General features: G+C 61.2%; 50 protein-coding genes, 1 tRNA gene and 1 pseudogene (2 of these 52 running past the window's edge). 30 read left to right on the top strand and 22 right to left on the bottom strand.

The features are described from left to right. From AC1DYF_RS16040 to AC1DYF_RS16030, 3 genes are all read left to right on the top strand, one after another. Nucleotides 1–423, top strand: the 3' portion of a protein-coding gene (locus AC1DYF_RS16040; RefSeq protein WP_477877733.1) for an error-prone DNA polymerase. It extends 2841 nt beyond the left edge of the window; only the last 423 of its 3264 coding nucleotides appear in the window; its start codon lies off the left edge, out of view; the stop codon is at nt 421–423. Between the two features lie 869 nt (nt 424–1292). Then, nucleotides 1293–2141: a hypothetical protein gene (locus AC1DYF_RS16035; protein ID WP_477877732.1), complete on the top strand. Its 849-nt coding sequence runs from the start codon at nt 1293–1295 to the stop codon at nt 2139–2141. A gap of 109 nt (nt 2142–2250) precedes the next feature. Then, nucleotides 2251–3198 (top strand): hypothetical protein, encoded by a 948-nt coding sequence (locus tag AC1DYF_RS16030; protein WP_477877731.1) that lies wholly within the window; start codon nt 2251–2253, stop codon nt 3196–3198. 115 nt (nt 3199–3313) lie between these two features. Here AC1DYF_RS16030 and AC1DYF_RS16025 read toward each other — a convergent pair whose 3' ends face one another. From AC1DYF_RS16025 to AC1DYF_RS16015, 3 genes are all read right to left on the bottom strand, one after another. Further along, entirely contained in the window at nt 3314–3598 is a 285-nt protein-coding gene (locus AC1DYF_RS16025; RefSeq protein ID WP_477877730.1) for a hypothetical protein, read from the bottom strand. A 293-nt stretch (nt 3599–3891) separates the two neighbouring features. Then, entirely contained in the window at nt 3892–5619 is a 1728-nt protein-coding gene (locus tag AC1DYF_RS16020; RefSeq protein WP_477877729.1) for a tyrosine-type recombinase/integrase, read from the bottom strand. Nucleotides 5620–5733: 114 nt separating this feature from the next. Continuing rightward, nucleotides 5734–5807: transfer RNA gene (locus AC1DYF_RS16015), tRNA-Gln, on the bottom strand. A 493-nt stretch (nt 5808–6300) separates the two neighbouring features. On the opposite strand from AC1DYF_RS16015, the gene AC1DYF_RS16010 reads away from it, so the two are divergent. The 3 genes from AC1DYF_RS16010 to AC1DYF_RS16000 are packed head-to-tail and all read left to right on the top strand — an operon-like array spanning nt 6301 to nt 8909. After that, a complete protein-coding gene (locus AC1DYF_RS16010) occupies nt 6301–7782 on the top strand; it encodes a Ppx/GppA phosphatase family protein (protein ID WP_477877728.1) in 1482 nt (493 codons plus the stop codon). A 2-nt stretch (nt 7783–7784) separates the two neighbouring features. Then, complete coding sequence (locus AC1DYF_RS16005; RefSeq protein ID WP_477877727.1) at nt 7785–8522, top strand: RlmE family RNA methyltransferase; 738 nt, start codon at nt 7785–7787, stop codon at nt 8520–8522. Nucleotides 8523–8525: 3 nt separating this feature from the next. Then, nucleotides 8526–8909 carry a VOC family protein gene (locus AC1DYF_RS16000; RefSeq protein WP_477877726.1) on the top strand — a complete coding sequence of 128 codons (384 nt, stop codon included), beginning with the start codon at nt 8526–8528 and terminating at the stop codon, nt 8907–8909. A 1-nt stretch (nt 8910) separates the two neighbouring features. Here AC1DYF_RS16000 and AC1DYF_RS15995 read toward each other — a convergent pair whose 3' ends face one another. Continuing rightward, complete coding sequence (locus tag AC1DYF_RS15995; RefSeq protein ID WP_477877725.1) at nt 8911–10326, bottom strand: DHA2 family efflux MFS transporter permease subunit; 1416 nt, start codon at nt 10324–10326, stop codon at nt 8911–8913. Nucleotides 10327–10490: 164 nt separating this feature from the next. Next, nucleotides 10491–10904 (bottom strand): tellurite resistance TerB family protein, encoded by a 414-nt coding sequence (locus AC1DYF_RS15990; RefSeq protein WP_477877724.1) that lies wholly within the window; start codon nt 10902–10904, stop codon nt 10491–10493. A 382-nt stretch (nt 10905–11286) separates the two neighbouring features. Between AC1DYF_RS15990 and AC1DYF_RS15985 the strand changes: the two genes are divergently transcribed. Further along, nucleotides 11287–12027, top strand: a complete 741-nt coding sequence (locus tag AC1DYF_RS15985) for a carbon-nitrogen hydrolase family protein (RefSeq protein ID WP_477877723.1) — start codon at nt 11287–11289, stop codon at nt 12025–12027. 11 nt (nt 12028–12038) lie between these two features. Here AC1DYF_RS15985 and AC1DYF_RS15980 read toward each other — a convergent pair whose 3' ends face one another. After that, nucleotides 12039–12920, bottom strand: a complete 882-nt coding sequence (locus AC1DYF_RS15980; RefSeq protein WP_477877722.1) for a LysR substrate-binding domain-containing protein — start codon at nt 12918–12920, stop codon at nt 12039–12041. An 88-nt stretch (nt 12921–13008) separates the two neighbouring features. Here AC1DYF_RS15980 and AC1DYF_RS15975 point away from each other — a divergent pair, with 88 nt between their 5' ends. Continuing rightward, entirely contained in the window at nt 13009–13920 is a 912-nt protein-coding gene (locus tag AC1DYF_RS15975) for a DMT family transporter (protein ID WP_477877721.1), read from the top strand. Between the two features lie 11 nt (nt 13921–13931). Here AC1DYF_RS15975 and AC1DYF_RS15970 read toward each other — a convergent pair whose 3' ends face one another. Continuing rightward, nucleotides 13932–14582: a S24 family peptidase gene (locus tag AC1DYF_RS15970; protein WP_477877720.1), complete on the bottom strand. Its 651-nt coding sequence runs from the start codon at nt 14580–14582 to the stop codon at nt 13932–13934. A gap of 582 nt (nt 14583–15164) precedes the next feature. On the opposite strand from AC1DYF_RS15970, the gene AC1DYF_RS15965 reads away from it, so the two are divergent. After that, nucleotides 15165–16646, top strand: a complete 1482-nt coding sequence (locus tag AC1DYF_RS15965; protein ID WP_477877719.1) for a DHA2 family efflux MFS transporter permease subunit — start codon at nt 15165–15167, stop codon at nt 16644–16646. 74 nt (nt 16647–16720) lie between these two features. Here AC1DYF_RS15965 and AC1DYF_RS15960 read toward each other — a convergent pair whose 3' ends face one another. From AC1DYF_RS15960 to AC1DYF_RS15940, 5 genes are read right to left on the bottom strand one after another with little or no spacing between them, the layout of a single operon-like run. Continuing rightward, on the bottom strand, nt 16721–18931 hold the full coding sequence (locus AC1DYF_RS15960) for a 3-hydroxyacyl-CoA dehydrogenase NAD-binding domain-containing protein (protein ID WP_477877718.1): 2211 nt from the start codon (nt 18929–18931) through the stop codon (nt 16721–16723). Nucleotides 18932–18941: 10 nt separating this feature from the next. Continuing rightward, nucleotides 18942–20150, bottom strand: coding sequence for an acetyl-CoA C-acetyltransferase (locus AC1DYF_RS15955; protein ID WP_477877717.1), 1209 nt, complete (start codon nt 20148–20150; stop codon nt 18942–18944). A 39-nt stretch (nt 20151–20189) separates the two neighbouring features. Then, entirely contained in the window at nt 20190–20519 is a 330-nt protein-coding gene (locus AC1DYF_RS15950; RefSeq protein WP_477877716.1) for a type II toxin-antitoxin system PemK/MazF family toxin, read from the bottom strand. Then, nucleotides 20519–20779 (bottom strand): AbrB/MazE/SpoVT family DNA-binding domain-containing protein, encoded by a 261-nt coding sequence (locus tag AC1DYF_RS15945; RefSeq protein ID WP_477877715.1) that lies wholly within the window; start codon nt 20777–20779, stop codon nt 20519–20521. The genes AC1DYF_RS15950 and AC1DYF_RS15945 overlap by 1 nt, the downstream gene beginning before the upstream one ends. A 55-nt stretch (nt 20780–20834) precedes the next feature. Next, nucleotides 20835–22628, bottom strand: a complete 1794-nt coding sequence (locus tag AC1DYF_RS15940) for an acyl-CoA dehydrogenase C-terminal domain-containing protein (protein ID WP_477877714.1) — start codon at nt 22626–22628, stop codon at nt 20835–20837. A 252-nt stretch (nt 22629–22880) separates the two neighbouring features. Here AC1DYF_RS15940 and AC1DYF_RS15935 point away from each other — a divergent pair, with 252 nt between their 5' ends. From AC1DYF_RS15935 to AC1DYF_RS15925, 3 genes are all read left to right on the top strand, one after another. Next, complete coding sequence (locus AC1DYF_RS15935; RefSeq protein ID WP_477877713.1) at nt 22881–23054, top strand: hypothetical protein; 174 nt, start codon at nt 22881–22883, stop codon at nt 23052–23054. 366 nt (nt 23055–23420) lie between these two features. Continuing rightward, complete coding sequence (locus AC1DYF_RS15930) at nt 23421–27230, top strand: peptidoglycan-binding protein (RefSeq protein ID WP_477877712.1); 3810 nt, start codon at nt 23421–23423, stop codon at nt 27228–27230. 150 nt (nt 27231–27380) lie between these two features. Continuing rightward, nucleotides 27381–28976, top strand: coding sequence for an adenylate/guanylate cyclase domain-containing protein (locus tag AC1DYF_RS15925; RefSeq protein ID WP_477877711.1), 1596 nt, complete (start codon nt 27381–27383; stop codon nt 28974–28976). A gap of 29 nt (nt 28977–29005) precedes the next feature. On the opposite strand, the gene AC1DYF_RS15920 is transcribed toward AC1DYF_RS15925, so the two are convergent. After that, entirely contained in the window at nt 29006–30475 is a 1470-nt protein-coding gene (locus AC1DYF_RS15920) for an MATE family efflux transporter (protein ID WP_477877710.1), read from the bottom strand. Between the two features lie 260 nt (nt 30476–30735). Between AC1DYF_RS15920 and AC1DYF_RS15915 the strand changes: the two genes are divergently transcribed. Beyond that, complete coding sequence (locus AC1DYF_RS15915; RefSeq protein ID WP_477877709.1) at nt 30736–31191, top strand: hypothetical protein; 456 nt, start codon at nt 30736–30738, stop codon at nt 31189–31191. 1 nt (nt 31192) lies between these two features. Next, nucleotides 31193–31543 (top strand): YidB family protein, encoded by a 351-nt coding sequence (locus AC1DYF_RS15910; RefSeq protein ID WP_477877708.1) that lies wholly within the window; start codon nt 31193–31195, stop codon nt 31541–31543. Between the two features lie 77 nt (nt 31544–31620). Here the strand turns inward: AC1DYF_RS15910 and AC1DYF_RS15905 are convergent, their stop codons facing one another. After that, nucleotides 31621–32394 carry a hypothetical protein gene (locus tag AC1DYF_RS15905; protein WP_477877707.1) on the bottom strand — a complete coding sequence of 258 codons (774 nt, stop codon included), beginning with the start codon at nt 32392–32394 and terminating at the stop codon, nt 31621–31623. A 100-nt stretch (nt 32395–32494) separates the two neighbouring features. On the opposite strand from AC1DYF_RS15905, the gene AC1DYF_RS15900 reads away from it, so the two are divergent. The 10 genes from AC1DYF_RS15900 (at nt 32495) to AC1DYF_RS15855 (ending at nt 42804) form a co-directional block, all read left to right on the top strand. Next, the gene (locus AC1DYF_RS15900; RefSeq protein WP_477877706.1) at nt 32495–33580 is read left to right on the top strand and encodes a DUF2252 family protein; all 1086 of its coding nucleotides are present in this window, start codon (nt 32495–32497) and stop codon (nt 33578–33580) included. Nucleotides 33581–33745: 165 nt separating this feature from the next. Further along, nucleotides 33746–34714, top strand: coding sequence for an acrylyl-CoA reductase family protein (locus tag AC1DYF_RS15895; RefSeq protein ID WP_477877705.1), 969 nt, complete (start codon nt 33746–33748; stop codon nt 34712–34714). Nucleotides 34715–35026: 312 nt separating this feature from the next. Next, entirely contained in the window at nt 35027–36289 is a 1263-nt protein-coding gene (locus AC1DYF_RS15890; RefSeq protein ID WP_477877704.1) for a GAF domain-containing sensor histidine kinase, read from the top strand. After that, nucleotides 36289–37038, top strand: a complete 750-nt coding sequence (locus tag AC1DYF_RS15885; RefSeq protein WP_477877703.1) for a response regulator transcription factor — start codon at nt 36289–36291, stop codon at nt 37036–37038. The genes AC1DYF_RS15890 and AC1DYF_RS15885 overlap by 1 nt, the downstream gene beginning before the upstream one ends. 112 nt (nt 37039–37150) lie before the next feature. Beyond that, nucleotides 37151–37342, top strand: coding sequence for a tautomerase family protein (locus AC1DYF_RS15880; protein WP_477877702.1), 192 nt, complete (start codon nt 37151–37153; stop codon nt 37340–37342). A 4-nt stretch (nt 37343–37346) separates the two neighbouring features. Continuing rightward, entirely contained in the window at nt 37347–38231 is an 885-nt protein-coding gene (locus tag AC1DYF_RS15875; protein ID WP_477877701.1) for an SMP-30/gluconolactonase/LRE family protein, read from the top strand. A gap of 147 nt (nt 38232–38378) precedes the next feature. Continuing rightward, nucleotides 38379–39395, top strand: coding sequence for a substrate-binding domain-containing protein (locus AC1DYF_RS15870; protein ID WP_477877700.1), 1017 nt, complete (start codon nt 38379–38381; stop codon nt 39393–39395). An 11-nt stretch (nt 39396–39406) separates the two neighbouring features. Next, nucleotides 39407–40873 (top strand): sugar ABC transporter ATP-binding protein, encoded by a 1467-nt coding sequence (locus AC1DYF_RS15865; protein ID WP_477877747.1) that lies wholly within the window; start codon nt 39407–39409, stop codon nt 40871–40873. Between the two features lies 1 nt (nt 40874). Further along, entirely contained in the window at nt 40875–41855 is a 981-nt protein-coding gene (locus AC1DYF_RS15860) for an ABC transporter permease (RefSeq protein ID WP_477877699.1), read from the top strand. Nucleotide 41856: 1 nt separating this feature from the next. Then, nucleotides 41857–42804, top strand: coding sequence for an ABC transporter permease (locus AC1DYF_RS15855; protein WP_477877698.1), 948 nt, complete (start codon nt 41857–41859; stop codon nt 42802–42804). 10 nt (nt 42805–42814) lie between these two features. Here the strand turns inward: AC1DYF_RS15855 and AC1DYF_RS15850 are convergent, their stop codons facing one another. From AC1DYF_RS15850 to AC1DYF_RS15840, 3 genes are all read right to left on the bottom strand, one after another. After that, on the bottom strand, nt 42815–43153 hold the full coding sequence (locus AC1DYF_RS15850; protein WP_477877697.1) for a lysozyme inhibitor LprI family protein: 339 nt from the start codon (nt 43151–43153) through the stop codon (nt 42815–42817). A 127-nt stretch (nt 43154–43280) separates the two neighbouring features. Continuing rightward, the gene (locus tag AC1DYF_RS15845; protein ID WP_477877696.1) at nt 43281–44111 is read right to left on the bottom strand and encodes an alpha/beta fold hydrolase; all 831 of its coding nucleotides are present in this window, start codon (nt 44109–44111) and stop codon (nt 43281–43283) included. 242 nt (nt 44112–44353) lie between these two features. Then, nucleotides 44354–44806 (bottom strand): DoxX family protein, encoded by a 453-nt coding sequence (locus AC1DYF_RS15840; protein WP_477877695.1) that lies wholly within the window; start codon nt 44804–44806, stop codon nt 44354–44356. A gap of 166 nt (nt 44807–44972) precedes the next feature. On the opposite strand from AC1DYF_RS15840, the gene ggt reads away from it, so the two are divergent. Together ggt and AC1DYF_RS15830 are read left to right on the top strand one after the other, a co-directional pair. Continuing rightward, a complete protein-coding gene (ggt, locus tag AC1DYF_RS15835; RefSeq protein ID WP_477877694.1) occupies nt 44973–46559 on the top strand; it encodes a gamma-glutamyltransferase in 1587 nt (528 codons plus the stop codon). Nucleotides 46560–46781: 222 nt separating this feature from the next. Next, a pseudogene (locus tag AC1DYF_RS15830) lies at nt 46782–47748 on the top strand (PAS domain-containing protein); the annotation flags it as partial. A gap of 35 nt (nt 47749–47783) precedes the next feature. Here AC1DYF_RS15830 and AC1DYF_RS15825 read toward each other — a convergent pair. From AC1DYF_RS15825 to tehA, 5 genes are all read right to left on the bottom strand, one after another. Further along, nucleotides 47784–49748, bottom strand: a complete 1965-nt coding sequence (locus AC1DYF_RS15825) for a MacB family efflux pump subunit (protein WP_477877693.1) — start codon at nt 49746–49748, stop codon at nt 47784–47786. Between the two features lie 2 nt (nt 49749–49750). Further along, nucleotides 49751–50971: an efflux RND transporter periplasmic adaptor subunit gene (locus AC1DYF_RS15820; protein WP_477877692.1), complete on the bottom strand. Its 1221-nt coding sequence runs from the start codon at nt 50969–50971 to the stop codon at nt 49751–49753. A gap of 217 nt (nt 50972–51188) precedes the next feature. Next, nucleotides 51189–51647 carry a hypothetical protein gene (locus tag AC1DYF_RS15815; protein WP_477877691.1) on the bottom strand — a complete coding sequence of 153 codons (459 nt, stop codon included), beginning with the start codon at nt 51645–51647 and terminating at the stop codon, nt 51189–51191. Between the two features lie 150 nt (nt 51648–51797). After that, the gene (locus tag AC1DYF_RS15810; protein ID WP_477877690.1) at nt 51798–52538 is read right to left on the bottom strand and encodes an SDR family oxidoreductase; all 741 of its coding nucleotides are present in this window, start codon (nt 52536–52538) and stop codon (nt 51798–51800) included. A gap of 60 nt (nt 52539–52598) precedes the next feature. Next, nucleotides 52599–53588, bottom strand: coding sequence for a dicarboxylate transporter/tellurite-resistance protein TehA (gene tehA / locus AC1DYF_RS15805; RefSeq protein WP_477877689.1), 990 nt, complete (start codon nt 53586–53588; stop codon nt 52599–52601). Nucleotides 53589–53913: 325 nt separating this feature from the next. Here tehA and AC1DYF_RS15800 point away from each other — a divergent pair, with 325 nt between their 5' ends. The 4 genes in view from AC1DYF_RS15800 to AC1DYF_RS15785 are tightly spaced (each overlapping or abutting the next) and all read left to right on the top strand, a layout consistent with a single transcriptional unit that may run on beyond the window. Then, nucleotides 53914–54765 (top strand): sugar phosphate isomerase/epimerase family protein, encoded by an 852-nt coding sequence (locus tag AC1DYF_RS15800; protein WP_477877688.1) that lies wholly within the window; start codon nt 53914–53916, stop codon nt 54763–54765. Beyond that, nucleotides 54762–56276 (top strand): sugar ABC transporter ATP-binding protein, encoded by a 1515-nt coding sequence (locus AC1DYF_RS15795; protein ID WP_477877687.1) that lies wholly within the window; start codon nt 54762–54764, stop codon nt 56274–56276. Before AC1DYF_RS15800 ends, AC1DYF_RS15795 begins: the two co-directional genes overlap by 4 nt. Beyond that, nucleotides 56273–57256 (top strand): ABC transporter permease, encoded by a 984-nt coding sequence (locus AC1DYF_RS15790; protein ID WP_477877686.1) that lies wholly within the window; start codon nt 56273–56275, stop codon nt 57254–57256. Before AC1DYF_RS15795 ends, AC1DYF_RS15790 begins: the two co-directional genes overlap by 4 nt. Then, nucleotides 57253–57671: the beginning of an ABC transporter permease gene (locus tag AC1DYF_RS15785; protein WP_477877685.1), read on the top strand. The gene runs 574 nt beyond the window's last position; only the first 419 of its 993 coding nucleotides appear in the window; its start codon is at nt 57253–57255; the stop codon falls past the right edge of the window. The genes AC1DYF_RS15790 and AC1DYF_RS15785 overlap by 4 nt, the downstream gene beginning before the upstream one ends.

Here is a 57671-nt window from a genome sequence, read left to right as displayed (position 1 = left end):
ATGACGGCCGGCCTCGTGCTGGTGCGCCAGCGGCCGGGTTCGGCGAAAGGGGTGATGTTTATCACCATCGAGGACGAGACCGGCATTGCCAATGTCGTGGTCTGGCCAAAGCTCTTTGAGCGCTCGCGCAGCGTGGTGCTCGGCGCCAGCATGATGGCGATCAACGGCCGAATTCAGCGCGAAGGGGAGGTGGTTCATCTCGTTGCCCAGCAGCTCTTTGATCTCTCGGCCGATCTGTCGAGCCTGGCCGGGCGCGGCGGTGCGTTCCATCTCCCGACCGGCCGTGGAGATGAGTTTGCCGATGGCTCGCTTCGAAGTCCGGAATCACGCGAGATAGTGCCTCCGGGGGTTCGGGCAAGAGATATATTCGTGCCGGATCTTCATATCGACACGTTGAAGATCAAGAGCCGGAATTTTCAGTAGCAGCCTTGAAGAACTCTGGTTCGGGTGTGCGGTTCTTTACTAACCCCGGATTGTCCGCAAACAGATCATTCCGTCGGAGGATGCATGGCCTCACTTCGAAACTGTTGCGAACCCAATTGCCCATTAAAGGCGGCAGCGTCGCTGAAGTGGCACCTGTCCAGCGGGACAAGGGTAGAGATTTCCAAGGGGCGAGGAAGTAGTAGGAAGGGAAGTTAGGCCGAAGAGGAAGTAAGGCGGAAGAAGGGGGAGTTCTCCTTGGCGGAAGCGGTAGGGGATCGCGGGCATGTAGATGAAAGACCACCGAGTCGACAGGTCATTTCGCGATGGGTCATGGAGCGTTTGGCGCGGATGGCGCGACGTCCGGATTGTCAGGCCGTCTCTATTCGCTTGAACGCTCAGGTTGTTCATCCGAAGGCAGCGGAAGTGAACACGGCACGATCGCGACGTCGAATGCACCAAACGAAGAGGGAGTGTGTGTGTGTGTGAGCTGCCCATGCCTTGAGCGGTCGATCTGTATGGGCGACGTGCCCCCTCTCCGGGTTGGGCAGGATACCTTCAGTAAGAGCTTCGAATGCCTGGGATAAGTGGTTCTCAATGAATGCACTAACAGCGCGAAACCTATAAGCCGCGGCTACACCCCTGCGCGGTGATCAGATTTGGTGAAATCTTGCGCTAGTGCGTTGACTTCCGGCACGAAATACAAGATATGCTAGCTTGGTCTCGAGCGAGCGAATATTTGTTGCGTTGATGCAACAGCACGTATTTCTTATGTGAATCGCTACGGGGAAGTACCCTAAAACGCTATATTGATTGCGGACAAAATTCTGGCGTCGCTAGAATGGGTGCCGCGATTGATATGGAGTAGCCAAATGGCCCATCATCAACGCGAGGGGACGAATACCGTCTCCGCAATTTCTAACAACATTCGTGAAGTTGACTTCGACGACAACGTGGCAATCGTGCCCATAGCGACCTGGGCGCGAACGCGCCGGCAGTTCGTGAAGGCCCCTCACATATGGGCGTCGACAGTCTCGCCTGGAGAGTCCGAAGTTCGGGAGGCTGGTTCGTTTCTTCCGTGGCACCACGGTTCTTTTTTCAACGTCGAGATTGAGTTCGACAGCGAAAAGATGGGTTTTTTGAACCGGGATTACTTTTTGGGTGTTTTTGGCCAGTGGCATCGCGAAGCTCGCAGCCTCTTCCCTTGGGAGCATACCGCGACGCGTCTGGAGCGTTATTCGACAAGTCGAAAGCGCTGGCGGATCGTCCGGGCGGATCGATATCATTCGTTGGCCACAGCATCGTGTGTTTCAGGGAGTTGGCAAGCGCGGCAAGCCAACGTGGTGCCCGAAGATGACTTGGACCTGTTCTACGATGTCGTCCGCCGGTGGTGGGTCGCTCACTCGCCGGGCTGGCTTCAGCCGGAGGGCATTAAGTTTGTGGATTCCATGGTCTCGCACAAGGGCGTCTACAATCGTCATATGTCGATCGTGAACTCCCTGGAAGAACTCGTCCGTCCCGTCGATGGTCGCCCCGATACTATGGGTTGTCGGATGATCTGGACCTCGGCCCGGCTAGCAGCTTCGTATCGGGAACGGAAGAACTTTCCTGGTCACCAGCCTGATCGCTGCTCTGAGTTTCCATACGGTTGGGAACTGAAGGAATATCTGGTGTCTAAGGGTCGCGACCCTAATTGGGTCCTCACTCTGGCAGCGTTATAGACGTGACGTCGACCTCTCTCAGAAGTGGTGCGCTATCGACGTGCTCTCCATGAACCGTTGCCGGGCGCGGACGTGCCCGGCAACGCCTATAGTCGTGCGGATGCGCAAATTGGGTGAAAACATGCTCGATGAACTACATACTGCCGAAGTACCGCTGTATATCACGGAGGTAGATTTCTCTTTTCAGCCGACACCAACCGCCGCCATGGTCGGCTCTCAGCATGATGATAATCATGGGGAGGGGGTGAACAAGCGGAAGCTCCGCAAAACGGAACTGAAAGATGAAGTGCGGCGCCTTTACGATGCCGCGTCTTTTTTGATCTGGGAAACAGGCTTGTTCTTCAATGCCCACCTGACGATCAACGCTGGCTGTCTCGGTTTTACAGAGTGGCTGGACTTTAGTCAGAAGATAACGGACTTCAACAAGGAAATGAACCGCTGTCTGTTCGGCGGAGATGTGACAGTATCGCGGCGGGCCGCCGCTGGTGCAGCGATGCAGCGCGTAAGCCGGCGTTCGCTCGAGGTCGTGCCGCATGCGCATTACTGGCTGTCCGTGCTAGAATATGGACGGGACATGGGTGGTCATGCACACCAGCTCTGCGTTGTTCCGAAAGCGGCCGTCGCTCCATTCAGAGCAAAAACCGTTGAATGGTGGACGAAGCATAGTCCTGGGCCAGTCCAGCCCCAAGCGATCGTCATTCGGATCGAACATCCACCAAGCCTGGCCCAGAAAGCATCTCTACAACGCCAGCTGTTTCGTTATTTGACTAAGACGGCTTCGGCGAACTGGGGATTTCCGCGCGACAACGGTACGTTTTTGTCGATACGTGACATCTTCAAGCCGTTCCCGAATGAATGCGATACTGTCCTTGTGCCCGTGCATCAACTAGCTCAGATCAGCCACAGATTGAGTTCGAAAGTGCAAAACGAGCTGGGGTTTAGATCGTTTTACCGGCTTCGCTGTTATGGAGAGGTGTATGATGCTTGGGAGGCGGAACCTTTTAACCGCCAGGAGCGGTGCCGCAACGCAGAGGTTATTGGCAGCATAACTGTCTAGCCTAATTTTCCGAAATTCAATTTCGGAAAATTAGGTGGACGATTTGGCGAGCCACGCCCGGAAAAGCATAGCGTTTCCAGGCGGTTATGACATTAGAATTCCACTGGAGATCTCGCTACGCGTCGAACGCATATTCGAGGTCTTCCGGTGGTTTTTCGAGCGTAATTGTAAAGAGCTCATTTGCGTTTTGGACAACTGGCTTTTCCGGGGCCAGGCGGGCGCGGCGCAGCAGCTTGATAAATTCCTCAAGGCCTTTCCGCGCTTGAGCTTCTTTTTGGCCATCAATGTAGATCGTGCCCTTGTTGGGGTAGAAATTAAATTGACCAACTTTGATTTGATAGGCGGTCTTTTTGACAAATCTGATTTTTTGGCGGGCCAGCGTGGTAGTCGCTTCTTCCATTGTGCATCGTGTGTTTTCTTGCATCTGAAACCTCATTTTAAAAGCCGCCAAGACAATCTTCATCAATCCCAATACTGGCGGGCAAGGGGATAAGAGAGAGGGAAGGTAGGTAAGTCGGTCAGTCAGTGAGTCGGTCAGTCAGTGAGTTGGTCAGATGGTTGGTTTCAGGCGAATTCTTGTTCTATATGGCTTATCGCACGTCAGGTTGACGAGGATGATCTTGTGCAGGTGTCATAGCGTTTGATGGTGCCGCAGCGGGGCGTCGGATGCACGTTCAAGTGCAAGTGACACCGTCACCGTTCATCCGGATATAAATGAGAAAAATCCAGCTTTGGATCGATAGCGCCGATTGCCGCCGCAAGTTGTTCCAGGGTAGAACCCTTTGTGTAGCGAGCAGTTTCACCCTGCGAGCTGTGCCCGGTTAGATGATCAATCACCATGGTAGGGACGTTTGCCTGATGCATGAACGTCGTCGCTGTATGACGCAAGGAGTGAAAATCCACTTTGGGCCGGTAAACACCGATGTCGCGACGATATCTGGTGAACCACTTGGTGAAAGCATGGCCAAGCTTTTTATCCGCTCCCCCGGGTTTGAGTGCCGGAAAAATTGAGCGTGAGCCTTTTGTGCCAAAGGAAGCGACATATTCGAGAAAGCCAAGTTTGATGAGTTCTGGATGGATTGGCACGCGGCGGACAGCATTTGAATTTTTGACCTGTCGCGACGCGTTGTCGTTGACATCGAAAAAATAAACATCGTCTTGGCTGCGCAGGTCGTCGGTGCGAAGCTGGCAAATTTCTTCGAGGCGCATTCCGCTGTAAAGGCCTATAAGCGGCACCCAAAACTTTTCGTCCCGAACAATGAGGTGCCCCTCTTGCGTGCGCCTCCCTTCCGATAGACAACCCGACCATATTGGCGATGCAAACAGTGCCTTCAGATCAACCATTTCCCATTGGTTGCGTTCGTCTTTTGCGCGCTTCGTGGCGGTGAACTTAAAATCGGAGAAAATGTTTGCTTCGGCTTCGCCCGTAGCTATTGCCTCAGCCCACAAAGCTGAAAGTGCTGAGAAGTGCCGCTTTATAGTCTTTTGCGTTAAGTACGATGCTCTGTTCCCTTCCGGTAGCTTTTCGAAACGCACAACGATCTCGTTTGGCTCCATTCCCTTAAACACTGCGGCCTTGCTGTAATTTGATGGCAGGCGCTCCGCAGTGCGGCGGAAATTGCCGGCATCGGAACGCGAATAGTCTCGGAGGGGTCTGTCGCCACAGATCTTGACGAAGAGCTCATAAGAAGCCTCGGCCTGGTTTGCCGTTTGCTGAGTCCAATTGCCGCGCTGAACCTGGTCTTCCACAACGTGGGGGTATGCCGATGACATTACGCGATGGTTTGCGTGTACTGAAGCAGGTTTCACGGCGTCGGCCCGGTGAGAGGGCGCGGACTCTGGCTCCAGCACATGCTTGAGAAGTTTGTCCCTAGGCTCGAAACTATAGTCGCCTTCGTATCTCGCCCGAAGAGCCTGAGCCAAGTCAATGCCAGCGCGATGGACTGCCTCTTTGCATTGATGGCGCTCACGGTCGCTCATCGCAGCCCAATCCAAGCCTGCGAGTTTGGCCGCGATACGAGCGGTGAGCTGACCCGTTTCCAGGGTGTTGCTCCCGAGTGTTTTCCTCATTTCCTCTGATACATTGAGCCAATATGCTCCACGAGCAACACGGCCTTCCTCCGTGAGCCATGCGCCGTTGGCGCGGGCAGCATGTTCCTTCTCAAGAACATGATTGTAGAAACTTTGGGCGAGACGTGCCAGTTGGTCCTGTGTCAGCATGGGAGAAGTCCGGGCGATTTCGAAAATGTGTTCGGACAGCCAATATAGCTGGTCGGCAAAAATCCGCGCCGTTTTTGCGTCACAATTTCCAAGACTCCGAACCATTTCGCGCCGCTTAAGCAATCGTCTCAATTCGATAGGTACGACACGACGGAACTGATAGGATCGTCCACGGCGAACGACATTAGAGATTGATCCCAAACTAGCCTGCCTGCTACCCTAAGTAGCATTGTAGCAGTGGATTGTAGCGTCATGCTATCAACCGCCTGCCTGGCGAGAAGCTTTTTTAATGATTCCATGGGGTTAGGAAGAAATTGGCTGGGGAACCTGGATTCGAACCAAGATTAACGGAGTCAGAGTCCGTCGTTCTACCATTGAACTATTCCCCAACGGCCGCCTGAGGCGGCGTGGACGATGCGGGGAGGGCAAGCTTTGCCGGCCTGTCCTGGTGAGACAGTCTCTCTGCGTCGTGGGCGCCTTCTAGCATATTTGCGCTTTCGATCAAGAGAGAAAATCGTGACGGAATAGTGAATGTGGTTTTCGGGCTTTTGGCGGAACTTTTAGCGCGGACGTGGAGTTGTTGTCTTGGCGGAAGTGCCGCCGGATCGGGAGTTACGTCGATGGACACGTCCTTTGTCGTCATCAATCTCTCAAGCTGCATCGTGGCCGTGCTGATCCTGCTCGCGGGATTTGCCCACTGAATTCAGGTCGGTCCCGATCGCGATTGCTCCGGCCGTGGACCGGCAAGAACCGTAAAGATTTCAATCCCGGCCGAAAAAGAATTTGGCGATTTAATGACAAGCTGTTACATTCGCGCCAACATTGAACAATGAGGCGCCTGCTGCGGCCTTTGGGTCTTGCGCGGCGTGATGGATCAGAAACGTGAGTGACCCCGAATCCGGCGTAAAGCCGACCGTTCCGGGGGCGTCTGAAGCAGGGCAAAAGCAGGGATCGCAGCGATCCCGGCGTGGTAAACGGAAGCGCAGGAAGGCTGTTGCCGCTGCGTCTCCGCCTGTGAGTTCCAGCCCGGAATCCCATTCCGGCGGATCGGTGCCCCGAGATTCCAGCGAGGCCAAAAGCCCCGAGCGTAGGAAGCGGCGCCGCAAGCGATCCCGCGGCAGCGCGGACACGCGTCCTGCCGAGCAGCAGGCGCAAAACCCGGCGCAGCGCAAATCTCCGCCTCAGGCAAATCCCAAAAGCAAGCACGATCAGCATCATCGCAGGCTGCAGGCACGTTCCCTGCCGCAGAACGAGGCGCGCAAGCCGGCGGAGCCGGAGCCGCCGCGGCCGCAGCCTCCGGTCCGGGCGCCTGAGCCGGCGGCTCCGCAGGCGAACCGGCGCTATGATACGCCCGAAGGTCTTTACGCGGCGCTTGATTTGGGCACTAACAATTGCCGTCTGCTCGTGGCGCAGCCGACGCGGCCGGGCCAGTTCCGGGTCGTCGACGCCTTTTCCAGGATCGTGCGGCTGGGCGAGGGGCTTGGGGCGAGCGGCATGCTGTCGACTGATGCCATGGATCGCGCCATCGAGGCGCTGAAGGTTTGCGCCGCCAAGCTTGCTTCGAAGAATGTCCGACGCGCACGGCTGATCGCCACCGAGGCCTGTCGTTCGGCCGGCAATGGCGACGAATTCCTGTCGCGCGTCAGGGTGGAATCCGGGCTAGACCTCGAAGTCATCAATCGCGAGACCGAGGCACGCCTCGCCGTGTCCGGCTGCGCCTCGCTGATCGGCCGGGAAGCGCGTTCGGCCGTGCTGTTCGATATCGGCGGCGGCTCGTCGGAAATTGCGGTGCTGCAGATCAACGGCCAGCGCTCGCCGCGGCTCGCCAACCATATCACCCATTGGACCTCATTGCCCGTAGGCGTGGTGACGCTGTCGGAGCGGCATGGCGGCCGGCATGTGACGCCGGAGATTTTCGAAGCGATGGTCGACGAAGTGGCGGGGATGCTGGAGCGCTTCGAATCGCCTGCCGCCGATGACCTCAACGGCGATGACAGCGGTTTTCACATGATCGGCACGTCGGGAACGGTGACGACGCTGGCCGGCGTGTTTCTCAACCTGCCGCGCTATGACCGCCGGCAGGTGGATGGGCTGTGGATGAGCGCCGACGAGGTCACCGCCATGCAGGACAAACTGGTCGGGCTCGATTTCGCCGCGCGTGCCGCCAATCCTTGCATCGGGCCGGACCGCGCCGATCTGGTGCTCGCCGGCTGCGCCATTCTCGAAGCCATCCGCCGCCGCTTTCCGGCCGACCGCATGCGCGTTGCCGACCGCGGCCTGCGCGAAGGCCTGCTCACCGAAATGATGGCCGATGACGGCGTCTGGCGGCGGCAGAAGCCACGCTCGCCCTATCACAGGAGCTGACCATGACGAAGCCGCCTTCCGGCAGCCGGGGCACCGGCCGCAAGCTCACCCAGCACGTCACCAAGAAGAACCTCAAGGAAAGCTCGCGGCGCTGGCTCGAGCGGCATATCAACGACCCCTATGTGCAGCGCTCGCGCCAGGAAGGCTATCGCTCGCGTGCCGTCTACAAGCTGCTCGAGATCGACGAGAAACATCATATCCTGCGCGGTGCGCGGCGGATCATCGATCTTGGCGCGGCACCTGGCGGCTGGTCGCAGATCGCCGCCCAGGTGACGAAGTCGGACAATGACAATATCCGCGTGGCGGCGATCGATTTCCTCGAAATGGATGCGATCTCCGGCGTGCATTTCATCCAGATGGATTTTCTGGACGATGAAGCGCCGAAGCGGCTGATGGAGGCGCTCGGCGGAGCGCCGGATGTGGTGCTGTCGGACATGGCGGCGCCGACCACCGGCCACCAGCGCACCGACCATATACGCACCATGCATCTTTGCGAGGTTGCAGCGCATTTTGCCATTGAAGTTCTGCGCGAAGGCGGGCATTTTCTCGCCAAGACTTTCCAGGGCGGCGCCGAACGCGACCTGCTGACCATGCTGAAGCAGAATTTCAAGCAGGTCGTGCATGTCAAGCCGGGTGCGTCGCGGGCGGAGTCGGTCGAGATGTTCATTCTCGCCAAGGGATTCAAGGGACGCAAGGCCGATATGGCCGATCAGCAGGCCGAGGCCGGCGATCAGGGGTGATGCATGCTGCTCTATCTGACGGTTGGCACCAACAATCTGGAACGGGCGGTCGAATTCTATGATCCGGTGCTCAAGGCATTGGGTTATGAGCGGCGCGTGCTGGATGAGGACGAGGCTGGTTACGCGGCCGCGGGGGACGAACGCTGCCGTTTCTGGGTGACCTATCCCTATGACAAGCAGGAAGCGACCATCGGCAATGGTTCGATGACGGCCTTTCTCGCGCCTAGCCGCGCCGCGGTGCGGGCATTTCATTCCGCCGCCCTGCTCTATGGTGGCGAGGATGAGGGCAAGCCGGGGTTGCGGCCGTATCACAAGACTTTTTACGCCTGCTATGCCCGCGATCCGGACGGCAACAAGATTTCGGCTGTCTGCGAGGCGGCGGAATAGCTTAGGCCTTTTCCAGTTCTTCCTCGATCTTCTCGATCGCATGTCCGCCATGGCCCGAAATGGCGCTGCCGGTATTGCCCGGCAGGCGTGAGATCGGGAAGGCGGCGATGACGTTGAGCACGGCGACGCAGAGGAAGGCGATGTGGAAGGCCGAGATGGTCAGCCCTTCGCTGGTGGTGAAGGAATAGATTTCCAGGATGATGCCGGCAAAGGCGACGCCGAGTGCGCCGGAAATCTGCTGGATCACCGCATTCAGCGCCGTGGCATGGGTCGTCTGATGCTGCTCGATATCGGCAAAGCCGAGAATATTGATGCCGGTGAAGAAGAACGAGCGGACGAAGCCGGCGAAGAACAGCACCGAGATCATTACCAGATAGGGCGTATCTGCGAAGAACAGCGAATTGGCGGCCGTGCCGAAGGCCGACAGGCTTGCGGCGACCAGCAGCGTGCGGCGGAAGCCGAAGCGGGTGAAGACTTTTCGCGCCGCAAATTTGGTGAACAGCGCCCCGCCGGCGGCGATGAAGGTGATCATACCGGAATGAAAGGGCGTGAGCCCGAAGCCCAATTGCAGCATCAAGGGCAGCAGGAAGGGCACCGCGCCCATGGCGATACGGAAGATCGTGCCGGAGGTGACGCAGGTGCGGAAAGTCTGGATCTTGAACAGGTCGAGATCGAGCACCGGATGCGGATGACGGCGGGCGTGACGCACGAAGAGGAACAGGGACACTGCGCCGATCAGGACGGCAGCGACGCCGATTGCCGGCGGCAGCGCTTGCAGGCTGACGACCGAAAGCCCGAAGACAATGCCCGCCGCTCCGATTCCGGAAAGGAAAAAGCCTTTGACATCAGCGGGCGGCGGAGGCGGGCTGTTGATCTCGGGCAGGAAAATCCAGGACAGGATCACGCCGATTATGCCGATCGGCACGTTGATGAGAAAAATCCACTCCCAGCTGAAATAAGTGGTGATGAAGCCGCCGACCGGCGGGCCGACCAGCGGCCCGATGACGCCGGGAATGGTGAACATCGCCATGGCGGAGATCAGGTCGGTCTTCTTGGTCGAGCGCAACAGGATGGCGCGGCCTACGGGCGTCGTCATCGAGCCGCCCAATCCCTGGAAGAAGCGCGCCAGCACAAAAGCGATCAGGCTGTTGGACATGGCGCAGAAGATCGAGCCGGCCATGAAGACGATGATGGCGCTGATGAAGATCCGCTTGGCACCGAACTTGTCGGCCGCCCAGCCCGACAGTGGAATGAAGATGCCCAGCGACACCAGATAGGCCGTCATCGCCAGTTTCAGCGTGATCGGCCCGACATCGAGATCGCGGGCAATCGCCGGCAGCGACGTCGCAATGACCGTGGAGTCCATCTGCTCCATGAACAGAGCGATGGCAAGGATGAACGGGGCGAAGCGGTTCAAGGCGGGAATCCGGAAACGTGCGACTCGTCAAATGCGACGAAATGCGAGGGCATATTCGCGCATTAAATGTGACGAGGGCAAGACCAAGCGCCCGAAATTCGTTCGGCTGACTTACTTTTTCGTCAAATTCAGGTGAACGGACCGCTCCGCTCCCGTCGCTGTGGTTATGCCAGGCGGTAGCGCGCGATGGCGCTATGCTCCATTGATGCGGCTGTAAGCTTGTCGATATCCAGCCGATCGCGCAGCAATTGCAGGAAGCGCACTTCGGTGGGGTCGTAGCGGAGGTCGGCCGTTGCGATTTCGACGGCCAACGCATAGGCCGTATCGTGGAGTCGTGGCGGAAGGGCGTCCTTGATGGTTTCGAGCGCGATCTCCAAGCCTTCGGGGCCAGCCAGGATTTCCTGGATGTCTCGCATGGTGGGGATCAGCATTTCCTCATCAAAACCGTTGAAGACCGGCAGGGAACGCGTCAGCCAGCCAATGCGCTTGAGCTCGGCATCCGGCATCTGGCCGTCCGCGGCCGATACCATGACCATCACGTAAATCAAAGCCGCATGCACGGTGACCTTCTTCGCCATTCCCTCATCCTCATCGAATTCATCTGGCGCTCCAGTTAGAGCGGCGGCCGAGGGAAATCAAGGAGGATGCGGCCACAGGTGTCCTCTTCTCCTCTCGGGTTACCGCATATGACGCGAAGACCCTCTCTGGCCTGCCGGCCATCTCCCCCACAAGGGGGGAGAAGACTCGCGGCACTGGCTCGCCCTAATGAGGCACCAGTGGTGCGGCACTTCGGACTCTTCTCCCCGAGGGAGAAGAGGGAGATCGCCGTTGCCGCTCGCCAAACACAACACCTTTCTCATATACGATTACCGCTGTCCTACATGCCGGTGCTGAATTCGATTGCGGCATCCGGTTTCGCAGGCCATCGTCGCGGTGCGGGAATCGGTTTTCGAAAGCATCATGCAAACGACAAGGATAGCAGCCGCCCAGACCGTAGAAATCCGGAATGACGTCGACGCGGCATTGCGATGCGCAGTCGACCTCATTGCCCGCGCCGAGGCGGCCGGTGTCTCGCTTCTGTGTTTCCCGGAAGGTTTTCTGCAGGGCTATCTCACCGAGATGCAGGCGGCGCATGGGGCGGCGCTCGACCTTGCATCGCCAGCTTTTCGGGGAATTGTCGAGCGCTTGCCGAAAACCGGGCCGATGATCGTCATGGGCATGATTGAGGTCGAGGGCGGGCAATTGTTCAACACCGCCGTGGTCGTGCAGGCCGGCGTTGTCATCGGCCGATACCGGAAGGCGCATCTTCTCGGCAGCGAACGGATTTTCGTGGGCGGAACCGATAGCCCGGTTTTCGATGTCGGCGGCCTGCGCTTCGGGATCAATATCTGCAGCGATACGAATTTTCCCGCCGCCGCACGAGCGATCGCTGACCAGGGTGCATCGCTGATTGTTTGTCCGGCTAACAATATGCTGCGCCGGGATGTGGCCGAGCGTTTCAAGGACAAGCACAATACCATCCGCGGGGAACGATGCCGCGAAACCGGCCTCTGGCTGATCTCCGCCGATGTTACCGGTGAGCGCGAGGACAGTGTCGCCTGGGGACCGACGGCGGTGCTCGATCCTGCCGGCCGGGTGGTGGCGCAACTCCCGTTGGGAGAGCCGGGGCTCCTGGTTTTCGACATGCCCATCCCTGGCTGATCGGACTCGGTTCAGCCGGCCGGCGTCGCCAGTTCCTTCCTCAGCCAGTCGCGGAAATTCTTGACCATGCGGCTCGGCTCCGGCCGTACCAGCAGATGGTAGGAGCCGAGTTCGACCGGCTCGAAGCCGGGCAGTTCGGCAAGCGTGCCGGCGGCGATCTCGGTCTTGGTCATCAGCGCCGGTGCCAGAACCATGCCGAGGCCGGCGACTGCCGCATGCACGGCGGCATCGTCGGTGTCGAATTCATGGGCGATATGGACCGAATTCCTGGGCAGGCCGAGTTTCAACGCCCACATCACCCAGTCCCAGTTTTCCCGGGTGCATTTCAGCGCCGGCACCTTCGAGACATCGCGCGGGCCGCGATAGTCGGAGGCGGCGAGCAAAGCCGGCGACAGCACCGGCCGGCTGAAATCGCCGGCCAGAAGTTCGCCCTCCTTGTTGCCGGGGCCGGCGCGCTCATAGGAGATCGCCATGTCGGCCGAGGCGCCCAGCGTCGCCTTGGTGAGATGCAGCGTCTCCACCCGCACGCGCGCCGTGGGATAGCGATGCTTGAAGCCTTCGAGCGCCGGGATCAGCCAGCGCACGGCAATCGACATCGACACGCGGATGACGATCTCGTCGGCATTGCGGCGCATCGATTCGGCCGAGCGGTCGATCATGGCGATCGCAGCGGCTGCGTCCTCGTGAAAGCGGCGGCCCTCGTCCGTCAGCTCGATGGCATTGTTGCTGCGGATGAACAGGCGGATGCCGAGCTCAGTCTCCAGCTTGCGGACCTGATGACTGACGGCGCTGGCCGTGACGCCGAGTTCGGCGGCGGCGAGTGCTATGGAGCGGTGGCGCGCAACCACGGTGAAGATGCGCACGGCGTTGAGTGACAGGCGATGGTTCTGCATCGAAAAAACTCATGCAGGCTTAGAATTTCTCATTTGATTTGAACGCTAGAACATTAGCAGAAATACGCCGCAAGAGAAGGCGGATGTGATGAATAGATTCTGGACCAGAAATGCCGAGGCAATCGCCTGGGTGGCGACATCGACGGCGGTGTTTTCCTTCATCTTCGCCTCGGGCAAGTTTGCGGCCGGCACGGCGCCGGTGTTCGAGATCAATTTCCTGCGCAATGTCGGCGGCCTCATCACGCTCGCCACAGTCGTGGCGCTGAAGCGAGAAGCGCTCGCCTCCTATGCCAGCCGCCGGCCGATGGTGCATTTTCTTCGTTCCATCTTCGGCGTGTTCGGGGCCGTCGCAGTGGTGCAGGCCTCCGCGAGCATGCCGATCGTCGATGCGACCGCGATGAGCCTGCTCTATGTCGTCTTCGTCGTCATTCTGGGAATGCTGATTTTTCACGAGCGGATCGGGCGCCGCCAGGGAACGGGCATGCTGGTCTGCGCGGCAGGCGCGGTCACCATCATGTTGTCACGCGGCGCCTTCCGCAGCCTCGATGCGGCTTATGTCCTGCCGGCGCTGCTGGCCATCAGCGGTGCGGCACTCTTTTCCTTCGAGGGCATCTTGATCAAGCTGCTCTCGCAATCCGACAAGCCGATGACCGTGCTCCTGCATGTCAACATTTTCGGCCTCCTGCTGCTCGTGGTTCCTGCCTTTCTCGTCTGGCGGCCGATACCGATCACCGATATGCTGTTCTACATGCTGCTTGGACCGCTCGGTATCGGCGCGCAATATTGCACTATCCGCGGCTATCGGATGGCCGATATCTCAGTGGTCGGGCCGGTCGATTATTCCTGGCTGGTTTTTGCGGCAGTGATCGGTTTCATCTTCTTCGGAGAAATTCCGACCGCGGGTGTCATTGCCGGCGCCGTGCTGATCGCCGGCGGCGGCATCGTGCTCGCCACGGTGAGGCCGGCGCCGGAGAAACAGCCGGTGCTGGAGCTGCAGTAAGGAAAATCGTCCTACTGGCTTGCCCAGATGATGCGGGCGATCCAGTCGACATCCTGGATATCGATCGAGCGGCCCGGATGGTCGGGGTTGAGCGACAGGAGTTCGACCATTTTCGGCGTCTGGCGGACCAGCACCTTGGCCATGACCTCGCCCTCCCTGGTGCGGAGGACGACGCGGTCGTTGCGGCGAAGCTGGGCGCCGCGCTCGACGATGATGACATCGCCGTCGCGATACAGCGGCATCATGCTTTCGCCTTGCACTTCGAGCGCGTAGACGCCGGCCTTCTGGGCCGGGAATTCGACGACATCCCAGCCCTGGCCGACCGGAAAGCCGCCATCATCGAAGAAACCACCGGCGCCCGCCTGGGCGAAGCCGAGCAGCGGGATGGTGGCATTCCGCTGCGCAGAGGCGCTTTGCTGGAGCGCTGAGAGCGGGCCTTTGAGCGCGACCATGAAATCCTCGATGGTCGAACCTGTTGCTTCGAGGACCTTGTGGATCGATTCCGTCGACGGCCAGCGCTGCCGGCCATCGGCAGAACTGCGTTTGGATTTGTTGAACGAGGTTGGATCGAGCCCAGCCTTTCGCGCCAGGCCGGATGTGGTCAGGTCGTGGCGGGCCGCCAAGGCGTCGATCGCTTCCCAGATCTTGTCATGCGATAACATGGCGGAATGTCCATTCGGCGTGGTCAAGGTGCGAGAAGCGCCGATTGGACCGATCTTAGCTGGCCTCAATGGTGGAGTAAAGAAACTCAGGAATAAAATCCCATGGATTTTTTGGTTGATTTTCTTTGCTGGCAGGTTGTCGCCTGTGGCAAGACCCTCTCTGGCCTGCCGGCTAGCACCCCACCAGGATGGCAATTGCATATGACGCCAAGACCCCGCCCCAACTTTCGGGGTCGAGCCGCTGGTCTCGACCCGTCCTTCGGACCCCCACAAAGGGGAGGGGCTTAACCCAGCCGAACCCTCGGAGATCCGATTGAGGCACGGAGCACGCCGCGAATCTTCTCCCCCCTCGTGGGGGAGATGGCCGGCAGGCCAGAGAGGGTCTTTGCGTCATATGCAATTGTCCGTCTTCCGCGCCATCATTTTGCAAAGCTCCATCACCCGCCATTCCATTTCAGCATGGCTGCTGCGCGTAAAGGGGATGGGTTTTTCAAATTGTTTAAGTATATATGATTATAAGCACCCTATATGATCGTTCATGGCAGCGCCTGCCGTTGCCGCATCCGCGAGTTTTTTCCGGCGATGTCCCATCAGGTCTGCGAGGCGGCGATTGCAAAGCCGCGTGCCGCGCCCAATTTCCGGATCGTTGCGCTGATCGTGGCGACGGCTTTGTTCATGGAGCAGCTTGACGCCACCGTGCTGGCGACGGCTTTGCCGACCATGGCGCGCGATTTCGATGTCAGCGCCCCGGTGATGAGCATCGCGCTCACCTCCTATCTGCTCAGCCTCGCCGTCTTCATTCCCGCCAGCGGCCCGATCGCCGATAATTTCGGCTCGCGCACCGTGTTCCGCACCGCGATTGCGATCTTCATGGCCGGCTCGCTGTTCTGCGCCGTGGCGCCGAACCTCTTGCTGCTGGTGCTATCTCGACTGCTGCAGGGCATGGGCGGGGCGATGATGATCCCCATCGGGCGTCTCGTGCTGCTGCGCAGCGTCGCCCGCAAGGACATGGTCAGTGCGATGACATGGTTTTTGGTGCCGGCACTGGTCGGCCCGATCGTCGGGCCGCCGCTGGGTGGCTTCATCGTCACCTATCTCGACTGGCGCTGGATCTTCTACATCAACATCCCGATCGGTATTTTGGGAATGATCCTGGTCTCGACCTTCATCGAAGACTTTCGCAACCAGACGAAAGTGCCGTTCGACACGGTCGGCTTCGTGCTCTCGGGTATTGCGCTGGGTTCGCTGCTGTTCGGCTTCGAAATGGCGAGCCATCCGGGCGAGGGGATGTTTTCGATATTCCTTGTCTCGATGGGGCTGGTCTTCGGCATTGCCTATCTCCGCCATGCACGGCGGCATCCGGCGCCGATCATGGATTTCTCGCTGATGAAAGTGCCGAGTTTCGGCACCTCCGTCATTGCCGGCTCGCTGACGCGCATCACCCAGGGCGCGCAGCCCTTTCTGCTGCCGCTGCTCTTCCAGCTTGGTTTCGGCATGTCGGCGGCGAAGGCCGGGCAGATCGTGCTCGCCACCGCCGTCGGGGCCGTGCTGATGAAGGCAGTCGGTGCGAAGATCTTCCGCAAGTTCGGCTTCCGCACCAGCCTGGTCGTCAATGGCGTGGGTGCGAGCCTGGGCTATGGGCTCTGCGCTGCGTTCCGGCCGGATTGGCCGGTGGCGCTGATCTTCCTGGTTCTGGTCACCGGCGCGAGCTTCATGTCGCTGCAGTTCACCGCCTACAATACCGTTGCCTATGACGAGATCGCGCCGGAGCGCATGAGCTCGGCCACCAGCTTCTATACGACGCTGCAGCAATTGATGCTGTCGCTCGGCATTTGTGTCGGTGCGCTGGTGCTCAACAGTTCGATGACCTTCCACGGCAATGTCCATCCGAAGATCGAGGATTTTTCCCTCGCCTTCGTGGTCGTCACTACGATTTCGCTTCTGGCGACGATCTGGAATCTCCGCTTCTCGCCGACCGCCGGTGCAGAACTGAGCGGCCACAGGCGAGCGGCTGCCGCTGTGGAAGCGGCGAACGATGACCAACGGTCGAGATCTGCTGCCTGAGAGAAGACAAAGAGCCGCGTCGATCGTTCGGCGCGGCTCATCTGCAGAACTCTTATGGCAGGAACTCTGGGCGACTATGCCGCCTTCTCTTCGCGGTAAGGATCGAACCTTTCGTAAAAAGTCTCGCCCTTGGCGGCCATGTCGCGCAGCAGCGGCGTCGGTCTGAAATGCTCCCCATAGGCGTCGGCCAGCTGGTCGCACATGGTAACGAAGTTTTTCACGCCCATGCCGTCGATATAGCTGAGCGTCCCGCCGGTATAGGGCGCGAAGCCGAAGCCGAGGATGGAGCCGACATCGGCCTCGCGCGGATCGGTGACGATGCCTTCCTCGACTGTGCGGGCCGCTTCGAGCGCGATCGTTCCGAGGAGCCGGTGCTGCAGCACTTTGACGTCGATCTCTTCGGCCGTCTTCTGCGGATAAAGCTCCGTCAGGCCGGGCCAGAGCGATTTCTTCGCCGGCTTCGGTGGATAATCGTAAAAGCCCTTGGTGTTCTTGCGGCCGAGACGGCCGAGTTCGGTCACCATCTTGTCGACCAGGGCCATGTGCTCTTTCTTGACCGAGGCCTCGCCCAGATCGTGGATTTCGGCCTTCATGATCTTGTAGGAGAGGTCGATCGCCACTTCGTCGTTGAGCGATAGCGGACCCACCGGCATGCCGGCCATCTTCGCCGCGTTCTCGATCATCGCCGGCGGCACGCCTTCGATCAGCATGTCGTAGGCTTCGTTGATATAGCGGAAGACGCAGCGGTTGACATAGAAGCCGCGCGTGTCGTTGACGACAATCGGCGTCTTCTTGATCGCGGCGGCATAGTCGAGCGCCACCGCGATCGCCTTGTCTTCTGTCTTTTCGCCAAGAATGACCTCGACCAGCATCATCTTTTCGACCGGCGAGAAGAAATGCACGCCGATGAACTGGTCGGGACGCTTGGAGTTTTCCGCTAGGCCGGTGATCGGCAGGGTCGAGGTGTTGGAGGCAAAAATCGAGCTTGCCGGCAGGACCGCCTCGACCTGTTCGATCACCGCCTTCTTGACGTTGCGGTCCTCGAACACCGCCTCGATCACCAGGTCGGCGTCGGAGATCTGGCTGTAGTCGGATGTCGGCGTGATCAGCGACAGGAGCTTGTCGCCTTCTTCCTTGGTCGACCTGCCCTTGCCGACGGCATCCTTGACCAGGGTTTCGGAATGCGCCTTGCCCTTGTCGGCCGCCTCCTGGTCGCGGTCGATCAGCATGACCGGAATGCCGGCGCGGGCCGTGACATAGGCGACGGCGGCACCCATGAAGCCGGCGCCGACAATGCCGATCTTGGAGAATTTCGTCGGCGGCACGCCATGCGGACGGCGGGCGCCTTTGCCGAGTTCCTGCATCGAGACGAACAGCGAGCGGATCATCGCGCGCGCTTCGGTCGATTGCAGGATATGGATGAAATAGCGCAGTTCGACCTTGAGCGCCGTATCGAAGGGCAATTGCAGGCCTTCGTAGACGGCTTTCAGGATCGCATGCGCGCCCGGATAATTCATATAGGTCTCGCGGCGCAGGATGGCGTTTGCCGCCGAGAACAGCTGCACGCCCTGCGGCGACCAGATCGCTCCGCCGGGGGCCTTAAAACCCTTCTTGTCCCAGGGGGCGACCGGATCGAGGCCGTTCCTGATCAGGGCCTTGGCCGTCTCGATCAGCTTGTCCGGATCGACCACGTCGTTGAGCAGGCCGAGCGCCTTGGCACGCGACGGCGTCAGGTCCTGGCCGGTGGTCATGATCTGCAACGCGTCCTGGGTGTTGATCAGCCGCGGCAGGCGCTGGGTGCCGCCGGCGCCCGGCAGGATGCCGACCTTGACTTCCGGCAGGCCGATCTTGACCGACTTGGCATTGGAGGCGACGCGGCCATGGCAGGCCAGCGACAATTCCGTGGCGCCGCCCATGCAGGTGCCGTTGATGGCGGACACCCAGGGTTTTCCCGAGGTTTCGAGCTTACGGAACATCCGGCCCATGCGGCCGGCGCCCTCGAACAGCAATCCGGCCAGCTTGTCGGGGTTTTCGACGCGCTCGCGGTCGATCAGGGCGAAGAACCATTTTTGCATGGTGAGATCGGCGCCGCCGGAAAAGCTCGATTTGCCGGAGGTGAAGACCACGCCCTTGACGGCAGCATCCGCCGTCATGTCGTCGATCAAATGATCGAATTCGTCCATCACCTCCATGGTGAAGACGTTCATCGACTTGTCCTTCATATCCCAGGTGACAAGGGCAATGCCGTCCGCGTCGGTGTCGACAGTGAAATTGGTATAGGCCATGTCGATCTCCTCAGACGCGTTCGATGATAGTGGCGGTGCCCATGCCGGCGCCGATGCAGAGCGTCACCAGCGCGGTGGAAAGGCCGCGCCGCTCCAGTTCGTCGAGCACCGTGCCGAGGATCATGGCCCCGGTGGCGCCGAGCGGATGGCCCATAGCGATGGCGCCGCCGTTGACGTTGATCTTGTCATGCGGGATGTCGAAGGCCTGCATATAGCGCAGCACGACGGCGGCGAAGGCTTCGTTGAGTTCGAAGAGATCGATGTCGGTGATTTGCATGCCGGAGCGCTTCAAGAGCTTTTCGGTGACGTCGACCGGACCGGTCAGCATCAAAGCCGGGTCGGAGCCGATGCTGGCAATCGTCTTGATGCGGGCGCGCGGCTTCAGCCCCATGCTCTCGCCGCCGGCTTTCGAGCCGACCAGCACGGCGGCCGCGCCGTCGACGATGCCGGAGGAATTGCCGGCGTGATGGACATAATTGATCTTCTCGACTTCCGGATGGGCCTGGATTGCCACGGCGTCGAAACCGCCCATCTCGCCCATCATGACGAAGGAGGGCTGCAGCGCGGCCAGCGCCTGCATGTCCGTCGTCGGCCTCATATGCTCGTCACGGTCAAGGATGGTGAGGCCGTTGATGTCCTTGATCGTCATCACCGAATTCTTGAAGTAACCACCTTCCCAGGCCTTGGCAGCGCGCTTCTGGCTCTCGACGGCATAGGCGTCGACATCATCGCGGGAAAAGCCATATTTGGTTGCGATCAGGTCGGCGGAGACGCCCTGCGGCATGAAATAAGCCGGCACTGCCACGGAGGGATCGACCGGCCAGGCGCCGCCGGACATGCCGATGCCGACGCGGCTCATCGATTCGACGCCGCCGGCAATGATGATGTCGTCGGCGCCCTGCGCCACCTTGGCGGCGGCGAGGTTGACGGCGTCGAGGCCGGAGGCGCAGAAACGCGAAATCTGCATGCCCGGCGCGCGCGTGTCATAGCCGGCCTCGAAGGCGGCGGCGCGCGGGATCACCGAGCCTGCTTCCATCACCGGATCGACGCAGCCGAAGATGATGTCGTCGACGGTGCTCGTGTTCAACCCGTTGCGATCGCGGATGGCTTCGAGCACACGCGCCGCCAGCCTGACGGACGGCACTTCGTGCAGCGACCCGTCCTTCTTGCCGCGGCCCCTCGGGGTGCGGACATGGTCGTAGATATAGGCTTCGGTCATGGTGCTTCTTCCCTATTCCAATTTCTCGGGCGCCTCCGCTCATTCGAAGAGCGACGACAGCCTCGCCTGAACTTCTTCAACGATAAAGCTTGGGACTTTCTCGATAAATCGGCCTTTCCTGGCTTGTATGTCGATTGTCCTTATTTGATGACAGAGCACGACGCCTGTCGCGCGCGTGCCGGCTCCAGACAACGATACCGCCCAGCCTTTCGCTCTCGCGAACTCGCCGCCGGACGAAATCGGCGCGATCAGCGGCGTTCCCAACTGATTGAAAGCACGTGGTGAAACGATCAGAACATATCGTGCTTTGGACTGTTCGCGACCAATCGTGGGATCGAGGTCGACATGCCAGATTTCGCCGACGTCCATCAGATGATCTCGCGGCCGACGGGTTTCGATTCAAGCCATTCACGCTCTTCTTCCGTCCACKGCGCATCGAGATCGCATTGGGCCATGAGCTCATCCAGCGTATATCTCGGCCGCTTTCTCGGAACAGCGACCAGTTTCCCGTCTTCCACCGTCAGGTCGAGCTTGGCGTTAGCGGCGATGCCGAGACTGTCGAGAAGCGGCTTAGGAATCGCCATCATCACGGAGCCGCCGACCGTTCTGAGGGTTGATGTAGAAGCCATCGGAATCTCCTTACAAAGTTATACCAATATATAACTTAGGTGATGCATCCGCAAACTAAAACGCTTCAGCCGCCAGCGCCATCACATTGTCCGCGCCGCTCTCGATCCGAGCCTTGCGCAGCGCCGTCTCCGGCATCAGGCGGTCCATGTAGAATTTCGCGGTCACCAGCTTGTTGTTGAGGAAATCCGCGCGGCTGTCGCCGGCGTCGAGCTTCTCATAAGCCGTCTTGGCGCTGCGGCCCCACATATAGCCGAGCACGACCAGGCCGAAGAGATGCATGTAGTCGGTGGCGCCGGCGCCGGCATTGTCGGGCTTGGCCATGGCGTTCTGCATGAACCACATGGTCGCGGCTTGGGCGTCGTTGAGGCCCTTCTTGATCGCCTTGGTGAAGGGCGAAAGCCGTTCGTCGCTGCGGTTTTCCTCGCAGAAATCGCCGATCTCCTTGAACGCGGCCATCACGGCCCGGCCACCATTGGCGGCCAGCTTGCGGCCGACGAGGTCCATGGCCTGCACGCCGTTGGCGCCTTCGTAGATCATGGCGATGCGGGCGTCGCGGACATACTGGCTCATGCCGTTTTCCTCGATATAGCCATGGCCGCCGAACAGCTGTTGCGCCTGCACGGCGTTGTCGAAGCCGCGATCGGTCATCACGCCCTTGAGGATCGGCGTCATGATCGACAGGATGTCGTCCGCCTTCTGCCGCTCGGCGGCATCCGGCGAACGGTGGGCGATGTCGGATTGCAGGGCGGTATAGAGCAAGAAGGTGCGACCGGCCTCGTTGATCGAGCGGATCTGCATCAGCGCGCGGCGCACGTCCGGATGGACGATGATCGGATCGGCCTTCTTGTCCGGCACCTTGGGGCCGGTCAGCGAGCGGCCCTGGATGCGCTCGCGGGCATAATGGGCGGCACTCTGATAGGCGGCTTCGGAGACGGCGAGGCCCTGCAGGCCGACGCCGAGACGGGCTTCGTTCATCATTACGAACATGGCCGCAAGGCCGCGATTCTCTTCGCCGATCAGATAGCCCACCGCGTCGTCATGGTTGATGACGCAGGTGGCATTGCCGTGGATGCCCATCTTCTTTTCGATGGCACCGCAGGACACGCCATTGCGCTTGCCCGGCTTGCCATCGGTATCAAGGATGAATTTCGGCACGATGAACAGCGAAATGCCCTTGGTACCCTCCGGTGCGCCCTCGATACGGGCCAGCACCAGGTGGATGATATTGTCGGTCATGTCATGCTCGCCGGCCGAGATGAAGATTTTCTGGCCGGTGATCTTGTAGGTGCCGTCGCCCTGCGGCACCGCCTTGGTGCGCAGCAAGCCGAGATCGGTGCCGCAATGCGGCTCCGTCAGGTTCATGGTGCCCGACCATTTGCCGGAAACCATGTTCGGCAGATAGGCAGCCTTCTGCGCATCCGAACCATGGACGAGGATGGCGGCAATGGCGCCGTTGGTCAGGCCGGGATACATCATCAGCGCCATATTGGCCGAGGACATATATTCGCCGACGGCACTGTGCAGCGTGTAGGGCAGGCCCTGGCCGCCGAAGGCCTCGGGCACGGAGAGACCCGACCAGCCGCCTTCGCAGTATTGGTCATAGCCCTGCTTGAAGCCCTTGGGCGGCGTCACCGAGCCGTCATCGTTACGGATGCAGCCCTCGACGTCGCCGACGCGGTTGAGCGGAAACAGCACTTCCTCAGAGAGCTTCGCCGCTTCGCCGGCAATGGCTTCGATCATATCGGGCGTGGCATCGGCGAAACCGGGGAGATTGTGGTATTTCTCGATGCCGAGGACATCGTTCAGCACGAACAGCGTGTCTTCGACGGGCGCTTTGTAAACCGGCATGCAATCTCTCCTCACCCAAGCCATTTTCGAACAAGGACACTAATACAAAATATTGACGTTTGCGTAAACGTCAGAATGCAGATTGCGGCGATTTGTTCGCTCTTCGGGTTCTTGAAGGGATGATCAAAAGTTTAAAATATTTTAATCGATTTTAATTTCGCAAGTGCGAAATCCTTCTTGCGGAGCATCAATTCTGTGGCATGATCCCTCGACGCCGCTCCCGGCAACCGTCGCCAACCGTCGGAGAAGCCTATGACTTTGAGCTTTCCCCTCACCAATGGTAGAGACGTCGATCTGCTCCTGAAGCACCTTGCGGCGCACAATCTCTCCTGTCCCGGAAACTGCACCCTTGCGGTAAAGATGAATATCGTCGTCGTCATCTCGCAATATGCCTATGCGCTGGCGACGGCAAAAACCGCCTGGTGATCAGTTTCCCTATAGTGACGAAATGATATCGCCGCCGGCCTGCTGCCGAACGGCCGTGACCGCGTCCGGATTTGGCAATCGCGGCTTCCCAGCCCGCACATTACTCAAAAATCACCTATTTTTAACGGCCTTCCGCTTACATTAACGGCTTGTTTACCATGATTTCTTAAAGCTCGTTAATGAAACGCGGTGCGGTGTACGATTTGCGCGCTTCCGGTGGTTTTAGCCARCTCGACAGCCCGGCGAAAGTCCGGCCTGTTACAACGAGGTGACGCATTCTATCCGGAGCACGCTGAAACGACAGCCATCCGAAAGGAATGGGCCGGATCAACCACATCCGGCGGTGGGATCGAGCGGGCTGGTGACATGAACGGATCACGATCAAATACCTCGGGTTACGGCGGCAAGTCCTCTCTGGACCAGCTCAACCGGACCATAGAGGGGCTTGAGGCGCGCATTCAGGGCCTGGTGAGCGAGCGCAAGGCGCCGACCCGCCCCTATCCTTCCGCGGGCAATCCCGTCGATGAAATCCTTGAGCGGCAGAGGGCGCTGAGCGCCCGAGACCGTGTCTCCGCCGCGATAGAGCGCAATCCCCGGCAAGAGCCAGAGCTTCGCCAACGGGAGGAAAGTCGCCCGCAGCGGGCCTGGTCCGAGCCGGAACGCGCAGCACAGCCCACCCAATCGGCAGCGCTTGACGATATTGCCGGCGCATTGGCCGCACTTCGCGTTGAACTGAAGCAAGGCCTCAACACCGATCGCCTGGCTTACGATCTCGGCGAAATCCGCAACGACATGCGCAGTCTCAAGAGTGTCGCGGCCAGTTCGCATGGCGGCGATGAAGTGATCCGCAATGAGCTGATACGGCTGGGCGACAGCATCGACCGGCTCGGCGACACCCGTCACGTCCAGACCAGCGACGATCTGCGGGCCGATCTCGACGACCTGCGCCACATGGTGTCCGGACTTGCCCGCGAGGACAGCCTGCGCCACTTCGAGGGACGCTGGGATCGCACGGAAGCGTCGATCGCCGCGATCGATCCGGAACCGCTGAAACAGGAACTTGTCAATCTTGCCTGGCGGGTCGACGAGATGAAAACCGGCCTCGGCAACGCCAATGCCGGTCCGGCAGTGCGTGCACTCGAGGACAAGCTGATTGCGCTGGCAAGTTCCGTCGAGGCGCTCGGCCGCAGCGTCGAAGCCCGCACGGATATGTCGGAACAGTTCGGCTGGCTTGATGGCCGGCTCGACGAGATCAGCCGCGCCATTGCCGCCAGCACCAGCCAGAGCGCCGCCAGCACCGATAGCGCCGCCTTCCAGCGGCTTGAGAACCGCATCGGCGAACTGACCGCGCATATCGACTTGCTGCAGGCGCCGGATCACGAAAGCGAGATCGTCGGGCAGATCGAAGCTTTGACCGCCCGGATCGACGAACTCGCCAACGAGGATGCGGCGCAAAAGCTCGAAGATCGGATCGGCCAGCTTTCCAAGCTGATCGAGCGCAATTTCCGCGAGGCGCCGCAGGCCCCTGAAGTTTCCACCCATCTCGCCGACATTTCGCGCAAGATCGATGGTCTCAATGCACCCGGCGAAGCCTTGATGGAGCGGCTGGAACTGCTGACCCGCAAGCTCGACGAACTTGAACATCCGGCGGCGGCTGTCGTTTCGGCACCGGCTTTCGACCATGCGGACATGTCCCGACTGGAGAGCCGCCTGAGTGAAATCGCCTTTCGTCTCGACGAGAGTGTCGCAGCGCCTGCCGCCGACACGACTGCGATCCGCAATCTCGAAACCCAGATTGCGTCGCTGTCCGCCCTGCTGAGCACGCCCGGCGCTGCCCCGGTCGTCGCGGCAGGCGATCCCTTCGCCGAACGGATGACGGCGATCGAAGACTATCTCGCTTCCAGCGATGAATTCATCGTCGAGGCCGCACGCCAGGCTGCCGAGGCGGTGGTCGAGGCCTATTCGCGCAGCAGTGTCACGCCGCATGCCGCGATCCCCGCCGATATCTCGGCGCTTGCCGGGCTGGCCGAGGATCTGCGCGCACTCGAGGCGCATACGCGATCGAGCGAAGAGCGGACGGCCGAAACCTTCTCGGCACTGCACCAGACACTGGTGCAGATTGCCAATCGCCTGGACGATCTGGGCGAGCATGGTGTCGCCGCTCCGGCACCGGCCGCGGTTCGCATGGAGCGCGAGGTTCCGCGCGACATCGAACCCGTTGCTGCTGCCGCCAGAATGCCGAAGGCGACGCAGCCGGAATTCGACGAAATTGCCGCGGCCATCGAGGAGCCGCCGGTCCGCTCGGCGCCGAAGAATTCCAAGGTGGATGTCCTGCAGGACGTCGACATGCTGCTCGATGCCGCCGATGCGGACATTTCCGCCGATGCCGCAGCCCAGCCGACCCTTGGCTCGGCAAAGGAAAAGCCTGCTTCCAAGAGCCTGATCGCCGGCCTGGCGGCCAAGCTGATGCCGGGCAAGAAGGAAAAGACCGAGGCGCGCGTCGCTATCGAACCGGCGCCGGCGCTCGACGCAGGCGAGATGATGGTGGCGTCGGAAAGCGAAAGCCTGCTGATGGAGCCCGGCTCCGGCGTGCCGGATGTCAAGAAAATCATGGAGCGCGTGCGTGCCGGGCAGAAGGCCGGCAATGGCGTCAGCAAGGCCGCTCCGGCCGGCCAGGCCGACGTGATCGCCGCCGCCCGTCGTGCCGCTCAGGCGGCTGCGCAGGAGACGGCCGGAAAGAAGTTCACTCAGCCTGCCGCCAAGGGCAAGGATAAAGACAAGTCCGCCAAGCCCGACAAGGAATCGAAGTCGATCTTCGGTGCCGCCGGCGAGAGCCGCCGTCCGATCCTGCTTGCCGCGGCTGCCGTGCTGCTCGTCGTCATGTCCTATCCGCTGGTCTCCAACCTGATCGGCCGGCATCATGCCGCCCCTCCGCCGGTCGCCCAGACCCGCAGCTTGGACATCAAGGCGGATCAGAACGTCAACGCCGACGTCAATGCGGACAAGTCCGCGCCGGTCAAGCCGGATGCGAAGCCCGCTGCGAAGAAGGCGGATATGGGCAAGGAGCGGCTGCTTGCGCCAGCCGACAATGCCGACAACGCGACGTCGCTGCAAAAAACCGACGACATGGCGCCGGCGGAAAAAATCACCATTCCGGCCGCCGATCTCAGCAAGCCGGCCGATGCCGATCCGGCGCTGGCGACCGACAAGGCCAAGCCAGGCGACAACGCCGCGGCCCAGCCGATGATCAAGGACAAGGTCGCGACGGCCGAAACGCAGACGGACACCAAGACCATTCCGGCCGCGACGCCGGAGCTGCCCGCCGGCCTGCAGCCCGCTTCGCTGGTCGAGGCGGTCAAGAAAGCCGATGCGCTCGCCTATTTCGAAATGGGTTCTCGCTATACCGATGGCCGCGGGGGCATGAAGATCGACCTTGCTGCGGCCTCCAAATGGTATCAGCTCGCCGCAGACAAGGGCATTGCGCCCGCTGAATACCGCCTTGCCAGCTTCTACGAGAAGGGCACGGGCGTGGCGCGCGATCTCGACAAGGCGCGGACGCTCTATCTATCGGCCGCGGAAAAAGGCAATGCCAGCGCCATGCACAATCTCGCGGTGCTTTATGCCACGGGCGCCGCCGGCAATCCGGATTTCACGCAAGCCGCCCACTGGTTCGAGGCTGCGGCCGATTTCAATGTCCGCGACAGCCAGTTCAATCTCGCCATCCTTTATGCGCGCGGCAGCGGCGTCAAGCAGGACCTGACCGAGAGCTACAAGTGGTTCGGCATTGCCGCCCGGCAGGGCGACCAGGATGCGGCGCAGAAGCGAGACGAAGTGGCCAATGCGATGAGCGCCGAGCAGCTCAAGACCGCCAAGGCCAAGCTCGACCTCTGGAAGCCGAAGGAGATGAACGACAGCGCCAACAATCCGATGGTGCCGGACGAATGGGCCACAAAGGGCAATACCACGGCGACGATCGACATGAAGCGGGCGATCCGCAACATCCAGGCGATCCTCAACAATAACGGCTTCGACGCCGGCAAGCCGGACGGCGAACTGGGCAAGAAGACGGTGGTGGCGATCAAGGCGTTCCAGAAATCCGTCGGCCTGGAGCCCAACGGCCAGATCGACGATGCGCTGGTCAAGGAACTGCTGAAGCGCAACAAGAAAGCCGCCTGAGAAAGCCGCGACTTACGCTCTTGGGTTTCCAAATTGCGGATAGTCTGTCCGCGTTTGCGAAGTATTTTTTACTGCGCCTTCAGCCTTTGAACTTGCTTTTTCATCCCGTCGAGGATGAGATGGCGGCATTGGCTGAAAAATTGCGCGGGAATGACTGTGAAAGTGCTGAGCCGCTTCTTTCTCGAACGCCCCTTCTGGGTGGTGGCGCTCATCGCTCTTGCCGTAGCGCTGCTGCCTGTTTGCGTCTGGCTCGATCTTCGCAACATTTCGGATCAGAATCTGCGCCGCCAGGCAACGACCCTCAACCACGTCATCACAGCATTTCGATCCTACTACGCCACCAATGTGGTCAATCGTGTCATTGCCGCAAACGGCGTGGCGCATCCGCTCAGCACCTATCATGACACGCCGGGCGGCATTCCGATTCCGGCGACGCTGTCCATCGAGCTCGGCCGGTCGATCGGGGACGAGGAGGGCGATGTCGACTATCGCTTCGTTTCGGAATTCCCGTTCACCAATCGCAAGCCGTACAAGCTCACCGCGTTCGAAACCGCGGCCCTGCACCAGTTCGAAGCCGATCATGGAACGTCGAAAGTCTCGACTGAGATCATCGGTGGCCTGCTCGACCGCAAGATCACCGTGGCGACACCGATCGTCATGGCGAGTGCCTGCGTCGCCTGCCACAACACGCATCCGCAGAGCCCCAAGAAAGATTGGAAGGTTGGCGATGTCAGAGGCATCCAGGCGATAACGGTGCAGCAGCCGCTGGCGTTCAGTGTCCTGTCGTTCCGCTGGCTGTTGAGCTATATGGCGGTTGCCGGCGGTTTTGGCCTCATGTTTGCCATCGGTCAGTTCGGGCTGGCGCGCGAATTCCAGGGGCTGAATGCCGAATTGCAACTGAAGAACGACTTCCTGTCGAAGATTTCCGCCAGCCTTTCCAAATATCTGTCGCCGCAGATCTACCGGACGATATTCCACGGCGAAAAGGACGTTGCGATCTCTACGGAGCGCAAGAAGCTGACGGTGTTCTTTTCCGACATAAAGGATTTCACCGCCACAACCGAGCGGCTGCAGCCGGAAGAACTGACGACGCTGCTCAACGAATATTTCACCGAGATGTCGAGCATTGCCGAGGCGCATGGCGCGACCATCGACAAGTTCATCGGCGACGCCATCGTCGCCTTTTTCGGCGACCCCATCAGCCATGGCGTGGTCGAGGACGCACGCGCCTGTGTCACCATGGCGATCGCCATGCAGCATCGCCTTGCCGATCTGGAGCGCAAGTGGCGGCGGCGTGGTTTCGAACAGCCTTTCCGTGCCCGCATGGGGATCAATACAGGCTATTGCAATGTCGGCAATTTCGGCTCGGAATCGCGCATGGACTATACGATCATTGGCGCGGAGGCCAATCTCGCTGCGCGACTGGAGGGCATCGCCAAGCCGGGCGGCATTGTCATGAGCTATGAAACCTGGGCGCATGTACAGGATCTGGTGGTTGCCGTGCCGCTTGCGCCGACCCGCTTCAAGGGCATTTCACGCGAAGTCATCCCCTACGAGGTGATTTTGCCTGATTTGGCCGACGATGCCGCATTTGTGCTCAAGGAAAATGTCCCCGGTCTGCAGATTGTCGCCAATCTGGGAGCCATGGACGGCTCCGCTCGGCAGGAGGCACGTGCCGCGCTTCGCCGGGTTCTGGACGCGGTGGAGGCAAATGACGCCGTCGGGAAAACGACCCCCGAAGCTTGATGGCGGCGTCAATCGAGCGCGTTAGAGCGTCACGACGTCTCGGCCCCCACCGCCGCCCTTTGCCTGGGCACGCCCAGCCCTGTGTCCGGCGGCTCGCCGGCGGCGGGGCGCTCTTGCTCGATCATGTGCATGCTGCGCCAGCGGCCGAAGCGGTAATAACCGATCGCCAGCACGAGCGAGCAGATCGAGCCCACCGGAAAACTCCACCACAGGGCCTCCGGGCCAAGCGCGCCCTTGAAGCCGTAGGCGAAGCTGGTGCGCACCACCAGCAGCGAGATCGTCAGGATGATCAGCGGCGGCGTCACCGCGCCGGTGGCCCGGACGGTGGCGAAGATCACGATCGTCACGCCGAACAGGACGAAGGACCACGAAGCCAGCGTATTGATATGCGTCGCGGCGTCGATTGCCGCCGTATTGCCGCTGAGGAACAGGCCAAGCACCGGCCGGTCGAAGACGAAGAGCAGCGCCACCAGCGTGCCGGTCATGGCCAGGTTGAATGCGATGCCCGCGCCGGCGATCTTGCCGATCCGATCCCAGCGTTTGGCGCCGACATTCTGCGCTGCCATCGAGGAGACCGCGGCGCCGATCGCCAGCGCCGGCATCTGGATATAGGTCCAGAGCTGGGCGGCAATGCCGTAAGCGGCGGCCGTCTGCGATCCATAGGCGTTGACCAGTCCCATCAGCACCAGCGCCGATACGGAGATGACGATCATCTGCAAGCCCATCGGGATGCCCTTGAAGATGACCAATCGGAGCAGCTTCGGATCGGGGATCAACAGCCTGAGATCGGTGCCGGCAAGCCTGAGCGGATGCTTGCGGACATAAAGCAGGATCAGGATCGCAACCACGCTGACCGTCTGGCCGATCAATGTCGAGGTGGCGGAACCGGCGATGCCGAGCTTAGGGAAGGGGCCGATGCCGTCGATCAGCAGCGGATTGAGCGCTATATCGAGCACCACTGCCAGCGCCATGAAGAAGAACGGCGTGCGGGAATCGCCCGCGCCGCGCAGGATGGTCATGACGAAGCTCAGGAGGTTCATCGCCGGCACGGCAACGAAGATGATGCGGAGATATTGCCGCGCCAGCGGCATGGCGTCGGCGGGCGTGCCGAGCAGTGACAGGATGGTGTCGACGAACAACCAGCCGCCGATGGCGAAGATCGCCGAGACCAGGAAGAAGAACACCGCGCTGGTGCCGACGATGCGTTTGGCCTCCGGCAGGTTGCGGGCGCCGACCGACTGCGCCACGAGAATGGTCGCTGCCATGCCGATGCCGAACATGGTGCCGAGCATCAGAAAGAGCACGAGATTGGCATTCGAGGTGGCGGCCAGCGCCGATTGCCCGAGGAAGCGGCCGACCCAGACAGCATTGACCGAGCCGTTCAGCGATTGCAGGACATTGGCGCCAAGCACCGGCAAGGCGAAGAGCAGAAGCGTGCTTGGAATGGGACCGCTGGTCAGCCGGTTGCCGCTGCCTTTTTGTGGCTTCGCCTGGTCCATGGCCAAATCTTTCACTTCGGAGGGTTCAACTTCGGCTTACATGATGTCCGTCGATTATGGAAAGAGCGAGGAAAGGATTTCTGTTCCTTGGACCGGGCAAATTGCGCGCGCGATGCTGCAACGCACTGGTTTCGTTCATGTTCTAGTCAGCTTGAGGCCAATAGTTATATTTCCGGACCATCGGCGGCTTTGCCCGATTGACACGGAATTTTACCGGGTTGATAGTCGCGTGGCCACGATGCAACAGGAAGGGAATTCCTATGATCACTCGCGCTGCAATCCTTACGACACTCGCACTTTTCGGGTCAGCCGCCGTGCTTGGCCTATCGGCCGGTTCGGCATCCGCGCTGACCATGAAAGAGTGCAGTGCCAAATATAAGCTCGCTCAGCAGAACAACACGCTGAACGGTGTCAAGTGGAACGACTTCCGCAAGTCGCAGTGCGGCGCTGACGCCGAAGCCGAGCCGGAAGTGACCGAAAAGGCCAATGAGAATGCCGAGCCGGCGAAGCCGACCGTAACGGCGCCGTCGGGCGTGAACTTCCCGACCAAGGTCGATGCGAAATACGCCAAGGAATCTGCCGGCAAGGCGCGCATGCACACTTGCGTTGACGCGTATCATGCCAACAAGACCGCCAACACGCTGGGTGGCCTGAAGTGGATTCAGAAGGGCGGCGGTTTCTACTCGCTCTGCAACGCGAAACTGAAGGCGTCATGACATGGGCCTGTTCGATAGTCTCACGGGAATTTTGGAGAATGCCATTGCATCGCATCCGGGCGGCGTAAGCGGGCTGTTGTCCGAGGCGTTCACCGAGATTGGCGGCATGGACGGTATCGTCAACCAGCTCAATCAGGCCGGCCTCGGCTCCAAGGTCAATTCCTGGCTGGGCAAGGGCGACAACGTGCCGCTGACGGCCGACGAGATCAACTCCGTTCTGAGCAGTGGGCAATTGCAGCAGATCGCGGCCAAGCTCGGCGTCTCGGTCGATCAGGTGCCGCACTTGCTCGCCCAGCATCTGCCATCGGCGGTCGACCAGGCCAGCCCGGACGGTGTGCTCGCGTCGCGGTGAAGCGTGCCGGGGCGGCAGAAGTGCCGCCCCTTCAGCACATGTTGTCGCGGTGGATTGCCGTGCCTTCAATCTTCGCACTATCGGGTCGCGGCTGCGAAGTCCGATCCGTTGGCCATTGCGTCGGCAAGCCGGTCGATGGCGGCTGGTCCGCTATGTGTGTTCATCCAGCGCAGCACCCGGCACGCCGCCTTCGGATAGAGATCGTCGCGCTCGGCATGCGCGACCCAGTCTGCGCGCGACGCCGGCAGGTCGGCCGCCGGTGCGGCGGTGCATCGATCGGCCGCGCCCTCCGGCTTGAGATAACGCGGGTCGCCGGACACGACCACTGCCAGGCCCTCGTCGAACCACTGCGGCACGGCTCGCTCGAATGTCTTCCATCGGCCGGTTCGACGATGCAGCTCGATATGCGAAAGTTCGTGAGCCGCGATCACCGGGTTGTCGCCCGCCTGGCGCAAGCACGAGTGCGATGTCGAACATCGCCATGCCGCGCGATCCGCCGCCCATCTTGCGGTAGCAATCGTCGCTGGCGCAGACAAGGATACGCGAATCCCCCGCCGCTCGCCGTAGAATGAGGACACTTTGTCGCGGGCCTCTGTGATGAATTGTTCCGTCTGCCTTCGTTCGACCTGCTGCATGGTGCGGTCGATGTAGATATTGTCGCCAAGCGAAGTGAAACCGTAGCAGGAAGGGCAGGCCACGGCCGCGGCAGCAGGATAGGCCAAGACCACCGTGATGAGTGCTGCGAGCAGCAGGCCGGCAAGGCCGAAATGACGCGCATGACATTCCTCCGAAGCGTCTGGACTGTCTGACCGCGGTCCGATCGAGGCAGTCGGAACTTGCTCTTTGGTCAAGTTGTGGCGAGGAAGTTTGTGTTGTTGCTGTCTTGGCTCATCGTCGGCGCTATATCGCTTAGCCGCCCGTATACAAGAGAGGACCAAGGGAAGGTTGTCGATGTCTTTACCCACGATCGTCGAAGAGACCAAAGCCTATGAGACCTGGCTGCGCCAGCAGTGCCCGGTTGTCAAACAGGGTCTGGATGAGAAGCATGAGAAGATGGCGAGGAACAGTTTCCGGTTCTTCCGCGCCACGTGCTACCGGTTCGCCAGGCAACTTCCCCTTCTTCTGTCTGCACTTGCTGACGCGCCTCAGGTTCCGAGTGTCGGCGACGCGCATATTGAAAACTGGGGTACATGGCGGGATGCGGAAGGTCGCCTTGTCTGGGGCGTCAATGATTTCGACGAAGCCGCTATCCTGCCCTATACCTACGATCTGGTACGGCTCGCCACCAGCGCGCGTCTGGCCAAGACCCTGCCGATCGGCGATGACGAGGCTATAGATGCGATCCTGACCGGCTATCACAGTGGCCTCGACCAGCCCCAGCCATTTGTGGTGGGCGCGGCGGATTGGTTTCAAGGGCTGCTCTACGATATGCACGAAGAAGCAAGTTCTTTCGACGACGAACTCGCGGAAGCGCAAAAGACGAAGAATGTCCCCGAGGATGTCGTGGCACTGCTGACAGCCCTGCTTCCCGGCGAGACCGAGGACATCGATATCCGCACCTGGCAGAAGGGAGGAGGCTCGCTTGGCCGGCCGCGTTATCTCGCTATCGGCCTGTGGTGCGGCGGCAAAGTCCTGCGGGAGGCCAAGGCGCTCGTGCCGTCCGCCTGGGACCCGGCAGGCAGCAATGACGGCGCCCTGTTCATGGAGCTGGCGAGAGGCCGCTACCGGGCGCCGGATCCTTTCCTCGAGGTCCGGCCGGGATATATCGTGCGGCGTATCGCTTTCGATTCCCACAAGATCGATCTGACGGACAGCCGAGCCGCGAAATACAATGGCAAACTTCTCGAGAAGATGGGCGCCGACCTGGCTGCGATCCATCTCTCCGGTAATCGCGGACGGCAGCCTATCGTCGAAGATCTTGCAGCAAAGCATCCGAACTGGCTGCACGATGCGGCCCAGACGGCCGAGCATGCCGTCAAGGAGGATTACAAAGTCTGGAAGGCGTATTACGATGCCGCGCCGGCATCAAAAGGCTAGGTGAGGCTTCCTTCTGCACCTTGGCTATATCCCATCAGGCGATGCGCCTGGGTTTTCAGCTGCCTTCTATTTACTGCACCCTGTCAATGCTGCGAGAGTCTGGCTTGCAATCCCTTTTGCAACAACTGGGATAACGCGACCGGATAAGTGAGGAGGAAGACTGCAGTGAAAAGCTGGATTTTCATGGACAAAGGCGACGCCGGCGGCTGGGTCGAGCATTCTGAAAACGATTTGCCGCCAGAACCTGTACTGATCGACGTCCTGCATTCGGCGATCAATTACAAGGATGCGCTATCGATTACCCGTTCGGCGCCGATTTCGCGCAAATTTCCAATGGTGCCCGGCATTGATCTGGTTGGCGCGGTGCGTGAGGATGCGTCCGGCACTTTCAAGGTCGGCAACCGCGTTATCGCCACCGGCTTCGGCCTCGGCGAGACGCAATGGGGCGCCTATTCGACGCGGGCGCGGCTGAAACCCGAATGGCTGGTGAAACTGCCGGATGATCTTTCGAGCCGCGATGCTGCAGCGGTCGGCACGGCCGGCGTGACCGCGGCGCTGGCGCTGGACGCGCTCGAAGCCTATGGATTGCCGCTCGGCTCGGGCGAGATCGTCGTCTCCGGCGCCACCGGCGGCGTCGGCAGTTTTGCGCTGCGCTTGCTGGATGCCGCGGGTTATCACGCGGTCGCGATGACCGCCCGCCCGGAGGAAGAAGACTATCTGCGGGCGCAGGGCGCGAGGGATATCGTCGCGCGCGCCGAGTTCGAGCAGGACCCAAAACCGCTCGCCAAGGAGCGCTGGACGGCCGGCATCGACGTTGCCGGCGGCAAGATCCTGGCAAACATTCTTTCGACGACGAAATATGGCGGCTCGGTCGCCGCCTGCGGTCTCGCCGCGACCATGGACCTGCCGACATCGGTGGCGCCGTTCATCCTGCGCGGCGTCAACCTGCTCGGCGTGGATTCCGTCATGGCGTCGCAGGCAAAACGCGCCGCCGCCTGGAAACGCCTGGGCGCTGCCGTCGCCAAGCGTCCGCTTGATGATATGATCTTCGAACATAAGTTCGATGAGGTAGCCGATCTCGCCAAGGGCCTGCTCGCGTCGAAGAGCAAGGGGCGGATCGTATTGAGCTGGTAGATGGTGATTGGACTGGCGACTGTACCGGTTGCGCAAGTCCTCTCCCCGTTATTACGGCGGCGCAATCGCATATGACGCCAAGACCCCRCCCCAAACCCAGCCGCACCCACTGCGCCCCAATTGAGCCGAGCGGGTGCCGCGAGTCTTCTCCCCCCGCTGTGGGGGAGATGGCCGGCAGGCCAGAGAGGGTCTTTTCCAAATACGGCAGGGCCGCCATCCCAATCTGTCCTAAACATCGGATATAGAACAGGATGCCAACCTTCCCGAAAGATGGCATGATCGTCCTCAATGGTGCATGGAGGAGTGCAATTCATGCTCAGTCCCGGTACGGAACTGGTCGATCGGCTGCTGGCGATATCGCGGGCGTTTTCCGGCTATACCGATGTCGGCGCCGCCTTCCGGGCGACGGCGACCGAGATCGGCCGGCTGCTGCCGCACGACCATATGGACATCGCCGTGCTGCTCAAGGACGGCCGCAGTCATGTCTGCTATGAGACCGGCTGCTTCACCAGCTGGAGCGAATCCGTGCTGCATCCGTTGCAGATCGAAATGAGCCCGATCCGGGCGGTGCTGCGCGGCGAGGTCGACCATCTCCTCAGCGGCGATGCGCTGAAGGACCCCCGCTTCCACTTCGCCGGCGCTGCCGATGGCCCAATCTTTGCCGCTGAGCTCAGGAGCCGCGTCGTGGTGCCACTAAAGGCGCGTGGCAATATCGTCGGCGCGCTGAATGTCAGCCGGCATGCGCCCGATTGCTATTGTGACATCGATGTCGAGACGGCGCGGCACTGCGCCGAGTTCATCGCGCCCTATATTTTCGCGCTCAGCCAGGCCGAGGAGGCGCGCCGGGCGCTGATCGCCGAGAGCGAGGCACGCAATCGCGAGGAACTGCTGCGCATAGGTGCGTCTCGACTTACAGAAGGTATGGAGCGCGAACGGCGGCGGATTGCCATGGATCTGCACGACCAGACGCTCGCCGATCTCGCGCGCGTCGTACGGCAGGTCTCGGCGATGCACCGCAACGGCATTGCCGGCGTCTCGCAACTCGCGGAACTGGAAGGCGAAGTCGTCAATTGCCTGACCGAGCTGCGCCATATCGTCGACGACATGCGGCCGAGCGTGCTGGAACTCTTCGGCTTGCGCGACGCGATCGAGGCGCATCTCAACCGCAGCGTCAGCCGCGCGGTGCCGTCGATCGCGGTGAGGATGCATGATGAATCCGGCGGGGCGGCGGAAGCCTTGCCGGAACGTATCCTGACGGCGCTTTATCGCATTGCGCAGGAGGCGATCAACAATGCCGTGCGGCATGCCGGTCCTCAGCGTATCGAGGTGAAGATCGAGGCAACGCCTGCTCTGCTGCGGATCGTCGTCACCGACGACGGGCGCGGCTGCGACACCGTCGATCCGAATGCCGGCGGCGGCATCGGCCATATGCACACGCGGGCGGCGCTGATCGGTGCGCGGCTGAGGATCCGGCGTGCGAGCCGCAAGGGTGGCACGCGTGTCGCGATCGAAATGCCCCGGCCGGCTGACGCAGCGCCACCCGAAATTCCTATGACAATGACAGAGAGACACTGATGCTGGTGATGATCGCCGAGGATGACGGGCTGCATCGCGCTTTTGCGCGCAGCACCGTCGAGGATTTGTGGGCCGGGGATGTCGACGTGATCGAGGCAACAGCGGGCGACGTCGCCATCGATCTGGCCCGCCGCCACCAGCCGCCTTGCGTCGTGCTCGACCTGCAATTGCCCAAGGCCACCGGCATCGAAGTGGCGCGCTCGATCTGGAGCCATAGCCGGGACACGCATATCCTGTTCTGGTCGAACTTCGCTGACGAGTCTTATGTCCGTGGTGTCGCCCGCATCGTGCCGCCGGGCACGGTCTATGGCTATGTGCTGAAATCGGCGTCGGAAGAAGGCATGCGCTCGGCATTGCGCGGCGTCTTCGTCGATGGGCATTGCATCATCGATCGCGAGGTGCGCGGTATTCAGCATCGCGTCCAGGACCGGCTGGAAGGCATTACCGACAGCGAATATGAAAGCCTGATCGATGTGGCGCTCGGCCTGACCGACAAGGCGATCGCCATGCGGCGCGGGCTGTCGACACGCGGCGCCCAGGCGCGCATCCGCCATCTCTACGAAAAACTCGGCCTTGCCGATCTCGATGAAGGCGCGGGCGAAAGTTCGATGTTCAATTCGCGCACAAGGGCGATCTATCTCGCATTGGCGCGCGGGCTGATCAACATCGATGCGCTCCGGCGCGAGCAGGAAAATCTCGATGCCTGGCTGGAACGGCCCACTCCGCCCAAGGATATTCGTAAGCAATAGCCAACTTATTAAGAGTGTGTAAACGCACAGTCCAAGCTGTGGTTTGTGCGCTGGCGCCTCTCATCCGCCCGTGTCCTACTGTGCCAAAAGCAGGAAGCGGGGAGGACGCCCAATGCCATTCGTCAATATCCAGATTCTCAAGGGTCATTCCGAGGAGCGCAAGAAAGAGATTGCGCATCGGGTGACGGAAGTGATCGCCGACGTTGCCGAACTGCCGATGGATGCTATCTGGGTCGTGTTCGAAGATGTCGAGAGCGGCGATTGGTATGTCGGCGGCAACAAGGCCGTGAAACCGTCGCGTTAGCCCCATGACACTGATGACCCGCAATCCCGGCTTTGCCGATGTGGTCGGCGATGGTGCTCTTGAGGTGATCAAGAGCGGCATGGGTTTCACCGAAGGCCCCGTCTGGCACCCGTATGAGAAATGGCTGGTGTTCAGCGACATGCCGGAGAACCGGATGTATATCCGGCGGCCGGACGGCGCGATCGAGGATTTCCGCCGGCCGAGCAACAAGGCGAACGGCAACACGCTCGACCGGCAGGGCCGGTTGCTTACCTGCGAACATGCGCTGAGCCGCGTCACCCGGCTCGAAGCCGACGGCTCGACGACAGTGGTCGCTACGCATTACGGCGACAAGGAACTCAACAGCCCCAATGACATCGTCGTGGCGACCGGCGGGGCGATCTACTTCACCGACCCGATCTTCGGGCGGGTTGAATATTATGGCGTGCCGCGCGAGCTGGAGCTGTCGTTTCGGGGCGTCTACCGGGTCAATCCTGATGGATCCGACTTGACGCTCCTGGCAGACGACTTCGGCCAGCCGAACGGGCTCTGCTTCTCGCTCGATGAATCGCGCCTGTTCGTCAACGACACCGAACGGCAGCATATCCGCGTCTTCAACATCACGCCGAAAGGTCAACTGACCGGTGGCGCAGTCTGGGCCGAGACGACTGGTGAAGGCGAGGGCGCGCCGGATGGCATGAAGATCGACAGCGTCGGCAATGTCTATTGCTGCGGGCCGGGCGGCATTCATGTCTTCGATCCATCGGGCAATGTGCTCGGCGTCATCGGCATGCCGGAGCCTTGCGCCAACTTCACCTTCGGCGACGAAGATCTGAAGAGCCTCTACATCACCGCTTCGAGCACGCTTTATCGGCTGAGGGTACGGGTGCCGGGCTTGAGACTGTTTTAGGGGCTTCGGCCCTGGGCGCGGCGACGCGCAAGACGAATGACCGCCGGCCATTGGTTGACGGCATGGGGTGCCTCGGGCACCATGAGGCCGGAATGCCGGGAGAGGACCGGCGGCCGGTAGAAGCCAACGTTCAACGGGAGGAATGACATGCGTAAACTCTTGGTACTCGGCGCACTGACCGCGATGCTCGCATCGGGCACGGCACTGGCCGACACAAGCGGCAAGAAGATTGCCTTTTCCAACAATTATGCCGGCAATTCCTGGCGGCAGGCGATGCTGAAAAGCTATGACGCGGTCACCAAGAAGGCGGTCGCCGACAAGGTGGTCGCTGCCGCCGACGTCTTCACCACGGCCGACCAGGAAGTGCCGACCCAGGCCGCGCAGGTCCAGAACCTGATCCTGCAGGGCTATGACGCGATTGTCATCAACGCCGGCTCGCCGGATGCGCTGAATGGCGCGATCAAGCAGGCTTGCGATGCCGGTATCGTCGTCGTTTCCTTCGATGGCATCGTCAACGAACCCTGCGCCTACCGCGTCGTCGTCGACTTCAAGGACATGGGCAAGCAGGAAGTGGAGCAGATGAAGGCGCTGCATCCGGAAGGCGGCAACCTCCTGGAAATCCGCGGTCTGGCCGGCACCTCGATCGATGATGCCATCCATAATGGTCTGCTCGAAGGCGTGAAAGCGCATCCGGAATTCAAGATCGTCAATTCGGTGACCGGCAACTGGGACCAGACGACGGCGCAGAAGGCCGTCGCCACCGTGTTGCCGTCGCTGCCGGATGTCGTCGGCATCGTCGACCAGGGCGGTGACGGCTATGGTGCGGCGCAGGCCTTTGCCGCTGCCGGCAAGCCGCGCCCGACCATCATCATGGGCAACCGCCAGGACGAGCTGCAATGGTGGAAGGAACAGAAGGCCAAGGACGGCTACAAGACCTGGTCGGGCTCGATTGCGCCCGGCGTCTCGACGCTGGCTTTCTGGGTGGCGCAGCAGGTGCTCGATGGCCGCAAGGACATTCCGCATGACCTGCTGGTGCCGTATCTCGCCTTCACCCAGGATAACTTCGAAGCCGCCCTGCCGAACATCCCTGTCGGTGGCGTCGCCTCGGCGGAATATACCCAGGCTGATGCGATCAAGGCGATTGCCGACAATATCAAGAAGTGATCGTGGCATCTTTGGCGGACACATCCAAGGCCATCGTCAAGCTGAGCGACGCCGAAAAGCATTTCGGCGCCGTTCGCGCGCTTGATGGGGTGGATTTCCTCGTCCAGGCCGGCGAATGCGTCGGCCTGGTCGGACATAACGGCGCCGGCAAGTCGACGCTGATGCATATGCTGGCCGGGACAGGCGTGCTCGATCGCGGCCAGATGGTGGTGATGGACAGCGCCGAGACGGGCTATTCCGTCAGCCGCGCGAAGAAGGTCGGCATTCGCTGCGTGTTCCAGGAACTGTCGCTCTGCCCCAATCTGTCGGTGGCGGAGAACACGCGCATCAATCACCCGGCAATCCGGGGCTTTGGCTGGCGCCGCGAGGCGGCGAAGCTGATCAAGGCCAAGCTCGACGAGATTTTTCCGGACAACGGCATCGATCCCAACGATATCGTGGCCGACCTGTCGATCGGCCGGCGGCAGATGGTCGAGGTGGCGCGGGCTTTCACCGTCACCGACGATCCGCTCAACATGGTCATCCTCGACGAGCCGACTTCGTCGCTCGATGCGCATACGGCGGGCCAGTTGCTGGCCTTCGTCCGGCGCTTCGTCGATGGCGGTGGCAGCTGCATTCTGATTTCGCATGTTCTCGGCGAAATCCTCGACAATGCCGACCGCATCGTCGTCATGCGCGACGGCAAGGTGGTAGCAGTCGATGGGGCGAGAGCCTTCAACCGCCAACTGCTGGTCGCGACCATGGGCGGCGCGAGCCATCGTGAGAAGGCGGCGCGTGAACAGGGAGCGGATTGGTCGGTCGGTGAGGTACGGGTGCGTGCAAAGCCCAAACGCCAGAGCGATGGCGCCGAACTCGTTGCGCATGCCGGCGAGATCATTGGGCTCGCCGGCCTCGCCGGGCATGGCCAGACCGACCTGTTGCTCGATATTTTTCGTGGTGCTGCGCGGCGCAAGACAGGGATCGAGGTCGCTGGGCCGGTGGCGCTTGTGGCTGGCGACCGCCAGTCGGATGGCATCTTTCCACAATGGTCGATCAAGGAAAATATCGGCATCCGCTCCGTGGCGCGACTACGCTCCGGCCTGTTGATCTCGGAAACCCGCGAGGCCGAACTGGCCGACAGCTGGAAGCAGAAGATCGGCATTCGCACGCCCGACATGAACAACAACATCCTGTCGCTTTCCGGCGGCAACCAGCAGAAGGCGCTGTTTGCCCGGGCGCTCGGTTCCGATGCCGAGATCATTCTGATGGACGATCCGATGCGCGGCGTCGACATCGGCACCAAGCTCGATGTCTACGACCTCGTCCGCCAGGAAGCCAGGAACGGCCGTACCTTCATCTGGTACACGACCGAAACCGAGGAACTCGACAATTGCCATCATGTCTATGTCTTCAAGAACGGCCGCATCGTCGCCAATTTGCAGCGCGACGAACTGACCGAAGAGAAGATCATCCAGTCCTCGTTTGCGGAAGCGGTCTGAAATGACGACGGCCCCGCTTCGCAATATTGCCGGGCTGACCGGCGCGCAGGGCGCGGCAGGCCGGGCGCGGGCATTGCGCGCGCTTCTGCCGGCGCTGTCCCTGGCACTGGTGCTGATCGCCATTGCCTGGCTCAATCCGCGCGCCATTTCCTATTTCGGCTTCAGCCTGATGCTCAATCTGGCGATCCCGATTGCGCTCGCGACCATCGGCCAGATGTTCGTCATCGCCGGCAATGAGCTGGACCTGTCGATCGGCACCTTTGTCGGTTTCGTCGGCTGCGTGACGGCCACCTGGCTGCATGACGATCCTGCGATCGGCGTGCTTGTGCTCCTCGGCGGCATTGCGCTCTACGGGCTGCTTGGGGCGCTCATTCATCTGCGCAACCTGCCGTCTATCGTCGTCACGCTCGGTATGAGTTTCGTCTGGCAGGGGCTGGCGATCCTGATCCTGCCGAAGCCGGGCGGCAAGGCGCCGGACTGGTTGCAGGCGCTGACCTCGCTCAAACCGCCTTACATTCCCCTGCCGATCCTGGCGGCGATCCTGATTGCCGTGGTCGTGCAGTTCGGATTGATGCGCACCTCCTATGGTGCGGTGCTGCGCGGGTCGGGCGGCAATCCGGCGGCATTGGCGCGCGCCGGCTGGTCGCTGCTCTGGACCAAGGTCGTGCTGTTCTCTCTTGCCGGCGTGTTCGGCGTGCTTTCGGGGATAACGCTGATCGGCATCACCTCGTCGGGCGATGCCAATATCGGCAATGGCTATACGCTGCTGTCGATCGCCGGCGTCATCCTCGGCGGCGGCGAGTTTGTCGGCGGGCGTGTGTCGCCGATCGGCGCGGTCATCGGCGCACTGACGCTGGCGCTCGCGGCCTCGTCGCTGCTGACCTTCATGCGCATTCCGCCCGACTGGCAGGTGGCGGCCAATGGCGCGATCCTGATCGTCGTGCTGGCTGCGCGCGCCTTGATCAGCCGCAGGGAGACGTAAGATGACTTACGTGAAGATGATCGCATCGAAACCCTGGATCTGGTCCTTCCTCGGCGCGCTGCTGGTCTGGCTTGCCACCATTGTGTTTACCGGCGGTGTCGGCGCCGGCGGCATGGTCACGGCGGCGTTGTCGCTGGCTGTATTCATGGTGATTGTCGGTATCGGCCAGATGTTCGTCATCACGCTCGGGCCAGGCAATGTCGATCTGTCGCTGCCGGCCAATATCGGCCTGGCAAGTGCGGTGGCGATGAAGACCATGGACGGCCAGGACAGCATGATCGTTGTCGGACTGATCGCGGCGCTTGCCTGCGGCGCGGCCATCGGTGCTGTCAATTACCTGCTGATCTGGGCGCTGCGCATTCCGCCAATCATCGCAACGCTGTCGGCAAGCTTCATCATCCAGTCGGTCGACATCAGCTATGGCCGCGGCCTGCAGATCAAGCCGCCGCCGGGTTTTGCCGATTTCACCAATGTGCAAGTGCTCGGCATTCCGGTGCTGGCGATCCTGACGGCCGTGTTCACGCTTGGCGCGGCGATTGCATTGCATCGGATGATCTACGGGCGTTCGGTCCTGGCGATCGGCCAGAACATCCGCGCCGCCTGGCTGGCGGGCGTCAATGTCGGCCGTATCCGGTTCCTGACTTACATGCTGTCGGGCACGCTCGGTGGACTGAATGGCGCGCTGCTGGCCGGCTATTTCCGTGGCGCCAATGTCGATATCGGCAATGAATATCTGCTGTCGTCGATCGCGGTCGTCGTCATCGGCGGCACGTCCGTGGCCGGCGGCAAGGCGAATGTGCCGGGCATTTGGGGTGCGGCGCTGTTTTTGGTGCTGCTGCTGACCATGCTCAATACATTTGGCGTCAGCGCCGGCCTCAGGCTGCTGTTCACCGGACTGATCATTGTCGGCGTCATTACCGCCGCGGGCGGCCAGAAAGCGCTTCGGTAGGGCTCGCGGCTCAGAAGGGGCCGCGTGAAGCGATGTCCTTGAACACCTTGTCGAGATCCGTGAGCCGCCGCTGGTAGGCGGCGCGGATGCAGGCGACGTCGCTGCCGCATTTGCCGCGCAGCGTCAGCCATGCCTTTTGCGCGTCACGGATGGCATCGCGCTGCCCCATCGCCACCATCTGCAATTCCATGTCGAGCACGGTCGCCATGCGCACATCGGCGTCGTTGAGATCAAGATGGGCGCAGATCGCCTTTTCGTCCGGGGCTTGCGCCTTGGCACAGTCGAAGCTGGCGGCATGGGCGCTTGTGACAAACAGCAAAGGCAAGGCAAAGGCGATATATTTCAGCATGATCCGCTCCGGTAATTCTGATCTCTTTTGATGAAGTCTGTAACCGGGGCGCAGGTTCCGACACGGGTATGAAATCTGCGTGGACGGTTAAGGCGCCCGCGGATCGCGGACGCCCCAAAGATAGTGATCAAGACTGGAAGAAGGACAGGAGATCGGGGTTGATGATCTCCGGATGCGTGGTGCACATGCCATGCGGCAGGCCCGGATAAGTCTTGAGCGTGCCGTTCTTGAGGAGCTTGATGCCGAGCAGAGCGGAATCGGCGATCGGCACGATCTGATCGTCCTCGCCATGCATAATCAGCACCGGGACGTCGATCGTCTTCAGGTCTTCGGTGAAGTCGGTTTCCGAGAAGGCCTTGATGCAATCGTAATGCGCCTTGGTGCCGCCCATCATGCCCTGCCGCCACCAATTCTCGATCGCGCCTTGGGACACTTTGGCGCCCGGACGGTTGAAGCCGTAGAACGGGCCGGATGCCACGTCGAGGAAGAATTGGGCGCGATTGGCCACCTGTGCTGCGCGAAAACCGTCGAACACTTCGATCGGCAGGCCGCCGGGATTCTTATCGGACTTGACCATGATCGGCGGCACCGCACCGATCAGCACCGCCTTGGAGACGCGGCCGGGCTTGGCGCGGGCGACATAATGGGCGACTTCGCCACCGCCGGTGGAATGGCCGACATGGATGGCGCCCTTGAGATCGAGCGCGTCAGTCAGCACTGCGACATCGGCGGCATAGGTGTCCATCTCGTTGCCGGTCCAGGTCTGGGTCGAGCGGCCATGGCCGCGGCGGTCATGGGCGATAACGCGAAATCCCTTTTCGAGAAAGAACATCATCTGCGCATCCCAGTCGTCGGCCGAGAGCGGCCAGCCGTGATGGAAGACGATCGCCTGAGCGTCTTTGGAGCCCCAATCCTTGTAGAAAATCTCTGTGCCGTCGGCGGTGGTAACGAAACCCATGGTCGTTCTCCTTCTGGGCTTGAGTTGAGGCAGCGGGCGGTGCTGCCGGTGGAATGGGTCAAATGGTCAAGCGCGGTCCTTGCCTGTCATGCGGAAGCCGGAAGATTGGAAACCTGATTTGCGCTTTTTTGCCAAAATAGCGCCTTGCGTGAATTTAGCGATTGTTTTTGCACGCCTTGACTGCAGGAAAATGACGTATTGCAGCTCGGCTAAATTTCTGTCTGGCGCCTGCTTTGGTGATGTCAGGTCCAGTCGCGCTCACCCCTTCGCCACTTGTGCAGGCTATACCAGGAAATCAGCAGGAAGCCGCCCGCGAGGCCCAGATGCTCGAAGAAAGTATTGGTCGCCAGATCACGTTCCAGACCCGGCGGCATGCTCCAGAAGCGGAAGGCGATCAGCGTCGCAACCACGGTGAAGGTTGCCAGCACCATCGCGCCGATCCAACGCCAGAAGCCGGTGATGATCATCAAAGAGGCCCCGAGCTGGATGAGGATAATGAACGCCGCGACCGGCCGGGCCGGGGTGAGGCCATAACGCTCCACCTCGGCGACGGCGCCGCCGAAATCGTAAAATCGCATCGCAGCGCCCTGCAAATAGGCCGCGCAGAGCAGGATGAGCCCCAGCCAACGCACCGGATGGCTCATGAGCACCGGCTGGCAGGTCACGGCCAGATTGTGTTCTATTCTCGCAAGCATGTTTTCCCCTTCCGCGATGTGATGAGCAAGGGAAGCTTACAACGGCTTTTCGGCATCGTACAATGCCATCGGAAGATGCCTTTTGTCAGTTTATGTTGCAAAACTTCGGACCTGCCGGATAGTATCCTTTCGTCTATGCCGTCCCCTCGCAATCGATAGATTTCCCATGCGCGATTTTCAGTTTCCCGGCCGTTCCCCCGTCCGCGCCACCGGTGCGATGGCGGCAACCTCCCACCCGCTTGCAACGCTGGCGGCAATCGACATGCTGCGTTCCGGCGGCAACGCTATGGATGCGGCGGTGACTGCCGCGGCCGTGCAATGCGTCGTCGAGCCGCAATCGACCGGCATCGGCGGCGATTGCTTTGTGCTTTATGCGCCGAAGGGCGAAGGCAATGTGGTTGCGTTCAACGGTTCGGGCCGGTCGCCGGCAGCAGCGACGCTCGACTGGTACCGCGAGCGAGGTTTTGAGGCCATCCCCGAATCCGGGCCGCATGCGGTGACCATTCCCGGCGCTATCGACGCCTGGTGCCGGCTGCTCAATGACCATGGTCGCAAGGGCATCGATGCGGCGCTGGCGCCCGCCATCCGCTATGCCGAGCAGGGCTATGTCGTGCATGACCGCGTCGCTTTCGACTGGGCCGAGAAAGTGGATCTGCTCGCCGGCGACGAGGCGGCGGCGCGCATCTATCTCAAGGACGGGGCAGCGTTCCGGTCGGGCGACAGGCATGTGCAGCCTGAACTGGCGGCAACGTTGAAAACCATCGCGGCTAAGGGCCGTTCAGGTTTTTATGAAGGCGCTGTCGCCGAGGATCTGGTCTCGCGGCTCAAAGCGCTGGGCGGGCTGCACACGCTTGAGGATTTCGCCGCGGCACGCGGCGATTATGTGCAGCCGATCAGCACACATTATCGCGGCCATGACATCTATCAGATGCCGCCCAACAATCAGGGCCTGACGGCGCTGATCATGCTCAATATCCTGTCTGGCTTCGATCTCGGCTCGCTCGATCCGGATGGCGCCGGGCGGCTGCATCTGGAACTCGAAGCCGGCCGGCTCGCTTATCGCGACCGCGACACCTATTTCGGCGACCAGGACAAGGTGCATGTGCCGGTCGCCGACCTGCTGTCGATGGATTATGCAGCGCGGCTGCGGTCGGCGATCAGCTCGGATCGCGCCATGACCGACCTGCCGCCGGTGCCCCTCAGGCCAAGCGATACCGTCTACATCTCGGTGGTCGATGCCGATCGCAATGCGGTGTCTTTCATCAACTCAATCTATATGTCCTTCGGCAGCGGTGTGGTCGGGCCGAAGAGCGGCGTGGTCCTACAGAACCGCGGCAGCAGCTTCCGGCTGATCGAGGGCCATCCAAATGCGATTGCCCCTAGCAAGCGGCCGATGCACACGATCATGCCTGGCATGGCGGTAAAAAACGGGCGGGTGATGATGCCGTTTGGCGTGATGGGCGGCGGCTACCAGCCGTTCGGGCATGTGCATCTGGTCACCAATCTCGTCGATTTCGCCATGGACCCGCAACAGGCCATCGATGCGCCGCGCGTCTATTACCAGAACGGCATGGTCGAGGCGGAGCGCGGCGTGGCGGCATCGGTAGTCGAAGGCCTGCAAAGGCGGGGTCATTCGGTCACGACCACGCCCGAGCCGCTGGGCGGCGGCCAGACCGTGCTGATCGACTGGGAGAAGGGCACGCTGACCGGCGCCTCGGACCCGCGCAAGGATGGCTGCGCGATCGGCTACTGAGAGTCGGTCAATATAAGTAAGTGCTTATGTTGATTGCGTATTTTCCAGATGATTTGCCGGCTTTCCACCGGTCATCAAGTCGCGGTTAAGGATTTTTTCCTAAGGTTTCCGCGCGGCGAGGCGGTTCGCCGAGGGTTGCAATCGGGCAGCCCGATGACAGCGAGATGACCCGTGACCTCGGATGCTTTTCAGAATGACATTTTCGAGCTGGCCCCCGTTCCCATGTGGATCGAGGATCTCAGCGGGGTCAAGGCGCTGTTCGACAGCTGGCGGAGCGAGGGTGTCGAGGACATAATAGCCTTCCTGGAAGAGGACATGGAACGAGTCGTGGCCTGTTCCCGGCAGATCAGGGTCATCGACGTCAATGCCAAGACGCTGGAACTGTACGAGGCCGACAGCCGCGAGCATCTTGTCGCCAATCTCGCAAAAGTCTTTCGCGATGACATGCTGGAAAACCTCATCCTGGAACTGGCGCAGCTTTGGGACGGCAGATCGGAATTTTCCAGCGATGCGGTCAATTATAGCCTTTCCGGCCGCAGGCTCGATATCCAGCTGAAAGCCACCGCGCTGCCAGGTTATGAGAAGACGCTCGGCCGATTTCTGCTGACGACGGAAGACGTCACGGTCCGCGAGGAATCCCTGCGCAAGGAAAATGCAAACCGTCGCTACGCCGAGGGACTATTCGAACATTCGCCGGTGTCGCTCTGGGTCGAGGATTTCAGCGAGGTCAAGATCCTGATGGATGATGTCCGCCTTCGCGGCATCACCGACTTCCGCGCCTTCACCGACGTGCATCCGGAATTCGTCCGCAAATGCATGAGCGAGATCCGGGTCATCGACGTCAATCGGGCGACGCTCGACCTGTTCTGCGCGCCGGACCGCAGGACGCTGCTGAGGCAGATATCCGAAGTCTTCCGCGACGACATGGAGCAGCATTTCCGCGAGCAGTTGATCGACCTGTGGAACGGCAATCTCCTGCACCATCGCGAGGTGGTGAATTATGCGCTCGACGGTTCAGAACGCTACGTGCTGCTGCAACTCTCTGTCCTCCCCGGCTCCGAGCATGATTGGTCGCTGGTGCTGGTGGCGCTGACCGACATCACCGCGCGTAAGCGGGCGGAGGCCCATCTCGAATATCTCGGCAAGCATGATGTGGCCGACGCGGCTGCATAGCCGCGTCTTCTCGTCGCTTTCACCCGCGTATCATAGCCCTTGCGGGGAGACCTAGGCTCTCGCCAGCGCCACGACCGGGTCCAGCCTCGACGCATTGCGCGCCGGCAGGTAGCCGAAGACGATGCCGATCATGGTCGAGACGCAGAAGGCCCAGACGATCGATGCCGACGAATAGACAAAGGAGAGCTTGTCGGTTGCCAGGCTGAAGCCGGCGCCGACGCCGAGTGCCGCCAGCACGCCCATGCCGCCGCCGATGCCGCAGACGAGCACGGCTTCGGTCAGGAACTGTTGCAGGATATCGCTGCGCCGCGCGCCGACCGCCATGCGCACGCCGATCTCCTGCACGCGTTCGGACACCGAGACCAGCATGATGTTCATCACGCCGATGCCGCCGACGATCAGCGAGATCACGGCGATTGCCGCCACCAGTAGCGTCAGCGTTTCCGTTGTGCTGGTGATCGTCTTGCGGATGTCGTCGGTGTTGAGGATGAAGAAATCCTTGGTCTTGTGGCGCGCCTGGAGAAAATCCGTCGTCGCCTCTTCGGCCAGCGTCGTATCGGTATTGTCGTCGACCTTGAGCAGGATCGAGCGCAGCGACGGGCTGCCGAGGAAGCGGGCCTGCACGGTCGTATAGGGCAGGTAGACGTTGAGATTGCCGCTGGCGCCGAAGCCGGTGGATTGCGCCGCGGTGACGCCGATGATCTGGCTCGGCACATTGCCGATCAGGATCACTTTTCCGATCGGGCTCTCGGTCTTGTCGGGAAACAGGGTGGTGCGGGTGTTGTCGTCGATGACGACTTCCTGTGACATGTCGTCGATACCGGATTTGTCGAAGAAACGGCCCTCGGCCAGCTGGGCGTTGCGAACGGCGAAGAAATCGGCACCGACGCCGTTGACCAGCGCATTGGCCTCCGTCGAGCCGAGTCTCAGCGTGCGCTGGCCGGTGACGGTGGGCGTCACGCCGGCGGCAAACGGCTGTTCGGCGAGCGCTTCGGCATCGGCCAGAACCAGCGTCTCGACCTTGCCGGAGCGGACGTCGCCGAAATCCTTGCCCGGGAAAATTTCGAGCGTGTTGGAACCGAGCTGGGAAATGTTGGCGAGCACCTGCTGCTGCGAGCCGGTGCCGAGTGCGACAACGGCAACGACGGAGGCGATGCCGATAATAATGCCGAGCATGGTCAGCACCGTGCGCAGCCGATGGGTGTTCATGGCGATCAGCGCCATGCGCACTGCCTCGCCGAAACGGCCGATGGCGGCGCTGATACGGCGCTTCTTGCGGCCGGATTCCTTTTCGGACAGAGCGTCGTCGGCTGCCGCTTCCGTCTGTTCCGGCACCGGATAGTCGGCGGTGATCCGGCCATCGGCGATCTCGACGATCCGCCGGGCGCGGCGGGCGACGCTCATGTCATGGGTGACGATGACGATGGTGTGTCCATCGGCATTGAGTTCAGCGAGGATTTTCAGCATTTCCTCGCCTGTATGGCTGTCGAGCGCGCCGGTGGGCTCGTCGGCGAGGATGACATCGGCGCCGTTGATCAGCGCCCGGGCGATCGAGACGCGCTGCTGCTGGCCGCCGGAGAGCTCTCCCGGCCGATGGGTGAGGCGCTCAGCCATGCCGAGCCGACCGAGCAGGGCGGCGGCCCGGTCGCGGCGCGTGTCGGTGCCGAGCCCGGAATAGATGGCGGGAAGCTCGACATTGCTGAGCGCCGTCAGTTCCGGCAGCAGGTGATAGCGCTGGAAGATGAAGCCGAAATGCTCGCGCCGGAGTGCTGCCAGTTCGTCCGGATCGAGCGACGAGGTCGAGCGGCCATCGATGCGGTAATCGCCGCGCGTCGGCCGGTCGAGGCAGCCGAGAATGTTCATCAGCGTCGACTTGCCGGAACCGGAGGGACCGATGATCGCCACCATTTCCCCGGCCTCGATATCGAGATGGACATCATGGAGCACAGTGAGCGCTGCCTCGCCCGTGCCGTAAGTGCGCTCGACGCCATCGAGGCGGATGACCGGTTCGCTCATGCTCAGAGCCCCATCGGTCCGGGTCGGCGGCGCATGAAATTGGTGCCGACGAAGTTGCCGGAACTGCGGCTGGAGACGACACGCTCGCCTGCATCGAGGCCCGATTTGATCTCGGCGCGCACCTTGTCGTCGAGGCCGACTTCGACGGCGCGGCGCTCGACTTTGCCATCGTTGCCGATCACCTCAACGAAGGTCTTGCCGCTCTTCGGGCTGGTGCGGATGGCGGTGGAAGGGATGATGACTGCGTTTTTCGCCTGGCCGAGCACGATATGGACTTCCGCGGTCATATAAGTCTTGAGGAAATTGTCGGGGTTCGGCACGTCGAAACGGCCATAGTAGTAAACGGCTGCCGAAGTCGAATCCGATGAGCTTGACGCGGCGGTGGTGGTCGTCGCGATCTCGGTATCAGAACGCAAGTCATCCGGGGCGGGATCGACGCTTTCAAGCTTGCCCTCGAACTGTTTCGAAGGGTCGCCGAGCACGGTGAAATAGACGGGTTGGCCTGGCTTGACCTTGGTCACATCGGCTTCGGAGATCTCTGCCCGCACGGTCATCTGGTCGATCCGGCCGAGCACGACAATGGTCGGCGTCGACTGAACCGCATTGAGCGTCTGGCCCTGTTGGGCTTGGATCAGCAGCACGGTGCCGTCCATCGGTGCAGTCACCTTCGTATATTGCAGATTGATGTTTGCCGTCTGCACGCCGATCTGGGCTTCGACGATCTCGGCATTGAGGGCAGAAATCTGTGCTTCCGTGGTGAGCACGGTGGTTTGGGCGGATTGCACGGCATCCTGCGATGTCGCATGGGTGTCGAACGCCGTCTGGGCGCGTTTCAACGCTTCCTTCGCATAGACGAGGCTCGCCTGCTTTTCCTGCAATTGCGCCTGGACATTGGCGAGCGCTGCATTGGCGGTCTTGAGCGCATTCTGCTGCGGTAAGCTGTCGATCTGGGCAATCAGGTCGCCGGCCTTGACCGTCTGGCCGAGCTTGACGTTGAGCGCGGTGATGCGGCCCGAAACCTGCGCGCCAACCGCGACCATCTTGGCGGGCCGCAGCGCGCCGGTTGCCAGCACTGCCAGTTCGATATCGCCGCGCTCGGCCTCGGCGGTGATCACGCCCGCGAGCGGATCAGCGGCATGGCGGTGGCGGTACCACAGAAATCCGCCTCCGCCGAGAGCCAACACGATGAGAAGGAGGACCAGATATTTGAAAAATCTTTTCATTCGGTGGGCCAGCGGAGGCTATGCGAGGACATGCTTGATCAATAGCATCTGCTTGTTTCGCGGTCATTGCGCGAATGTAAAGAAGTATTGCACTGCAAAAATGCCGCAGGCCTGCCTGCTGAAGCGCTTCGCATGACCATGGATTTGGGTGATACGCCCTGGAACGGCGGGTTACCTATGATCGCCAGAACTGCTCCCGTTATCGCATGGCATCTGCTCAGTAGACGATACGATTTCCCTCTTTGGGAAAGGTGCCGCGCCAGCCGCATGGGAAGTGTCCGCTCATGTACCAGTAAGCCTGGCTAGCATAGAACCCAGGCGGATAGACATCAGCAAATTCACCCTCTATGCACAGGTGGAGGATATCCCAATTCACGGTGTCCACGAACACTTTTGGCAGATTATTTTCAGCCACCACGCGACGCGTTTTTTCACGGACAAGCGCCTCAACAACTGGCTTTACCGCAACAGCGATGTCGTTCCATCTCCGGTATTCATCCAGAGATCGTTCGAGTAATCTGGCCCGATATTGATTAACCGCTTCCAGGCATAAGTTCTCCCATTCCAGCGAGCCGCAATGTTTGATTGCTTCCTCCCAGGAATTGAGAACTTCCGCCGTCTCCTTATCTTGAACCCCAACATTGCGGAACCACTCCACCTGTCGGAGTTCTTCCAATGCGGCCTCAGTCCTCGCATGCATTCAATCACCAGCAGCTATTGGGGTCTTTCAAATCTCTTCACCGGCCTGACGATCCGGCTTTTTGTTTTTGCGCACGTCGCTTGAAGCCACGCACCCCTTTCGGGCGACATGCGGTGGCTAGCGGTCTTACCCCCGACCGATATAGGGCATGCTCGAAGCCATCACCGTCATAAACTGCACATTGGTATTGAGCGGCAGGGCTGCCATGTAAGAGACAGCATCGGCGACATGCGCCGCATCCATCAGCGGCTCGGCCTTGATCGAACCGTCCGGCTGGCGTGCGCCCTGGCCCAGCGATGCGGCCATGTCGGTGGCGGCATTGCCGATGTCGATCTGACCGCAGACGATGTTGAACGGCCGGCCGTCGAGCGCGATAGAGCGGGTGATGCCGGTCACGGCATGTTTGGAGGCGGTATAGGCGATCGAGTTCGGGCGCGGCACATGCGCCGAGATCGAGCCGTTGTTGATGATCCGGCCGCCCTGCGGATCCTGTTTCCGCATGATGGCGAAGGCGCCGCGGGCGATCAGGAAGACGCCGTTGAGATTGGTGCCGATGACGCGCATCCAGTCGTCGACGGCGAGTTCGTCGAGCAGAACGCCCGGTGCGGTGATGCCGGCATTGTTGAAGACGACGTCGAGGCGGCCGAAGCGTTCGTTGATCTCGGCAAACAGCCGGTCGACCGAGGCGGGGTCGCTGACATCGCAGGGAATGACCGTGGTGTTGCCCGCTTGCGCTTTCGCGGCGGTCGCCTCGAGATTGTCGCGGCCACGTCCGACGAGAATGACGTGATAGCCATCCGAAACAAGCTTCAGCGATACGACCTTGCCGAGGCCGCTGCCGGCGCCGGTCACCAATGCGATTTTCATTTTCTTCTCCCGAGATTCGAACCGCGCGACCTTAGCGTTTTTGGGGCAGGTTGGAAGGCCTCAATTCTGTTGCGGCTGCGGCAGGCCGGGCGACCACCATTTGAGCGGCACGCGGCCGGTCGCCAATTGATAGATCGTGCAAGCGGTGATCAAAGCAACAACGACATTGGCGAAGACGAAGAGGATCGGCGCAAGCAGGGCAACGGGACCGCTGTCGCCGCGTTCGACGAGTCTGAGCGTAGCGGTGGAGAGCGCAGTGATGCCGAAGGTGAAGGCCCAGAAGCCCAGCGAAAAGCCGCCTTCGAGGATCCACGGCAGCAGTCTCAGCATGATCAGCACCTGCAGCACGCCGTAGCCGACCAGCATATGGGCAATAATGTCCGGCGGACCGGAATAGGCGCTGAGATAGGCCACCGCGCCGACCGCCGGCGGGGCGAGTTGGATGCCCAGCGTCGGGCGGAGCGGCGGCGGCAGAGTGACGGCGTAGAGCCGCTGCACCAGCACGGATTCCACCGCCAGCCAGCTCAGCACGCCGGCGCCGAAGAAAAGCTCGCCCCAGTTTGCCATTCCGAGCGCTGAGACGACGATCGCCGCGACGAAACTGCCGGCAACCGAGGGAAGGTAAAGCACCGCTGTGGTAGAGGCAGGTTCTCGTCCTCCCTGCCACAGGCCGCCTGTTCGCCACACCGCAAACAGCATCGTGAAGATCGCGCCGACCCCGAACAGGATTTTCGCACCGATATGGGAATAGGGCAGGACGGCGCCGGCCGAGAGCATGGTCGAGACGCCGGCGAGGCCGATGAAACAGCAGAAAACCGGATGGGCGACTTCCTCGAACGCATCCTGTTTGGCGACGATCCATTTCGCCACGAACAGGGAAAGCAGGATGAGCCATACCAGCACGCCGACGAGGATGATTGTCTCGCCGATCGCCGGGGGCAGGGGCCAGACCTTCGTCGCCGCGCGCCACGAWCCGCCCAGCCCGACAATGCCGAGCACCATGCCGAAGAAGCTCGCGGGAACAAGTGGTAGTTTGATACCGGCAGCCATCCCATCCCCCCGAAATTCACCTGCAGATCGGATCATTTCCTAGCGTCACCCGATGACCGGTCAAGCGAATTTTCGCGATGCGAGATGGCGTGCGGCGAGGTGAGCAGAGACTTAACCGCGCGTCCAATTATTTGGCAGGCGTCCGGGTGCTCAAGTTAAAAGCCTGAAAAACGATGGTAAATATTCTTCGATCGGTCGGGCGACGGAAGGAGGGCCGTCTGGCGCATCGCCTGGCTGTCTCAAATGCCGGATTGCGGCAGAGGTTTCATTGTTGCGGAGTGTCTGCGGATCAAAAATACTCCTAGCAAATAAAAAGGGAGAGGAAATGCAGGTCGGCATCAATTTGCTGTGCCTCACGGGGTTCGTCCAGAAGGCCCATCTGGCCGACATCCGGCGGCTCAAGGAGCTCGGCTATGACGGGGTGGAGATACCGGTGTTGCGCGGCGATCCGCAGCATTATGCGTGGCTCGCTAACGAGCTCGACGGCATCGGCCTGCGCCGTACGACGACCTCGGTGATCCCGTCGCCGGATGCCAATCCCGTCTCGTCCGATGCCGCTGTCCGCAAGGCAGGCATTGCGCATCTTGATTGGGCGCTGGACTGTGCCATTGCGCTCGGTGCCGAAAGCGTTGGCGGTCCGTTTCATGCGCCGATCGGGTATTTCACAGGGGTTGGGCCGACCGAGGATGAGCTCAATTATGGGGCGGATGCGCATCGCCGCATGGCCGAGCGTGCCGATGCGAACGGTCTCTTTATCAGCCTCGAACAGCTCAACCGGTTTGAGACCTATTTCCTCAACACGATGGAACAGGCGCGCTCTTATGTAAGTCGTGTCGAAAATAAAGCCTTCCGCATCATGTATGACACGTTCCACGCCAATATCGAGGAACGCAGCCAGCGGGCGGCGATCGAGTCGATCAGCGGCCATATCGGCATGGTGCATGTGTCGGAGAACGATCGCGGCATTCCGGGGCGCGGCCATATCGATTTCGGCGAGATTTTCTCGACGCTTCGGCGCATCGGCTATGACGGCTGGATCACCATCGAGGCTTTTGGTTCCGGCCTGCCGGAGCTTGCCGCGGCGACACGCGTCTGGCGGCCGCTGTTTCCGGATTTCGATACGCTGTATTCGGAATCGATCCGCTTTGTCCGCAATGGCTGGGAGAAGGCGGCATGACGGATGGCACTCCGGTCATCGAAATGGCGCATATTTCCAAGGCGTTTCCGGGTGTCCGGGCGCTGGATGATGTGGGCTTCACCGTCCATGCCGGCGAAGTGCATGCGCTGGTCGGCGAAAACGGCGCCGGCAAATCGACGCTGATCAAGATTCTCTCGGGCGTCTACCGACCCGACCAGGGCGACATCGTGCTCAATGGCCAAAAGGTGGCCTTCCGGCATCCGGTCGAGGCGCTGAGAGCCGGCATTTCGGTGATCTACCAGGAATTCTCGCTGCTGCCCGAACGCACGGTGGCGCAGAACGTCTTTCTCGGCCGCGAGATCCGCAAGGGCCTGGTGCTCGACAATGCCGCCATGCGCGCCGAGACCCGGCGGGTGCTCGACCTGTTCGGCGCCGGCGCCCGGGTGTCGCCCGATGCGCTGGTTGCCGATCTCGATGTCGCGACACAGCAGATGGTCGAGATCGCCAAGGCGATTTCGCTCGATGCGCGCGTCGTCGTCATGGACGAGCCGACGGCGGCGCTCAACGAGGCGGAATGCGAGGTGCTGTTCCAGACCATCGACAAGCTCAGGCAGCACGGTACGGCGATCATCTACATCACCCATCGCATGCGCGAGGTGACGCGGCTCGCCGACCGGGTGACGGTGCTGAAGGATGGCGAGGTCGCCGCCCGCTTCGATACGCCACCGCGGCCCGAGGCCATCGTGCGCGCCATGGTTGGCCGCGATATCGCCGATTTCTATGCGCCGCCGGCGACGCGCGAGGAAGTGGGCGCGGTGGTGCTATCGGTGCGCAATGGCGGCAATGCCAGCCTGCGCAACATCAATCTCGACCTGCGGGCCGGCGAGATTGTCGGCTTTGCCGGCATCCAGGGGGCGGGGCGTGCAGCACTTGCCATGGCGTTGTTCGGCCACACGCCATTCACGTCCGGCCGCGTGATGCTGAACGGGGCCGAAGTCACATTCACGTCGCCGCGTGATGCCATCCGCGCTGGCCTCGGCCTGCTGCCCGGCGACCGCAAGGCCGAAGCGCTGGTGCTGATGCAGTCGGTGCGCGACAACGGCATGCTGACCGCGCGCGCCTTCGGCAATCTGGCGGCGACGCACAAGGCCAATAGCGATGTGTCGCTCGACGGCATGGACGAGCTGCTCGACCAGATGGAGGTGCGCGCCGCCTCCTATGAGCAGGATATCAAATTCCTCTCCGGCGGCAACCAGCAGAAGGCGATCCTTGCCCGCTGGCTGGCGCTGAAACCCAAGGTGTTGATCTTCATCGAGCCGACGCGCGGCATCGACGTCAAGGCCAAGGCAGGCATCTACCACCTGATGCGCGATCTGGCGCGCCAGGGCACCGCGATCATGATGGTCTCTTCAGACCTGCCCGAAGTCATCGGCGCCGCCGACCGGGTGCTGGTGATGCGCGCTGGCACGATCGTCGCCGAATTCCCGCACGGGCCGGCCGAGCACGAGATCATGCTGGCGGCGACCGGCGAAAGCGAGGTGGCGGCATGACCGACATCAGCCTTTCCCCCGCCAAGCCCGGCCTGCGCTTCGAGCGCTGGGCGCCGGCTTTGCTGCTGGCGATCGCGCTCGTCATCTACGTCGTGATCGCGGTCGCGACGGACCAGACGCAATATCTCACCGTCAATAACCTGATCTCCATCGGCGACCGCTCGATCACGCTTGGCATCACGGCGGTGGGGCAGACATTCGTCATCCTGCTCGGCTCGATCGATCTCTCGGTCGCCAGCCTGATCTCGGCGGCTGCCGTGCTGACATCCGTGGTGATGAACGGTGATCCGGCGATGACCATTCCGGCGATCCTCGCCGTGCTGGCGGTCGGTGCGATCGTCGGCGTGGTCAATGGCGTCATCGTCGTGCGCTTCGAGGTCAATCCGCTGATCGCCACGCTCGGCACCAGCCTGATCATTCAGGGCATTCTCTCGGCCTTCGTGTCGAATTTCACCGGTTCCGTGCCGGAGGAGTTCCAGGCTCTCGCCTATGGGGGACTCGGCGGCGTCCCCTATGGGCTGATCTTCCTCGCGGCCCTCGTCGTGCTGGCCTGGTTCGTGCTGCGCTTCACGCCGTTCGGCTCCAACATCTATTCGGTCGGCGGCAATCCGGATGCGGCGCGGCTGGCCGGCATCAAGACCAGCCGTATCTTTCTGGCGGCACATCTCATCTGTTCGCTGTCGGCGGCCGTGRCCGGGCTCTATCTCGCCAGCCGCCTGCGCTCAGGCGCGCCCTGGGTCGGCGCCGACGGCGTCTATGACCTGCAGTCGATTGCGGTCGTGGTCATTGGCGGCACGATTCTCGCCGGTGGGCGTGGCGGCATCTGGGGGACGATTGCCGGCGTGCTGATCTTCTCGCTGATCGATTCGATCTTCAATCTCGCGGGCGTCGATGCCTTCGCCAAGCAGGTGCTGCGCGGCATCATCATCATTGCCGCCGTTGCCTTCTATGCGGTGCGTTCGAAGAGGCTGGTGGCATGACGGACCAGGCCTTTGCACATACCGAAAAGCCCAGGCGCAAATTCAGCCTGCCGCAGGTCAATCCGATCTATTTCGTGCTTGCCGCGCTGATTGTCGCGATCATCGTCTACAATCCGAGCTTCGCGCAGCCGGGCGGCTACATGAACTTCATCAAGCGCGGCGCACCGATCGCGATCCTGGCTCTCGGGCAGCTCTATGTGCTGGTCTCGGGCGGTTTCGACCTTTCCCAGGGCTCGTTGATGACGCTGGTCGTGGTCGGCTCGTCCATGCTGCTCGGCACGGATGTCGAGACGACGGTCTGGGTGATTGCGGTCATGTTTGCCGTCGGCGCAGCGGTTGGCCTGATCAACGGCCTCGTCGTCTGTTACCTGAAAGTGCCGTCGCTGATCGCCACATTGGGCATGATGATCACGCT

It is taken from the genome of Rhizobium sp. P2_G9 (genome assembly GCF_056403475.1).
The sequence above is the reverse complement of the archived record's forward strand: the minus strand, read 5'-3'. Positions and strand labels throughout refer to the sequence as shown.

Excerpts from the sequence above, each read along its gene's own strand:
- AC1DYF_RS15950 (WP_477877716.1), bottom strand. The coding sequence starts at position 20,519 with ATGGACGTCGGCGAAATCTGGCATGTCGACCTCGATCCCACGATTGGT.
- AC1DYF_RS15985 (WP_477877723.1), top strand. The coding sequence starts at position 11,287 with ATGCAAACGACAAGGATAGCAGCCGCCCAGACCGTAGAAATCCGGAAT.
- AC1DYF_RS15890 (WP_477877704.1), top strand. The coding sequence starts at position 35,027 with ATGCTCAGTCCCGGTACGGAACTGGTCGATCGGCTGCTGGCGATATCG.
- AC1DYF_RS15840 (WP_477877695.1), bottom strand. The coding sequence starts at position 44,806 with ATGCTTGCGAGAATAGAACACAATCTGGCCGTGACCTGCCAGCCGGTG.
- AC1DYF_RS15810 (WP_477877690.1), bottom strand. The coding sequence starts at position 52,538 with ATGAAAATCGCATTGGTGACCGGCGCCGGCAGCGGCCTCGGCAAGGTC.
- AC1DYF_RS15915 (WP_477877709.1), top strand. The coding sequence starts at position 30,736 with ATGATCACTCGCGCTGCAATCCTTACGACACTCGCACTTTTCGGGTCA.
- AC1DYF_RS15920 (WP_477877710.1), bottom strand. The coding sequence starts at position 30,475 with ATGGACCAGGCGAAGCCACAAAAAGGCAGCGGCAACCGGCTGACCAGC.
- AC1DYF_RS16035 (WP_477877732.1), top strand. The coding sequence starts at position 1,293 with ATGGCCCATCATCAACGCGAGGGGACGAATACCGTCTCCGCAATTTCT.
- AC1DYF_RS15965 (WP_477877719.1), top strand. The coding sequence starts at position 15,165 with ATGTCCCATCAGGTCTGCGAGGCGGCGATTGCAAAGCCGCGTGCCGCG.
- AC1DYF_RS15975 (WP_477877721.1), top strand. The coding sequence starts at position 13,009 with ATGAATAGATTCTGGACCAGAAATGCCGAGGCAATCGCCTGGGTGGCG.
- AC1DYF_RS15990 (WP_477877724.1), bottom strand. The coding sequence starts at position 10,904 with ATGGCGAAGAAGGTCACCGTGCATGCGGCTTTGATTTACGTGATGGTC.
- AC1DYF_RS15910 (WP_477877708.1), top strand. The coding sequence starts at position 31,193 with ATGGGCCTGTTCGATAGTCTCACGGGAATTTTGGAGAATGCCATTGCA.
- AC1DYF_RS15885 (WP_477877703.1), top strand. The coding sequence starts at position 36,289 with ATGCTGGTGATGATCGCCGAGGATGACGGGCTGCATCGCGCTTTTGCG.
- AC1DYF_RS15800 (WP_477877688.1), top strand. The coding sequence starts at position 53,914 with ATGCAGGTCGGCATCAATTTGCTGTGCCTCACGGGGTTCGTCCAGAAG.
- AC1DYF_RS15930 (WP_477877712.1), top strand. The coding sequence starts at position 23,421 with ATGAACGGATCACGATCAAATACCTCGGGTTACGGCGGCAAGTCCTCT.
- AC1DYF_RS15860 (WP_477877699.1), top strand. The coding sequence starts at position 40,875 with ATGACGACGGCCCCGCTTCGCAATATTGCCGGGCTGACCGGCGCGCAG.
- ggt (WP_477877694.1), top strand. The coding sequence starts at position 44,973 with ATGCGCGATTTTCAGTTTCCCGGCCGTTCCCCCGTCCGCGCCACCGGT.
- AC1DYF_RS15795 (WP_477877687.1), top strand. The coding sequence starts at position 54,762 with ATGACGGATGGCACTCCGGTCATCGAAATGGCGCATATTTCCAAGGCG.
- AC1DYF_RS15855 (WP_477877698.1), top strand. The coding sequence starts at position 41,857 with ATGACTTACGTGAAGATGATCGCATCGAAACCCTGGATCTGGTCCTTC.
- AC1DYF_RS15900 (WP_477877706.1), top strand. The coding sequence starts at position 32,495 with ATGTCTTTACCCACGATCGTCGAAGAGACCAAAGCCTATGAGACCTGG.
- AC1DYF_RS15955 (WP_477877717.1), bottom strand. The coding sequence starts at position 20,150 with ATGACCGAAGCCTATATCTACGACCATGTCCGCACCCCGAGGGGCCGC.
- AC1DYF_RS15870 (WP_477877700.1), top strand. The coding sequence starts at position 38,379 with ATGCGTAAACTCTTGGTACTCGGCGCACTGACCGCGATGCTCGCATCG.
- AC1DYF_RS16025 (WP_477877730.1), bottom strand. The coding sequence starts at position 3,598 with ATGGAAGAAGCGACTACCACGCTGGCCCGCCAAAAAATCAGATTTGTC.
- AC1DYF_RS15850 (WP_477877697.1), bottom strand. The coding sequence starts at position 43,153 with ATGCTGAAATATATCGCCTTTGCCTTGCCTTTGCTGTTTGTCACAAGC.
- AC1DYF_RS15960 (WP_477877718.1), bottom strand. The coding sequence starts at position 18,931 with ATGGCCTATACCAATTTCACTGTCGACACCGACGCGGACGGCATTGCC.
- AC1DYF_RS15880 (WP_477877702.1), top strand. The coding sequence starts at position 37,151 with ATGCCATTCGTCAATATCCAGATTCTCAAGGGTCATTCCGAGGAGCGC.
- AC1DYF_RS15845 (WP_477877696.1), bottom strand. The coding sequence starts at position 44,111 with ATGGGTTTCGTTACCACCGCCGACGGCACAGAGATTTTCTACAAGGAT.
- AC1DYF_RS15940 (WP_477877714.1), bottom strand. The coding sequence starts at position 22,628 with ATGCCGGTTTACAAAGCGCCCGTCGAAGACACGCTGTTCGTGCTGAAC.
- AC1DYF_RS15925 (WP_477877711.1), top strand. The coding sequence starts at position 27,381 with ATGACTGTGAAAGTGCTGAGCCGCTTCTTTCTCGAACGCCCCTTCTGG.
- AC1DYF_RS15820 (WP_477877692.1), bottom strand. The coding sequence starts at position 50,971 with ATGAAAAGATTTTTCAAATATCTGGTCCTCCTTCTCATCGTGTTGGCT.
- AC1DYF_RS15980 (WP_477877722.1), bottom strand. The coding sequence starts at position 12,920 with ATGCAGAACCATCGCCTGTCACTCAACGCCGTGCGCATCTTCACCGTG.
- AC1DYF_RS15875 (WP_477877701.1), top strand. The coding sequence starts at position 37,347 with ATGACACTGATGACCCGCAATCCCGGCTTTGCCGATGTGGTCGGCGAT.
- AC1DYF_RS15970 (WP_477877720.1), bottom strand. The coding sequence starts at position 14,582 with ATGTTATCGCATGACAAGATCTGGGAAGCGATCGACGCCTTGGCGGCC.
- AC1DYF_RS15825 (WP_477877693.1), bottom strand. The coding sequence starts at position 49,748 with ATGAGCGAACCGGTCATCCGCCTCGATGGCGTCGAGCGCACTTACGGC.
- AC1DYF_RS16005 (WP_477877727.1), top strand. The coding sequence starts at position 7,785 with ATGACGAAGCCGCCTTCCGGCAGCCGGGGCACCGGCCGCAAGCTCACC.
- AC1DYF_RS15935 (WP_477877713.1), top strand. The coding sequence starts at position 22,881 with ATGACTTTGAGCTTTCCCCTCACCAATGGTAGAGACGTCGATCTGCTC.
- AC1DYF_RS16000 (WP_477877726.1), top strand. The coding sequence starts at position 8,526 with ATGCTGCTCTATCTGACGGTTGGCACCAACAATCTGGAACGGGCGGTC.